General features: G+C 74.6%; 54 protein-coding genes, 1 tRNA gene and 1 pseudogene (1 of these 56 running past the window's edge). 34 read left to right on the plus strand and 22 right to left on the minus strand.

From position 1 onward, the window contains the following. Nucleotides 1-294, plus strand: a pseudogene (locus ACGF5C_RS17425) (ATP-dependent Clp protease ATP-binding subunit ClpC); the annotation flags it as partial. Between the two features lie 771 nt (nt 295-1,065). Continuing rightward, on the plus strand, nt 1,066-1,719 hold the full coding sequence (locus ACGF5C_RS17430) for a C39 family peptidase (RefSeq protein ID WP_393302783.1): 654 nt from the start codon (nt 1,066-1,068) through the stop codon (nt 1,717-1,719). A gap of 57 nt (nt 1,720-1,776) precedes the next feature. Here the strand turns inward: ACGF5C_RS17430 and ACGF5C_RS17435 are convergent, their stop codons facing one another. Next, nucleotides 1,777-2,688 carry an A/G-specific adenine glycosylase gene (locus ACGF5C_RS17435; RefSeq protein WP_393302785.1) on the minus strand — a complete coding sequence of 304 codons (912 nt, stop codon included), beginning with the start codon at nt 2,686-2,688 and terminating at the stop codon, nt 1,777-1,779. Nucleotides 2,689-2,828: 140 nt separating this feature from the next. Here ACGF5C_RS17435 and ACGF5C_RS17440 point away from each other — a divergent pair, with 140 nt between their 5' ends. The 3 genes from ACGF5C_RS17440 (at nt 2,829) to ACGF5C_RS17450 (ending at nt 4,782) form a co-directional block, all read left to right on the plus strand. Continuing rightward, nucleotides 2,829-3,341 (plus strand): ACT domain-containing protein, encoded by a 513-nt coding sequence (locus ACGF5C_RS17440; protein WP_357463453.1) that lies wholly within the window; start codon nt 2,829-2,831, stop codon nt 3,339-3,341. Then, nucleotides 3,338-3,922 (plus strand): peptide deformylase, encoded by a 585-nt coding sequence (locus tag ACGF5C_RS17445; RefSeq protein ID WP_357702088.1) that lies wholly within the window; start codon nt 3,338-3,340, stop codon nt 3,920-3,922. Before ACGF5C_RS17440 ends, ACGF5C_RS17445 begins: the two co-directional genes overlap by 4 nt. A gap of 137 nt (nt 3,923-4,059) precedes the next feature. Further along, nucleotides 4,060-4,782, plus strand: coding sequence for a hypothetical protein (locus ACGF5C_RS17450; protein ID WP_393302788.1), 723 nt, complete (start codon nt 4,060-4,062; stop codon nt 4,780-4,782). 10 nt (nt 4,783-4,792) lie between these two features. Here the strand turns inward: ACGF5C_RS17450 and disA are convergent, their stop codons facing one another. The 4 genes from disA to ACGF5C_RS17470 all read right to left on the minus strand — a co-directional run bounded on the left by disA (nt 4,793) and on the right by ACGF5C_RS17470 (nt 9,391). Further along, entirely contained in the window at nt 4,793-5,974 is a 1,182-nt protein-coding gene (gene disA / locus ACGF5C_RS17455; RefSeq protein WP_350706723.1) for a DNA integrity scanning diadenylate cyclase DisA, read from the minus strand. Nucleotides 5,975-6,117: 143 nt separating this feature from the next. Continuing rightward, nucleotides 6,118-7,566 (minus strand): DNA repair protein RadA, encoded by a 1,449-nt coding sequence (radA, locus tag ACGF5C_RS17460; protein WP_393302790.1) that lies wholly within the window; start codon nt 7,564-7,566, stop codon nt 6,118-6,120. A 90-nt stretch (nt 7,567-7,656) separates the two neighbouring features. Then, nucleotides 7,657-8,412 carry a hypothetical protein gene (locus tag ACGF5C_RS17465; RefSeq protein WP_393302792.1) on the minus strand — a complete coding sequence of 252 codons (756 nt, stop codon included), beginning with the start codon at nt 8,410-8,412 and terminating at the stop codon, nt 7,657-7,659. 139 nt (nt 8,413-8,551) lie between these two features. After that, on the minus strand, nt 8,552-9,391 hold the full coding sequence (locus ACGF5C_RS17470; protein WP_393302794.1) for a UbiA family prenyltransferase: 840 nt from the start codon (nt 9,389-9,391) through the stop codon (nt 8,552-8,554). A gap of 45 nt (nt 9,392-9,436) precedes the next feature. On the opposite strand from ACGF5C_RS17470, the gene ACGF5C_RS17475 reads away from it, so the two are divergent. The 4 genes from ACGF5C_RS17475 to ACGF5C_RS17490 all read left to right on the plus strand — a co-directional run bounded on the left by ACGF5C_RS17475 (nt 9,437) and on the right by ACGF5C_RS17490 (nt 13,433). Further along, nucleotides 9,437-10,276: a methyltransferase domain-containing protein gene (locus tag ACGF5C_RS17475; RefSeq protein ID WP_393302796.1), complete on the plus strand. Its 840-nt coding sequence runs from the start codon at nt 9,437-9,439 to the stop codon at nt 10,274-10,276. A gap of 43 nt (nt 10,277-10,319) precedes the next feature. Continuing rightward, nucleotides 10,320-11,486 (plus strand): acyl-CoA dehydrogenase family protein, encoded by a 1,167-nt coding sequence (locus ACGF5C_RS17480; RefSeq protein ID WP_393302798.1) that lies wholly within the window; start codon nt 10,320-10,322, stop codon nt 11,484-11,486. A gap of 94 nt (nt 11,487-11,580) precedes the next feature. After that, nucleotides 11,581-12,639 carry a type III polyketide synthase gene (locus tag ACGF5C_RS17485; protein WP_393302800.1) on the plus strand — a complete coding sequence of 353 codons (1,059 nt, stop codon included), beginning with the start codon at nt 11,581-11,583 and terminating at the stop codon, nt 12,637-12,639. Between the two features lie 38 nt (nt 12,640-12,677). Then, nucleotides 12,678-13,433, plus strand: a complete 756-nt coding sequence (locus tag ACGF5C_RS17490) for a hypothetical protein (protein ID WP_393302802.1) — start codon at nt 12,678-12,680, stop codon at nt 13,431-13,433. A gap of 55 nt (nt 13,434-13,488) precedes the next feature. Here ACGF5C_RS17490 and ACGF5C_RS17495 read toward each other — a convergent pair whose 3' ends face one another. Beyond that, complete coding sequence (locus tag ACGF5C_RS17495; RefSeq protein ID WP_393302804.1) at nt 13,489-14,184, minus strand: hypothetical protein; 696 nt, start codon at nt 14,182-14,184, stop codon at nt 13,489-13,491. Nucleotides 14,185-14,510: 326 nt separating this feature from the next. Between ACGF5C_RS17495 and ACGF5C_RS17500 the strand changes: the two genes are divergently transcribed. From ACGF5C_RS17500 to ACGF5C_RS17515, 4 genes are read left to right on the plus strand one after another with little or no spacing between them, the layout of a single operon-like run. Further along, nucleotides 14,511-14,996, plus strand: a complete 486-nt coding sequence (locus tag ACGF5C_RS17500; protein WP_007073334.1) for a CarD family transcriptional regulator — start codon at nt 14,511-14,513, stop codon at nt 14,994-14,996. A 56-nt stretch (nt 14,997-15,052) separates the two neighbouring features. After that, nucleotides 15,053-15,748, plus strand: coding sequence for a 2-C-methyl-D-erythritol 4-phosphate cytidylyltransferase (gene ispD, locus ACGF5C_RS17505; protein ID WP_357463422.1), 696 nt, complete (start codon nt 15,053-15,055; stop codon nt 15,746-15,748). Between the two features lie 16 nt (nt 15,749-15,764). After that, complete coding sequence (gene ispF / locus ACGF5C_RS17510) at nt 15,765-16,247, plus strand: 2-C-methyl-D-erythritol 2,4-cyclodiphosphate synthase (RefSeq protein WP_350706742.1); 483 nt, start codon at nt 15,765-15,767, stop codon at nt 16,245-16,247. A 10-nt stretch (nt 16,248-16,257) separates the two neighbouring features. Beyond that, the gene (locus ACGF5C_RS17515) at nt 16,258-17,283 is read left to right on the plus strand and encodes a tetratricopeptide repeat protein (RefSeq protein WP_393302806.1); all 1,026 of its coding nucleotides are present in this window, start codon (nt 16,258-16,260) and stop codon (nt 17,281-17,283) included. A gap of 179 nt (nt 17,284-17,462) precedes the next feature. Here the strand turns inward: ACGF5C_RS17515 and ACGF5C_RS17520 are convergent, their stop codons facing one another. After that, complete coding sequence (locus tag ACGF5C_RS17520) at nt 17,463-18,629, minus strand: cupin domain-containing protein (RefSeq protein WP_350706746.1); 1,167 nt, start codon at nt 18,627-18,629, stop codon at nt 17,463-17,465. A gap of 95 nt (nt 18,630-18,724) precedes the next feature. Between ACGF5C_RS17520 and ACGF5C_RS17525 the strand changes: the two genes are divergently transcribed. The 6 genes from ACGF5C_RS17525 (at nt 18,725) to ACGF5C_RS17550 (ending at nt 23,582) form a co-directional block, all read left to right on the plus strand. Beyond that, nucleotides 18,725-19,603, plus strand: coding sequence for a hypothetical protein (locus ACGF5C_RS17525; RefSeq protein ID WP_393302808.1), 879 nt, complete (start codon nt 18,725-18,727; stop codon nt 19,601-19,603). Nucleotides 19,604-19,679: 76 nt separating this feature from the next. Further along, the gene (fahA, locus tag ACGF5C_RS17530) at nt 19,680-20,879 is read left to right on the plus strand and encodes a fumarylacetoacetase (protein ID WP_393302810.1); all 1,200 of its coding nucleotides are present in this window, start codon (nt 19,680-19,682) and stop codon (nt 20,877-20,879) included. Nucleotides 20,880-21,127: 248 nt separating this feature from the next. After that, nucleotides 21,128-21,337, plus strand: coding sequence for a DUF397 domain-containing protein (locus ACGF5C_RS17535; RefSeq protein WP_357463406.1), 210 nt, complete (start codon nt 21,128-21,130; stop codon nt 21,335-21,337). A 103-nt stretch (nt 21,338-21,440) separates the two neighbouring features. Continuing rightward, complete coding sequence (locus tag ACGF5C_RS17540) at nt 21,441-21,914, plus strand: SRPBCC domain-containing protein (RefSeq protein WP_393302812.1); 474 nt, start codon at nt 21,441-21,443, stop codon at nt 21,912-21,914. Nucleotides 21,915-22,105: 191 nt separating this feature from the next. Next, on the plus strand, nt 22,106-23,356 hold the full coding sequence (locus ACGF5C_RS17545) for a PQQ-binding-like beta-propeller repeat protein (RefSeq protein WP_393302814.1): 1,251 nt from the start codon (nt 22,106-22,108) through the stop codon (nt 23,354-23,356). Between the two features lie 58 nt (nt 23,357-23,414). Beyond that, nucleotides 23,415-23,582, plus strand: coding sequence for a hypothetical protein (locus ACGF5C_RS17550; RefSeq protein WP_357702127.1), 168 nt, complete (start codon nt 23,415-23,417; stop codon nt 23,580-23,582). A gap of 218 nt (nt 23,583-23,800) precedes the next feature. Here ACGF5C_RS17550 and hisC read toward each other — a convergent pair whose 3' ends face one another. From hisC to hppD, 4 genes are read right to left on the minus strand one after another with little or no spacing between them, the layout of a single operon-like run. Further along, a complete protein-coding gene (hisC, locus tag ACGF5C_RS17555; RefSeq protein WP_393302816.1) occupies nt 23,801-24,904 on the minus strand; it encodes a histidinol-phosphate transaminase in 1,104 nt (367 codons plus the stop codon). Further along, complete coding sequence (locus ACGF5C_RS17560; RefSeq protein WP_393302818.1) at nt 24,901-25,821, minus strand: RDD family protein; 921 nt, start codon at nt 25,819-25,821, stop codon at nt 24,901-24,903. The genes hisC and ACGF5C_RS17560 overlap by 4 nt, the downstream gene beginning before the upstream one ends. A gap of 22 nt (nt 25,822-25,843) precedes the next feature. After that, nucleotides 25,844-26,578 carry an RDD family protein gene (locus ACGF5C_RS17565; RefSeq protein ID WP_393302820.1) on the minus strand — a complete coding sequence of 245 codons (735 nt, stop codon included), beginning with the start codon at nt 26,576-26,578 and terminating at the stop codon, nt 25,844-25,846. An 11-nt stretch (nt 26,579-26,589) separates the two neighbouring features. Next, on the minus strand, nt 26,590-27,795 hold the full coding sequence (gene hppD / locus ACGF5C_RS17570) for a 4-hydroxyphenylpyruvate dioxygenase (RefSeq protein ID WP_393264515.1): 1,206 nt from the start codon (nt 27,793-27,795) through the stop codon (nt 26,590-26,592). A gap of 158 nt (nt 27,796-27,953) precedes the next feature. On the opposite strand from hppD, the gene ACGF5C_RS17575 reads away from it, so the two are divergent. The 3 genes from ACGF5C_RS17575 (at nt 27,954) to ACGF5C_RS17585 (ending at nt 31,736) form a co-directional block, all read left to right on the plus strand. Then, complete coding sequence (locus ACGF5C_RS17575) at nt 27,954-28,442, plus strand: Lrp/AsnC family transcriptional regulator (protein ID WP_393302822.1); 489 nt, start codon at nt 27,954-27,956, stop codon at nt 28,440-28,442. Nucleotides 28,443-28,570: 128 nt separating this feature from the next. Further along, the gene (locus ACGF5C_RS17580; protein ID WP_393302824.1) at nt 28,571-30,001 is read left to right on the plus strand and encodes a PQQ-binding-like beta-propeller repeat protein; all 1,431 of its coding nucleotides are present in this window, start codon (nt 28,571-28,573) and stop codon (nt 29,999-30,001) included. A 67-nt stretch (nt 30,002-30,068) separates the two neighbouring features. Then, the gene (locus tag ACGF5C_RS17585) at nt 30,069-31,736 is read left to right on the plus strand and encodes a fumarate hydratase (RefSeq protein WP_357702141.1); all 1,668 of its coding nucleotides are present in this window, start codon (nt 30,069-30,071) and stop codon (nt 31,734-31,736) included. A gap of 60 nt (nt 31,737-31,796) precedes the next feature. Here ACGF5C_RS17585 and ACGF5C_RS17590 read toward each other — a convergent pair whose 3' ends face one another. After that, nucleotides 31,797-33,638 carry a hypothetical protein gene (locus tag ACGF5C_RS17590; RefSeq protein ID WP_393302826.1) on the minus strand — a complete coding sequence of 614 codons (1,842 nt, stop codon included), beginning with the start codon at nt 33,636-33,638 and terminating at the stop codon, nt 31,797-31,799. A gap of 219 nt (nt 33,639-33,857) precedes the next feature. Between ACGF5C_RS17590 and ACGF5C_RS17595 the strand changes: the two genes are divergently transcribed. Further along, nucleotides 33,858-35,267, plus strand: a complete 1,410-nt coding sequence (locus ACGF5C_RS17595; RefSeq protein WP_393302828.1) for a class II fumarate hydratase — start codon at nt 33,858-33,860, stop codon at nt 35,265-35,267. Between the two features lie 58 nt (nt 35,268-35,325). On the opposite strand, the gene ACGF5C_RS17600 is transcribed toward ACGF5C_RS17595, so the two are convergent. Next, a complete protein-coding gene (locus ACGF5C_RS17600; RefSeq protein ID WP_393302830.1) occupies nt 35,326-35,871 on the minus strand; it encodes a CGNR zinc finger domain-containing protein in 546 nt (181 codons plus the stop codon). 76 nt (nt 35,872-35,947) lie between these two features. Between ACGF5C_RS17600 and ACGF5C_RS17605 the strand changes: the two genes are divergently transcribed. Next, entirely contained in the window at nt 35,948-36,913 is a 966-nt protein-coding gene (locus tag ACGF5C_RS17605) for a DMT family transporter (RefSeq protein ID WP_393302832.1), read from the plus strand. Between the two features lie 136 nt (nt 36,914-37,049). On the opposite strand, the gene ACGF5C_RS17610 is transcribed toward ACGF5C_RS17605, so the two are convergent. After that, the gene (locus tag ACGF5C_RS17610; protein WP_393302834.1) at nt 37,050-37,964 is read right to left on the minus strand and encodes a hypothetical protein; all 915 of its coding nucleotides are present in this window, start codon (nt 37,962-37,964) and stop codon (nt 37,050-37,052) included. A 120-nt stretch (nt 37,965-38,084) separates the two neighbouring features. Beyond that, on the minus strand, nt 38,085-38,732 hold the full coding sequence (locus tag ACGF5C_RS17615; protein ID WP_393302835.1) for an IclR family transcriptional regulator: 648 nt from the start codon (nt 38,730-38,732) through the stop codon (nt 38,085-38,087). A gap of 63 nt (nt 38,733-38,795) precedes the next feature. Here ACGF5C_RS17615 and cysS point away from each other — a divergent pair, with 63 nt between their 5' ends. Next, nucleotides 38,796-40,211: a cysteine--tRNA ligase gene (gene cysS, locus ACGF5C_RS17620; RefSeq protein ID WP_393302837.1), complete on the plus strand. Its 1,416-nt coding sequence runs from the start codon at nt 38,796-38,798 to the stop codon at nt 40,209-40,211. Further along, nucleotides 40,211-41,344, plus strand: coding sequence for a 23S rRNA (guanosine(2251)-2'-O)-methyltransferase RlmB (gene rlmB / locus ACGF5C_RS17625; RefSeq protein WP_393302839.1), 1,134 nt, complete (start codon nt 40,211-40,213; stop codon nt 41,342-41,344). The genes cysS and rlmB overlap by 1 nt, the downstream gene beginning before the upstream one ends. Nucleotides 41,345-41,418: 74 nt before the next feature. Here rlmB and ACGF5C_RS17630 read toward each other — a convergent pair whose 3' ends face one another. Next, complete coding sequence (locus tag ACGF5C_RS17630) at nt 41,419-42,510, minus strand: sn-glycerol-3-phosphate ABC transporter ATP-binding protein UgpC (RefSeq protein WP_350706790.1); 1,092 nt, start codon at nt 42,508-42,510, stop codon at nt 41,419-41,421. Between the two features lie 333 nt (nt 42,511-42,843). Between ACGF5C_RS17630 and ACGF5C_RS17635 the strand changes: the two genes are divergently transcribed. After that, a tRNA-Thr gene (locus ACGF5C_RS17635) sits at nt 42,844-42,920 on the plus strand. 323 nt (nt 42,921-43,243) lie between these two features. On the opposite strand, the gene ACGF5C_RS17640 is transcribed toward ACGF5C_RS17635, so the two are convergent. Together ACGF5C_RS17640 and ACGF5C_RS17645 are read right to left on the minus strand one after the other, a co-directional pair. Next, nucleotides 43,244-44,548, minus strand: coding sequence for a low temperature requirement protein A (locus tag ACGF5C_RS17640; protein WP_393302842.1), 1,305 nt, complete (start codon nt 44,546-44,548; stop codon nt 43,244-43,246). Between the two features lie 307 nt (nt 44,549-44,855). After that, nucleotides 44,856-45,641, minus strand: a complete 786-nt coding sequence (locus tag ACGF5C_RS17645) for a hypothetical protein (protein ID WP_393302844.1) — start codon at nt 45,639-45,641, stop codon at nt 44,856-44,858. 150 nt (nt 45,642-45,791) lie between these two features. Here ACGF5C_RS17645 and ACGF5C_RS17650 point away from each other — a divergent pair, with 150 nt between their 5' ends. The 6 genes from ACGF5C_RS17650 to ACGF5C_RS17675 all read left to right on the plus strand — a co-directional run bounded on the left by ACGF5C_RS17650 (nt 45,792) and on the right by ACGF5C_RS17675 (nt 49,957). Then, complete coding sequence (locus ACGF5C_RS17650; protein WP_393302846.1) at nt 45,792-46,196, plus strand: helix-turn-helix domain-containing protein; 405 nt, start codon at nt 45,792-45,794, stop codon at nt 46,194-46,196. A gap of 35 nt (nt 46,197-46,231) precedes the next feature. After that, entirely contained in the window at nt 46,232-46,651 is a 420-nt protein-coding gene (locus ACGF5C_RS17655; protein ID WP_393302848.1) for a VOC family protein, read from the plus strand. Nucleotides 46,652-46,739: 88 nt separating this feature from the next. After that, the gene (locus tag ACGF5C_RS17660) at nt 46,740-46,946 is read left to right on the plus strand and encodes a hypothetical protein (RefSeq protein WP_393302850.1); all 207 of its coding nucleotides are present in this window, start codon (nt 46,740-46,742) and stop codon (nt 46,944-46,946) included. Continuing rightward, a complete protein-coding gene (locus ACGF5C_RS17665; RefSeq protein WP_393303122.1) occupies nt 46,922-47,257 on the plus strand; it encodes a histidine phosphatase family protein in 336 nt (111 codons plus the stop codon). Before ACGF5C_RS17660 ends, ACGF5C_RS17665 begins: the two co-directional genes overlap by 25 nt. Beyond that, nucleotides 47,254-48,027, plus strand: coding sequence for an enoyl-CoA hydratase/isomerase family protein (locus ACGF5C_RS17670; RefSeq protein WP_393303124.1), 774 nt, complete (start codon nt 47,254-47,256; stop codon nt 48,025-48,027). The genes ACGF5C_RS17665 and ACGF5C_RS17670 overlap by 4 nt, the downstream gene beginning before the upstream one ends. Before the next feature lie 184 nt (nt 48,028-48,211). After that, on the plus strand, nt 48,212-49,957 hold the full coding sequence (locus ACGF5C_RS17675) for a protein kinase (RefSeq protein WP_393302852.1): 1,746 nt from the start codon (nt 48,212-48,214) through the stop codon (nt 49,955-49,957). 94 nt (nt 49,958-50,051) lie between these two features. On the opposite strand, the gene ACGF5C_RS17680 is transcribed toward ACGF5C_RS17675, so the two are convergent. The 4 genes from ACGF5C_RS17680 to ACGF5C_RS17695 all read right to left on the minus strand — a co-directional run bounded on the left by ACGF5C_RS17680 (nt 50,052) and on the right by ACGF5C_RS17695 (nt 54,209). Beyond that, complete coding sequence (locus ACGF5C_RS17680; protein ID WP_393302854.1) at nt 50,052-50,495, minus strand: HNH endonuclease; 444 nt, start codon at nt 50,493-50,495, stop codon at nt 50,052-50,054. A 258-nt stretch (nt 50,496-50,753) separates the two neighbouring features. Next, the gene (locus tag ACGF5C_RS17685) at nt 50,754-51,923 is read right to left on the minus strand and encodes a hypothetical protein (protein ID WP_393302856.1); all 1,170 of its coding nucleotides are present in this window, start codon (nt 51,921-51,923) and stop codon (nt 50,754-50,756) included. 166 nt (nt 51,924-52,089) lie between these two features. Next, nucleotides 52,090-53,622 (minus strand): FAD-dependent oxidoreductase, encoded by a 1,533-nt coding sequence (locus tag ACGF5C_RS17690; protein WP_393302858.1) that lies wholly within the window; start codon nt 53,620-53,622, stop codon nt 52,090-52,092. Nucleotides 53,623-53,720: 98 nt separating this feature from the next. Beyond that, on the minus strand, nt 53,721-54,209 hold the full coding sequence (locus tag ACGF5C_RS17695; protein ID WP_393302860.1) for an MSMEG_6728 family protein: 489 nt from the start codon (nt 54,207-54,209) through the stop codon (nt 53,721-53,723). 156 nt (nt 54,210-54,365) lie between these two features. On the opposite strand from ACGF5C_RS17695, the gene ACGF5C_RS17700 reads away from it, so the two are divergent. Continuing rightward, nucleotides 54,366-55,784, plus strand: the 5' portion of a protein-coding gene (locus ACGF5C_RS17700; RefSeq protein ID WP_393302862.1) for a potassium channel family protein. The gene runs 363 nt beyond the window's last position; only the first 1,419 of its 1,782 coding nucleotides appear in the window; the start codon lies at nt 54,366-54,368; its stop codon lies off the right edge, out of view.

The raw sequence follows: 55,784 nt of genomic DNA on the forward strand, positions 1-55,784 counted from the left end.
CTGGAGCTGACCGACAACGCCAAGAAGTACCTGGCGAAGAAGGGCTTCGACCCGGTCCTGGGCGCGCGGCCGCTGCGCCGCACGATCCAGCGTGACATCGAGGACAACCTGTCCGAGCGGATCCTGTTCAACGAACTGACCCCCGGCCAGATCGTCGTCATCGACTGCGAAGGCGACCCCAGCAACATCGACAAGTCCAAGCTCGTCTTCACGGGTGCGGACCGGCCGGCCGAGGTGCCGGACGCGGTCCCGGCCGACCTCGGCGGCACCGCCGCCGCAGGGGCGGACGAGTAAGGCAAACCGCACAAAGGCGACGGCCCGGTGGCGCAGCCACCGGGCCGTCGCCTTTCCGTGTCCCTGTCGAGTTGATATCGCAAAAGGTCCAACTCGGGGTGCCGCTGCGCCGAGGCCGGCGGGGCGCGGCGGCACCCACATCCCGTAGTCCCTGTCGAGCTGCCCCCACAGATGGGGCAGTCACGCCCCTCCCGCAGCGACGGAAGGACCGTCTCCGCGGAACGTGCCGCCGACCGAGCCTGGTATGAGCAGTGGTCCGACAGGCGGGGCAGCTCGACAGGGGCTACAGCGCACGCCCGCCGGGCCTGTGGAGGTGGGCAGACGGGTCGCCACCTCGCAACGACGGTCATACGGTACAAACCAACATTCAGGCACGGGCGACGCGCGGATCACCTGGGGTGTCGATCATCTGGGGGCTGTGTCCGGTTGGTGGCGGATTGCGGTGGCGGGGGCCACCGGCCCGCCGGGCATGGGTCGGGGGGCCGGGGCGTTGTAACCATCGTGAGCGCGTGACCCCCGGGACCGTTTCGGCGGCCTGGGGCGACGGCCGGAATGCCGGCCGGGCCCGCGTCGTTACATCCCCCGGACCGGGATCGCTGGAGTGATGGCCGCTGGAATGTGCGGCCCGCCCAGCCGGTTACATCCCCCCGGGACCGCGCCCCCCGAGCGAGAGGGCGCACCCCCCCTTTCTGGCGTGACCTTTCCTTACCCGCAGCACACCCGCCCCCTTCCGGTGTGTGCCGCGTACCCCCGATCGAAAGGTGCTTCATCATGCGTACCGCTCTGATCCGTAAGGCCGCCCTGACCGCTGCCGGCCTCGCCTTCACCGGCGGCGCCATCGCCGGCCCCGCCACCGCCGCCTACGCCGCCCCCACCACCGACAGCAAGCCCGCCACCGCCACCCAGGACCGCAAGAACGGCGAGCGGGAACTCGGCGTGCGCTACGAGGCCCAGCCGAACTTCTACTACTGCGGCCCCGCCGCCACCCGCAACGCCCTGAGCGTGCAGGGCAAGGACATCAACGTCGACGCCATGGCCAAGCAGATGGGCACCACCGAAGCCGGCACCGACTCCATCAACGACATCACCCCCGTCCTGAACAAGGAAACCGGCAAGAACGCCTACCGCAGCGTCGAGATCAGCGCCCCCAAGGCCGACGACAAGCAGACCGACACCCTGCGCACCGACGTCGTCAAGACCATCGACGACGGCCGCGCCGTGGTGGCCAACATCGCCGGCACCGCCACCGACACCGACGGCGGCGTCCACTCCTTCGAGGGCGGCCACTACATCAGCGTCGTCGGCTACCGCGACAACGGCCAGACGGTGAAGATCGCCGACTCCGCCGACCCGGCCCAGGCCTCCTACTGGATCACCACCGAGGCCCTCGCCGACTGGATCGCCACCCGCGGCTACGCCGCCTGATCCAGAACCCGACACCACCGACAAGGGCCGGCCCCCACCCGGGGGCCGGCCCTTTCGTCATGCCCAGAGGCGCGTGACGGGTGCCGGTGGGCCGTCGCCGACGAGGCGGAACGACGACTCGCCCACCGGCTCCACGAGGCCGTCCCGCACCAGCCCGGTGAGCGCCCGGGCCCGCTGCACGTCGTCGGCCCACACCTGGTCGAGACGCTGGTGCGGCACCGGGCCGGTCGCCTCCCGGAGCACGCCGAGCAGCAGCCCGCGCACCTGGCGGTCCGTGCCGGCGTACCGCTGGGGGCGTCGGCTCGGGCCGGCGGGGGCCTCCTGGCCGGACGCCCGCCAGGCGCAGACCGCCTCGACGGGGCAGCTTCCGCAGCGGGGCGAGCGGGCGGTGCAGATCACCGCGCCCAGCTCCATGAAGGCCGCGCTGGCCAGCGCGGCGGCGGCCGGCTCGACGGGAAGCAGTTCCTCGGTGGCCACCAGATCGGCCGGGCGGGTGGCCGGGCCGGCGTCCGGCTCGCCGGCGATCGCCCGGCAGACCACCCGCCGTACGTTGGTGTCGACCACCGGGTGCCGCTGACCGTACGCGAACGCGGCCACCGCCCGGGCCGTGTACGTCCCGACGCCCGGCAGGGCCAGCAACTGGTCCAGCCGGTCCGGAACCTGACCGCCGTGCCGCTCGACGATCGCGACGGCGCAGTCCCGCAGCCGTACCGCCCGGCGGGGGTAGCCGAGCCGTCCCCACATCCGGATCGCCTCCGCCGGGCGGTCCGCCGCGAGCGCGGCCGGGTCGGGCCAGCGGTCCAGCCACGCCGCCCAGGCGGGCAGCACCCGCACGACGGGCGTCTGCTGCAGCATGACCTCGCTGACCAGGATCGCCCACGGGGTGACGTCGGGCTTCCGCCACGGCAGGTCGCGGGCGTTCTCCTCGTACCACCGGCTGACCAGGGTGGCGAAAGTGGGCTCAGACATCGCGCCGCCGATGATGTCACGCGGCGCGCCCCCGACGCGGCTCGGGCGGCGGGCTCGCGGCTCGGCCGTACCGTCCCGCTGGCTGGGCGCCCTGGGCGGGGCGCTGCGGCGGCGCCCGGCGGATCGGGCAGAATGCCCGGATGAACGAGCTCGCGATCACCGTCATCGGCCGGGACAGGCCGGGCATCGTGGCCGACGTCGCCGAGGTGCTCGCCCGGCTCGGTGCGAACCTCACCGACAGCACGATGACCCGGCTGCGGGGGCACTTCGCGATGACCCTGGTCTGCGTGGGCCCGGCCGCCGCCGACGTCGAGGCCGCGCTCGCGCCGCTCTCCGCCGACGGCCAGCTGCTGGCGACCGTACGCGAGGTCACCCCCGACGGCGAGACGGCTCCGGCCGGCGAGCCGTACGTGATGGCGGTGCACGGCGCGGACCGGATGGGCATCGTCGCGGCGATGACCCGTGTGCTCGCCGACGCCGGCGGCAACGTCACCGACCTGAGCACCCGGTTGACCGGGTCGCTCTACGTGGTGGTCGCCGAGGTGGAGCTGCCGCCCGGCACGGCCGACGAGGTGGCCGGCCGGCTCGCGTCGACCGCCGCCGACCTGGGTGTCGGGGTGACCCTCCGCCCGGCCGATCCGGATCTGCTGTGACCGGCGACGAGCGCGCCCCGGAGAGCGAGGCGTACGCCGGCCTCGGCGACTGGACCCCGGAGTCCCTGGACGCGCCGGGGGAGGTGCGGCCGGTGGTGTCCGCTCCCGACCAGGTGCTCAGCCGGCATGGCGGCGAGGTCGACCCGACGGCCGAGGAGACCGTACGCCTGGCGGCCGACCTGGTCGCCACCATGCGGGTGTCGCCGGGCTGCGTCGGGCTGGCCGCCCCACAGATCGGCGTGGGCGCGCAGGTCTTCGCGGTCGACGTGACCGGCCATCCGAAGGCGGTCACCGTGCACGGCACCTTCGTGCTGTGCAACGCCCGGGTCGTCGAGGCGAGCCGGTGGAAGGTGGCCCGGGAGGGGTGCATGTCGGTGCCCGACCTCACCGGCGACGTCAAGCGGGCCAGCCGGCTGGTGGTGGAGGGCGTGCTGCCCGGCAGCGGCAAGTCCGTACGGCTGGTGACCGACGGGTTCGAGGCGCGGGCCCTGCAGCACGAGATCGACCACTGCGCGGGGCTGCTCTTCCTGGACCGGGTTGCCGGCGCCCACGCCATCTACCAGCGCAAGGTGTATCTCTGACCCGCGACCCTGTGTCGCCGGCAGGACACCGTCGGCAGGCATGATCGTCGCATGTGGAGGGTGGGAACGGTGAGCTGCGGACACCTCGGCGCGTCGCGCCGGGCTGCCGAGCCCCGCGCCGCTACGGTGGGGGCATCATGCGTCTGACGGTCGGCCCCCTGCCACCCGCCGTTTACTGGCGGCGTCGCGCCGTCGTGCTCGGAGCGGGGCTTCTCTTCCTGATTGTCCTGCTCTATTCGTGCACCGGTTCGGACCGGAAGGCCGACAACAGCGGCGACGCGCAGCCCGCGTCGGGCGCGACGTCGCCCGGTGCGACACCGGGACCCACCGGCCCGGTGCTCAGCCCGCAGACCGGCGGGCCCTCGCCGGGCGCGTCGGGCGACCCGGGTGCCGCCGACCCGTCGGGCGGCCCGACCACCACCGACTCCCCGCCGGCGGCGCCGGTCGTGCCGGCCGCCGGCGACGGCGCCTGCACGGACGCCGAGATCACCGTGACGCCGGTGGCCCTGCCCGCGTCGGTGGTCCGCGGGGCCGTGGTGGATCTCCAGCTGAAGGTGAAGAACCGGTCCGAGCGGACGTGCAGCCGCGATGTCGGCGCCGACGAGCAGGAGCTGTTCATCAAGTCGGGGGCCGAGAAGATCTGGTCGTCCGACACCTGCGGCACCGGCAAGGGCTCCGACGTGCAGTCCTTCACGCCGGGCTTCGAGCGCTCCTACCAGGTCGGCTGGAACGGCCGCGACAGCAGCAAGTGCGCCAACGGGGTGGCGGCGGGCCCGAACCCGCCGGCCGGGACGTACCAGGTCTTCGCCCGGGTGGGCACCAAGCTCAGCGAGCCGGTGAAGCTCACCGTCACCGGCTGAGCGGCCCGGATCAGACGTAGCGTTCCAGGATGGACGCCTCGGCGAGCCGGGACAGCCCCTCCCGGACGCCGCGGGCGCGGGCGTCGCCGACCCCCTCCACGGCCTGGAGATCCTCCACCGTGGCGCCGAGTAGGCGCTGGAGGCTGCCGAAGTGCACGACGAGGCGGTCGACCACGGCCACTGGCAGCCGGGGCACCTTGGCGAGCAGCCGGAAGCCGCGCGGGCTGACCGCCGCGTCCAGCGCGTCGGAGGCGGCCGGGTAGCCGATCGCCTTGGCGACGGAGACCAGGTCGATCAGCTCGGTCGCGCCGAGCAGGTCCAGCTCGACCAGCGCCTCGTCGAGTGTGCGGGACTTTCGGCCGGCCGGGAGGTAGTCCCGGATGACCAGGGTGCGGTCGGCGTCTACGCCGGCCATCAGCTCGTCGAGCTGGAGGGCCAGCAGGCGGCCGTCGGTGCCCAGCTCCACCACGTAGCCCGCGATCTCGTCGGCGATCCGGCGGACCATCTCCAGCCGCTGCACCACCGCGACCGCGTCCCGTACGGTGACCAGGTCCTCGATCTCCAGCGCGGAGAGCGTGCCGGAGACCTCGTCCAGCCGGAGCTTGTAGCGCTCCAGCGTGGCGAGCGCCTGGTTGGCGCGGGACAGGATCGCCGCCGAGTCGTCCAGCACGTGCCGCTGGCCGTTCACGTAGAGGCTGATGATCCGCATGGACTGGCTCACCGAGATCACCGGGTAGCCGGTCTGCCGGGCGACCCGCTCGGCGGTGCGGTGCCGGGTGCCGGACTCCTCGGTGGGGATGCTCGGGTCGGGCATCAGATGCACGGCCGCCCGGACGATGCGGGTGCCGTCGCTGGACAGCACGACTGCCCCGTCCATCTTGCACAGCTCGCGGACGCGGGTGGCGGAGAACTCGACGTCGAGCGGGAACCCGCCGGTGCAGAGCCCCTCGACGACCTTGTCGTAGCCGAGGACGATCAGCGCGCCCGTGCGGCCGCGCAGGATCCGCTCGAGACCGTCGCGCAGCGCGGTGCCCGGGGCCATCAGTGCCAGGTTGGCCCGCAGCGGGTCGCCGGCACCCCCGGCGCCGCCGGTCACGCTCACGCTGATCGGGCGGGCGGGCGAGCCCACGGCGCCGGTGCGGGCGTGGGGCGTCGCGCCGGCAGGCTTGGTGGTATCGCGGTCGATCGGCACGGGCACAGTCTACGGACTGCCCTGCGGTGGGTGCTGTCGTGGTTACTGTGATGTGTCGCGATGCCCCACGTCGCCCGGACCGGGAGCCGGCGGCCCGGCTGTCCGGTATCGCCCCGGCGGTCCCGTCGCCCGGCCATCGCCGCTCACTCCGCCGACGCGCGGGCGACGGCCTGGAGCGCCGAGCGCACGTCGGTGACCTCGATCACGCGCATTCCCCCGGGGGTCACGCCGGTGCTCTCGGGCCCGCACCCGGTGGGCACCAGCGCGAGCCGGAACCCGAGCCGCGCCGCCTCGGCCAGCCTGCGCGGTACCGCGCCGACCCGGCGCACCTCGCCGGTGAGCCCGACCTCGCCGATCGCCACCAGGTGGGGCGCGATGGCGAGGTTGAGCCCGCCCGAGGCGACGGCCAGGGCGACGGCCAGGTCGGCCGCCGGCTCCACCACCCGGATGCCGCCGACGGTGGCCGCGAAGACCTCCCGGTCGTGCAGGGTCAGCCGCTCGGTGCGGCGCTGGAGCACGGCCAGCACCATCGCGAGCCGGGCCGAGTCGAGCCCGGAGACGGTGCGCCGGGGCGACCCGGCCACCGTCGCGCCGATCAGGGCCTGCACCTCGGTGACCAGCGCCCGGCGACCCTCCATCGCCACCGTGACGCAGGTGCCGGGGACCGGCTCCGCGTAGCGGGTCAGGAACAGCCCGGACGGGTCGGCCAGGCTGCTGATGCCGCCCTCGTGCATCTCGAAGCAGCCCACCTCGTCGGCGGCGCCGAAGCGGTTCTTCACGCCGCGCACCATGCGCAGAGAGGAGTGCTTGTCGCCCTCGAAGTGCAGCACTACGTCGACCAGGTGCTCCAGCACCCGGGGGCCGGCGACCTGGCCGTCCTTGGTGACGTGGCCGACCAGCACGGTGGCGATGCCGCGCTCCTTGGCGACCGCGACCAGCGCGGCGGTGACCGCCCGCACCTGGGTCACCCCGCCCGACACGCCCTCGGCGCCGGTGGTGGAGATGGTCTGCACCGAGTCGAGCACCAGCAGGCCCGGCTTGACCGCGTCGAGGTGGCCGAGCACCGCGGCGAGGTCGCTCTCGGCGGCGAGGTAGAGCTGGTCGTGCAGGGTGCCCATCCGCTCGGCGCGCAGCCGGACCTGGCTGACCGACTCCTCGCCGCTGACCACCAGCGACGGGCTGCCGGCCCCGGCGGCCCACTGCTGGGCCACGTCGAGCAGCAGGGTGGACTTGCCGACGCCCGGCTCGCCGGCGAGCAGCACCACCGCGCCGGGGACCAGGCCGCCGCCGAGCACCCGGTCGAGCTCACTGACCCCGGTGGGCCGGGCCCGCGCCGGGGCGGCGCTGATGGTGGCGATCGGCCGGGCCGGCTCGGCCGGCATCCGCGAGCTGACCACCTTGCCGGAGACGGTCGGGCCGGTGACGGTGCACTCGACCACCGAGCCCCACTCGCCGCACTCGGGGCAGCGCCCGACCCACTTGGGCGGCTGGTGCCCGCAGGCGTCGCACTCGTAGGCCGGTCGGGGCTCGCGGCCGGACGCCCGGCCGCGCCCGCCGGCGGCGCGCGGGGACGTCGATCGGGAGGTGGTCACATGGGGACGTTAGCCCCCGGGTACGACGAAGACACCGCCGGCGTGGCGGTCACCACGCCGACGGTGTCGTCGGAAACAGCGGGCGGAGGGTCAGTGGCCGCCGCCCTCGTTCTCGTCGTAGCCGCCCAGGCGCTCGACGATCTGCGACGGGGCCGCGGCCGGGGTGAGCGGCACGGCGACCGGCGCCGGGCCGGTGACCGTGTCGCCGTTGCCGAAGTCGAAGGTCAGGATGACGTTCTGCCCGGAGCGCAGCGACTCGTTCAGGCCGATGAGCTGGAGGACGCGGTCGGCCTCGGTGTTGAGCTGCACGTAGCTCAGCGGCGGGATCTCGATCCGGGCCGGCTCGCCGGCGGGTGCGGCGGGGCTCTCCGGGGCCGACGGGGTCTCCGGGGCGCCGGGGCTGACCGACTCCGACGGGCTCTCCGAGGCACCCGGGCTGGCCGACTCCGACGTCGACGGGGTGGGCGACGGGGACTCGGACGGCGACGCCGACGGGCTGGCCGCGGCCCCCTTGCCGGTGATCACGACCTCGCGGGCGCTGTCGGTGGTCACGGTCACGGTGACCGGTTCCCGCGAGTCGTTGTAGATCACGGCGTTGAGGACGGCGTTGGCGCCCGCCTTGTAGCCCTCGACGCCCGGGAACTCGACCAGCAGGCCACGGACCGCGTAGGAACCTTCGCCGGCCGGCAGGGTGACATTCAGGTTGACGCCCTGGACCGACGGCTCCTTGTTGGCGGTCTCGGCGACCTGGCCGGCGCCGCAGCCGGACAGCAGCAGCCCGGTCGCCGCCGCCATCCCGGACAGCAGCAGGGCCGCCCGCCGGGAACCCCTGATCGAGCGCGTCACGTCGGTCCTCCTCGTCACGATCCCACCCGGTGCTCACGCCGGGCACGGTGGCCATGCCCGCGCAGACCGCGCTCCAGGGTAGTTGGGCCTGATCCGCCCCCGCACGCCGACCCGGGGATGCCACTCCCCGGGGCGGACCTCAGACCAGCCGACCGCTCGTGACCAGCAGGACGACGTCGATGAGGGCGATCAGCATGACGGCCCGGAACGCGGCCACGGGCCGACCTCCGGCCCGGGCGGCGCCGCGCCCGCCGTACCAGCTCAGGGGCGGCACCACGACGGCGGCCGCGACCGCGGCCACGCCGACGCCCGACGGCCGCCCCGGTGGCCCGAGGACCAGGGTGGCGGTCGCCGCGAGCAGCAGGCCGGCGGCGGCGGCGCGGCTGCCGGCCGGGCCGAGCCGGTGCGGCAGCCCGCGGACCCCTGTCCGGGCGTCGTCGGCCAGGTCGGGCAGGACGTTGGCGAAGTGCGCCCCGGCGCCCAGGCAGGCCGCGGCGGCGACCAGCCAGACCGGCGGGGCCGGCGCTCCGGGCAGCGCCAGGACGACGAAGGCGGGCAGCGACCCGAACGACACCGCGTAGGGCAGCACCGACACCGGGGTCGACTTCAGCGGCCAGTCGTAGAGCAGCGCGGAGACCAGCCCGACGGTGGCGCAGAGCGCGGCGGCCGGGCCCGTGGCCAGCGCCAGCGCCGGGGTGGCGAGCGCGGCCGCCGCCGCGGCCACGGCCGTGGTGCGCCGGCCCACCGCGCCGGTGGCGACCGGTTTGTCGGTACGCCCCACCGTGGCGTCCCGGTCCGCGTCGAGCGCGTCGTTGGCCCAGCCGACGGCGAGCTGGCTGGCCGCCACGGTCAGCGCCACGGCCAGGACGCCGGCCGGCCGGTGCCCGGCGCCCCAGGCGAGCAGCCCGGCCACGGTGGTGACCGCGGCGGCCGGCTCCGGGTGGCTCGCCCTGACCAGCCCTAGCACCGTTGACGACATGAGGAAAGTCTGGTCGTTACCGGGCAGTCGTGCCACGCTCGGTCCATGCGAGACGCGGGCCGCAACCTGCCGCGCAACGATCCGCGCCAGTACGACGACCTGGCCGGCGAGTGGTGGCGCCCGGACGGCGCGTTCGCGATGCTGCACTGGTTGGCCGAGGCGCGTGCCGCGCTCGTGCCGCCGGCGTCCCGCCCCGGCGCCCTCCTGGTCGACCTCGGCTGCGGCGCCGGGCTGCTCGCCCCGCACCTGGCCGGCAAGGGCTACCGGCACGTCGGCGTCGACCTCACCCGGTCGGCCCTGGCGCAGGCCGCCGCGCACGGGGTGACCGCCGTCAACGGCGACGTCACCGCCGTCCCGCTGGCCGACGGCTGCGCCGACGTGGTGGCCGCGGGCGAGATCCTGGAGCACGTGCCGGACTGGCGGCGCGCGGTGGCCGAGGCGTGCCGGCTGCTCCGCCCTGGTGGCCTGCTCGTGCTGGACACGCTGAACGACACGGCGCTGAGCCGGCTGCTGGCCGTCCGGATCGCCGAGCGGCTGCCGACCGTGCCGAGGGGCATCCACGACCCACGGTTGTTCGTGGACGCCCGGGCGCTCGCCGCCGAGTGCGCCCGGCACGGCGTCCGGCTACGGCTGCGGGGGATCCGGCCGGGCGTGCCCGGGCTGCTCGGCTGGCTGGCCCGCCGGGTCCTGGCCGCCGGTCGTGCCCACCGCGCCGACGCCGACCGTCCGGGCGCGACCGTCGCCGACCGGCCTGCCGCGCCCGCCGCCGTCCACTCGGGCGGGACTGTGGCCGGTCGTCCACGGCCGACGGGCGCGGCGCCCCGGATCGTGCCGACCTGGTCGACCGCCGTGCTCTACCAGGGGCGGGGCACGCGGAGCGGATAGCGGAACGGGTCCCTGGGTAGGACAGGGCCGAGGAGGGGGCTGTATGACGCTGCACGCGCTGGAGGTGGCTCGCCGCCTGGCACCGAGGCTGGCCGCCCGGGCGGCCGAGCACGACCGCGACGGCTCGTTCCCCGTCGAGGACTTCCGGGATCTGCGCGAGGCCGGGCTCTTCGGCCTGATGGTCCCCACCGAGCTGGGCGGGGCGGGCGCCACCTTCGCGGAGTACGCGGCGGTCGCCACCGAGCTGGCCCGGGGCAACGGGGCGACGGCCCTGGTGTTCAACATGCACGCCTCGGTCACCGGCGCCCTCGGCGCGGTGACCGAGGAACTGGCCGAGGCGCTCGGCGTGCCGGACGGGGCGCTGGCCGCCCGGGACCGGCTCCTCACCGCCGCCGCCCAGGGCTCCTGGTACGCGGTGGCGATGAGCGAGCGCGGCGCCGGCGCGCGGCTGTCCCAGCTCAGCACCGTCTACGAGCCGGTCGACGGCGGATACCACCTCAAGGGCAGCAAGACGTTCTGCTCGGGGGCGGGGCACGCTGACGGCTACCTGGTGGCCGCCCGCAGCGCCGCCGACCAGTCGGTGGTCTCCCAGTTCCTGGTGCCGGCCGGGGACGGGCTGACCGTCGAGCCCACGTGGGACTCGCTCGGCATGCGGGCGACCTCCTCGCACGACCTGCACCTGGACGTGACCGTGCCGGCCGACCGGCTGCTCGGCGGCGTGGAGGGCCTGGCCCTGGTGGTCGCACAGCTCATGCCGCACTGGCTGGTGGCCAGCTACGCCGCCGTCTACGTCGGGGTGGCCCGGGCGGCGGTCGACGCGGCGGCCGAGCACCTGAACGCCCGCAACCTCGCCGGCCTGCCGGCCGTCCGGTCCCGCCTCGGCCGGGCCGACGCCGCCGTGGCGGCCGCCCACCTGGTGGTCGCGGAGGCCGCCCGGCGGGTGGACGAGGCGCCGGGGGACGCGGAGACCAACCGCTGGGTGTGGCGGGCCAAGCTGCTCGCCGGCACGACCGCCGCCGACGTGGCGGCGTCCGTGCTGGAGGCGGCCGGCACCTCCGCCACCCGGCGGGGGCATCCGCTGGAGCGGCTCTACCGGGATGCCCGCTGCGGCTCGCTGCACCCGGCCACCTCGGACGTCTGCGCCGACTGGCTGGGCATCGCCGCGTTGGGCGGCGACCCGGACCGCGACGGATCGGTCCCTCGTTGGTGAGCGTGGGAGGTCCGTCGGGGCGGCGGACGGAGCGGCCCCCGGCACGGGGGACGGCGGTGGGGCGGGCCGCGCGGCGCGCAGGGCCGGACGAGAGGTGGGTATCGTGGCCGTACCGGTGATCGCGGGGCTGGGGACGGCACACCCGCCGTCGGCGGCGCAGGACGAGTTGTGGGACGGCTTCTTCTCGAAGCACTTCTCCGGCAGCACGCGCGCGCTGGCGCAGCGGATCTTCGCCCACTCGGGGGTCACCCGCCGCCAGGCCGCGGTCAACCCGCTGCTGGAGGACGTCTCCGACTGGCCGACGGAGCGGCGGATGCGCCGCTACCAGGTCGAGGCGCTGCCGTTGGGCAAGGAGGCGGTGGGCCGGGCGCTGACGGCCGCCGGCCTGGCCGCGGGGGACGTCGGGCTCTTCGTGGTCTGCTCGTGCACCGGGTACGCCACCCCGGGGCTCGACATCCTGCTCGCCCGGGACCTGGGCATGGCCCCGGACACGCAGCGCATGTTCGTCGGCCACATGGGCTGCTACGCGGCCCTGCCCGGGTTGGGCGCGGCGAGCGACTTCGTGACCGCCCGCGGCCGGCCGGCGCTGCTGCTCTGCGCGGAGCTGACCAGCCTGCACATCCAGCCGTCCAGCGCCCGGGTGGACACCCAGCAGATCGTCTCCCACGCGCTCTTCTCGGACGCCGCGGTCGCCACCGTGGTCGTCCCCGGCGGCCGGGGGTACGCGCTGCGCGAGGTCACCTCCGTCACGGACACCTCCACCGCCGACCACATGACCTGGGACGTCACCGACACCGGCTTCCGGATGGGGCTGTCGCCGAAGGTGCCGCAGGTGCTCTCCCGGCACGTCCGGGGCCTGGTCGACGACCTGCTGGCCCGGCACGGCGCGACGCTGTCCGGGGTGGACGGCTGGGCCGTGCACCCGGGCGGCCCGCGCATCCTCAACGTCGTCGAGCGGGAGCTGGCCCTGCCGCCGGAGGGGCTGGCGGCGTCCCGGGCGACGCTGGCCGAGCACGGCAACTGCTCGTCGCCGACGGTGCTGCTGATCCTCGACCGGCTGCGCCGGGCCGCGTCGCCGCCGCGGCGGGTGGTGATGCTGGCGTTCGGGCCGGGCCTGACCCTCTACGCCGCGCTTCTCGAACGGCAGGACTGACAGCGACGCCGCGGGCGCGCCGAGGTTACCCTCTGGTAATGGACGCGGAGGCGGCAGACCGGCCGTGGACAGAGGCGGACGGCCCGCGCGCCGGGGCGGTCCGGGAATCCGCGGCGGCCGGCGACCGGCTGCGCGCGGCGGTGCTGGCCGGGTCGGCCCTGGCGGCCCTGGTCGCCGGGGGCTGGTGGTGGCAGACCGGCGCGCCGGCCACCGGCCCGGCGGCCGGCGCGCCGACCCCGTCCGCGCAGAGCCGGTCCGGGTACGTGCCCGGCGGCGGTGACGCCGTCGTCTCCTCCAGGGTGACCCTCGACGGTCACGAGGTCGTCTCCGTCTGGGCCCTGCCCGGCGACCGCGACGGCGGAGCCACCTTCCAGGTCGACCCGCGCACCGGTGCCGCGTTCAGGGTCGACCCGCTCACGGGTGCCGCGTTCCGGGTCGACTCCGGGGGGCGGGCCGGCGTCCGGGTCGATCCCGAGGCGCGTCGGCTCGGCCGTCTTCCGAACACGATCTGGCGGGAGCGGGCGACGCTCGGCCGGGAGAACGGCCGGATGGTCAAACAGGCCGCCGGTGAGCCCGCCGCCCGCTTTCTGCTCGAGTACCGCTGCACGGGGCCGGGTGAGCTGCTGGTCGTGCTCGAGCGGATCAGGGCCGCCGTCCCCCTCCCGACGGTCGGGTGCGACGGGTCGGTGGTGTCGATCGAGCTGACCGCCGTGGGTGGGCCGTTCCGGGTCTCGCTGTCGACCGCCGACGCCGAGCCGCTCCGGGTGGACGCGCAGCTGGTCGGCCTGCCCTGACGCGCCGGTGCCCCGCGCGGGGCACCGGGTCGCCGGGGAGGCGCCGGGCGCCGGGTCAGGCGGCGAGGCCGGCCAGGTCGGCGCGGTAGTCCTCGGCGGAGCGCACCTCGGGCACCACCGTGACCAGCATCCCGGCCCGGTCGACCAGCAGCGCGGCGGCGACGCCGGGGCGGGGCGGCAGGTGCAGGAACGCGCGCAGCCCGCCCGCCGGGTCTGCCAGCGGTCGTACGGTCGCCCCGGCGGGCGGCGGCGAGACGCGTACGGGCCGGTCCTCGGCGACGGTGACGACCGTGACCCCGGCGGGCGCCAGGGCGGCGGCGGTGGCCACGTCGTCCGGGCAGGTGCACGCGTCGACCAGGATGATCATCGCGGGCAGCAGCCCGCGCAGCGGCACCGGTGACTGCCCCGCGTCGACCAGGTCCAGCGCCGGCAGCGGCCGTCCGGCCATCCCGGTCGGAGGGGCGTACGGCGCGGGGGTGGGCCCCGGGGCGGTCCGGCCGGAGCGGGGCCAGGTGACCGTCATCAGGCCGGCGACCGTGGCCAGCACCGTCACCAGCAGGACCAGCAGGGGCAGGGCGAGCGGGGACCGGGCGACCCGGCGGGGGCCGCCCTGACCGGCCCGCGCGCGCAGTTCGCGGCGGACCTGTTCGGCCTCGGCCGCCAGGGCGGAGGCGTCGTCCGGCACGACCACCCGGCCCCACTCCGGCGGCAGGTCGGGCAGTTCGGGGCCGTCTGCGTCGGGCTTGCCCATCGGACCCCCAAGACGTCTCGGTGAGCGGACAGCGGCTCGACCTCCAGCGTCCCGCACGGGTCCTCGTACCGCTACACCTGGGCGCGTACGCGGGCGGCGGGATACCATGGGAGGAGCGCATAGCCCTTGATCTCGACGTTCGCGTCACTCGTACCGGCCCGTCATCCACAGGTTACGGAGCGTGTTCGAATCATCGGTTTGATGGTCTGTCAAGCCGAAGAAATACCTCTCACAGGGCCCCTGAGCTGCGCCAACGGTCAGGACAGCGGTGAGACATCGGTGCCTGAGCGTGTTACCCTAGACACAGCGAAAGGGGTTTCGAACCTATGGTTTTCAGTGTCGGCGAGACCGTTGTTTACCCCCACCACGGGGCCGCACTCATCGAGGCAATCGAGACTCGGGTCATCAAGGGCGAGCCTAAGCAATACCTCGTCCTGAGGGTCGCGCAGGGTGACCTGACGGTCCGGGTGCCCGCCGAGAACGCCGAGATCGTGGGTGTGCGCGAGGTGGTCGGCGAAGAGGGCCTCGGCAAGGTCTTCGACGTGCTCCGTGCACCGCACACCGAGGAGCCGACCAACTGGTCGCGGCGTTACAAGGCGAATCTGGAGAAGCTGGCTTCGGGCAACCCGCTGAAGGTCGCCGAGGTCGTCCGCGACCTGTGGCGCCGGGAGCGGGAGCGGGGCCTTTCCGCGGGCGAGAAGCGCATGCTCGCCAAGGCCCGCGACATTCTCGTCGGCGAGGTCGCGCTGGCCGAGAAGAGCACCAAGGACGAGGCGGAGACGCTGCTCGACAAGGTGCTCACCGAGGCCTAGTCCCCACAGCATCGTCGTACCCGATTCGTAGCGAAGAAACCACCGAGGACCGCGACGTGACCGCGCAGCTCAATCCGTGCGGTGACGTCGCGGTCCTCGTGCCTGCGGCCGGTGCCGGCGTACGCCTCGGGCCCGGCCGGCCCAAGGCCCTGCGCCTGCTGGCGGGGGAACCGCTGCTGGTGCACGCCGTCCGCCGGCTCGCCGCCGCGCCCTCGGTGCACACCATCGTCGTGGCCGCTCCGGCCGCCGAGGTGACGGCCGTCCGCGACCTGCTCGGCCCGGTCGCCCCGGTGACCGTGGTGCCCGGCGGCGCCGAGCGGCAGGCCTCCGTGGCTGCCGCCCTCGCCGCCGTGCCGGCCGGCCCGGAGATCGTCCTCGTGCACGACGCGGCCCGGGCGCTGACCCCGCCCGACCTGGTGGAGTCCGTCGCGGCGGCCGTCCGCGCCGGGCACGACGCGGTGATCCCGGTGCTCCCCGTGGTCGACACGATCAAGGAGGTCGGCGCCGGCGAGGTCGTCCTCGGCACCGTCGACCGTTCCGCCCTGCGGGCGGTGCAGACCCCGCAGGGCTTCCGCCGGGCGGTGCTGGCCGCCGCGCACGCCGCCGCCGGCGACCCGCTCACCGACGACGCCGGCCTGGTCGAGAAGCAGGGCGTCCCGGTGCTCTGCGTCCCCGGCTCGGAGTACGCGCTGAAGGTCACCCGCCCGTTCGACCTGGCGCTGGCCGAGCACCTGCTGGCCGCCGGCGGCTGACGCGTACCCTCGTCGCATGATCGTTCCCCGGGTGGCCATCGGCACCGACGTGCACGCCTTCGAGGCGGGCCGGCCGTGCTGGGTGGCCGGTCTGCTCTGGCCCGACCAGGACGGCCTGGCCGGGCACTCGGACGCGGACGTGGCCGCGCACGCCGCCTGCAACGCGCTGCTCTCCGCGGCCGGCCTCGGAGACCTGGGCGCCAACTTCGGGGTGGGGCAGCCCGAGTGGGCCGGCGCGTCGGGCGTCGCGCTGCTGGCCGAGAGCGCCCGCCGGGTGCGGGCCGCCGGCTTCGCGATCGGCAACGTGTCGGTGCAGGTGATCGGCAACCGGCCCAAGATCGGTCCGCGCCGCGAGGAGGCCCAGCGGGTGCTCTCCGAGGCGGTCGGCGCGCCGGTCACCGTCTCCGCGGCCACCACCGACGGCCTCGGCTTCCCCGGGCGTGGCGAGGGCCTCACCGGCATCGCGGTGGCCCTGGTGTACGACGCCCCGGCCGCCTAGGCTCGCCGCGATGTCCAGCGACGCCACCTCCGACCGGTCCGCCGCCGACGGCTACCTCCAGCGTGCCCAGCTCCTCGCCGAGTTGGGCCGTTACGACGAGGCCGCCGCCGAGGTCTCCTACGCGGTCGCCCTGGACCCGGGGAACGCCGAGGCCCTGACCATGCTGTCCCGGGTCCACCTCGCGGCCGACCGGCCGGTGGAGGCGCGCACCGCCGCCGACGCCGCGGTCGCCGCCGCGCCGGACAGCGTCCCGGCGCTGGTCGCCCGTGCCCTCGCGCTGGCCGACCTTGAGGAGTACGCCGAGTCGGCCCGTACCGCCGACCGGATCCTGGCGCTGGGTCCCGACGACGCGTACGCCCAGAGCAGCGCCGCGGCGATCCTGGCCGGCTCGCGCAACGGGCAGCCGGCGCTGAACGCGGCCTGGCGCGGGGTGGAACTGGCCCCCGAGAACCCGCAGGCACATCTGGTGCTCGGGCTGGTGGCGGCCAACATGCAGCTGTTCGACCTGGCCGAGCGGGCCTACCGCGAGGCGCTGCGGCTGGACCCGCAGCTCGCGGAGGCACGGCACGACATCGGGGTGCTCCGGCTGGAGCAGCGGCGCTGGAGCGAGGCGCTGGAACACCTCGCCGAGGCCGCCGCGATGAGCCCCGGCCGGGTCGACTCCGGCCGCACCATCTCGACCGGCCTGCGCCAGCTCGTGGTCTACGGCGCGGGCTGGACCATGGTCACCGCCGTGCTGATCGCGTGCATGGCGCCGGGCAGCGCCGGGCTGTCCCGGTTCGCGGCGGCGTTCGCGGCGCTCGGCGGGGCTCTCGTGGTCTGGCGCTTCGCCGCCAGGCTGCCCGGCCTGACCCGGACCATCCTGCCCGGCCTGCTGCGCTCCGATCGCACACTGGCCCTGGCCGTCTACGCGGCGGCCGCCGCGCCCGCGCTGATCCTGCTCTACGCCCTGGTCGGCACCCCGTGGCCGCTGGTCCTCGCCATCGTCGTCGCCGCCGTCGCTGAGATGACCGTCCTGTCTCGCAGCCAGGTCTGAGGTCGTCCGGTGGGGTCCGGGGCGGGGTTTGGCCGGAGCCCGGCCCGCTCCGGGCGGTCAGGCTTGATCCCTCCGCGGGCCGGGCTCCGGCCAAACCCGTCGAAGTCACCGGCCGCCCGTCGCTTGCGGACCGGGCAGCGGCGGGCGGGCCCCGGCGAACCCCCACGTGCCGAGGGGGGCTATGGACGGCGCGCCCAGGTCCAGGCGTAGCCGTCGTCCTCGCAGGACCCGGCGGCGTCGCACAGGTCGAGCGGGCGGAAGGTGTCGACCATGACGGCCAGTTCGTCGAAGAAGTCGGCGCCGATCGAACGCTCGGCGGCGCCCGGCTGGGGGCCGTGGGTGAAGCCGGACGGGTGCAGCGAGATCGAGCCCTGCTCGATGCCGGAGCCGCGCCGGGCCTCGTAGTTGCCGCCGGTGTAGAAGAGCATCTCGTCGGAGTCGACGTTGTGGTGGTTGTACGGCACCGGGATGGCGTCCGGGTGGTAGTCCACCTTGCGCGGCACGAACGAGCAGATCACGAAGTTCGGGCCCTGGAACGTCTGGTGCACGGGCGGCGGCTGGTGGATCCGGCCGGTGATCGGCTCGAAGTCGTGGATGGAGAAGGCCCACGGGTACATGTGGCCGTCCCAGCCGACCACGTCGAACGGGTGGTGGGCGTAGACGTAGCGGGTCCAACCGCGGCGGTGCCGGACCAGCACCTCCACGTCGGTCTCGTCCACCAGCAGCGGCGCGTCCGGCCCGCGCACGTCCCGCTCGCAGTACGGCGAGTGCTCCAGGAACTGGCCCCGGACGGAGAGGTAGCGCTTGGGCGGGCCGATGTGACCGGCCGCCTCGACGGCGAGCAGCCGGACCGGCTCGTCGCCGGTGGGCACCAGCCGGTGGATGGTCGAGGTGGGGATGACCACGTAGTCGCCGGCCACCGCGTCGAGCACGCCGAACGTCGACTCGACCCGCAGGGTGCCCGACTCGACGTACAGGCAGTGGTCGCCGGTCGCGTCCCGGAACAGCGGCGACGGCCGGTCCGCCAGCACGTACGCGATCCGCACGTCGTCGTTGGCGAGCAGGTACTGCCGGCCGAGCACCGGGTCCGCGCCCGCCCCGTCGAGCTTGTGGGTGCGCAGGTGGCGGGGCTTGAGCGGCAGGTTGGGCACCCGGGTGAACGCCGGCGGGGCGAACTCCTCGGCCGCCACGATCGCGGTCGGCGCGTGCCGGTGGTAGAGCAGGGACGAGTCGGAGGAGAAGCCCTCCTGGCCCATCAGCTCCTCGGCGTAGAGGCTGCCGTCGGGCTGACGGAACTGGGTGTGGCGCTTGCGTGGCACCTCGCCGACGCTGCGGTAGTACGGCATCTCGCCTCCCGGTTCGTCCCGTTCACCGATCCAACGGCGTCCGATAATCGGACACTGTTGTCCGTTCCTCGTAGCGTCCCGTACATTCTTGTCTCGTGTCAACGCAGGTGCCCGCGCTTCTCGACGGCCTCGTCGACGACGCCGCCGTCTTCCCGCCCGGCAGCGCGCCGCTGCCCGACGCCGTCGCCGCGCACCGGCGGCACCGCGCCTCCTGGTACGCCGACCTGGTCGGCCCGCTCCTGGTCCCCGCCTCGCGGCTGCCCGAGCTGGCCGCGCTGCTCGACGCGGGAGAGGAGATCGAGGTCGGCGTCATCGGCGACGTGCCGGTCGCCCGGCTCGACGAGGCGCGGGTGGGAGTCGACCCGCGCATCCGCGTCCGGCAGGTCGAGGCGGCGGTCGCGAAGCGCGGCGAGGACCCGCTGCCGGGCCTGACCGAGCTGGTCGGGCTGGCCCGGCGGGCGAACCGGGCCGACGAGCCCGCCAGCGGGCTCGCCGTCTACGCCGAGGTGCCGTTGACGTTCGGGCTGATGGGGGCGCTGGACGCGCTCGCCGCGGCCCGCGCCGACGGGCTGCCGGTCGCGGCGAAGTTCCGCACCGGCGGGCTGGCCGCCGAACTCTTCCCGACCCCGGCCGAGCTGGCCGCGGTGATCTGCGCCTGCCGGGACCGGGGCCTGCCGTTCAAGCTGACCGCCGGGCTGCACGAGGCGGTCCGGCACCTCGACCCGGAGACCGGCTTCACCCACCACGGCTTCGTCAACGTGCTGGCCGCGACGCTGGCCGCCGCCGAGGGCGCCGGGGTGGAGCGGGTCACCGAGCTGCTCACCGCGACCGACCCGCGCCCGCTGGTGCAGCGCGTCGAGGGCGCGCCGGCCGCCGCGCGCCCGCTGTGGGTCGGCTTCGGCTCGTGCAGCATCCTGGAACCACTGACCGATCTGATCCGGCTGGGGCTGGTGAACGGGGGCTTCGACGCATGAGCGAGCGTCAGCGAGCGAATCATCATTGCAGGCCGGTGACGCCTCAGGGCGGCCCGGAGCGCAGCGGAGGGCCGGCATGAGCTGGGTGACGGGTGCCGACGGATCGCCGTACGGGGTGGCCAACCTGCCGTACGGGGTGTTCCGCCAGGGGGAGCGCGAGCCACGCGTCGGCGTACGGATCGCCGACTTCGTGCTCGACCTGGCCGGCGCGGAGGAGGCCGGCCTGGTGCTGGCGGCCGGCACGCTGGGCCGGCCCACCCTCAACGACTTCATGGCCCTCGGTCGCCCACAGTGGACGTCCGTCCGGCAGCGGGTGACCGAGTTGCTCACCGACGCCGCCCACCGGCCAGCGGTGGAGCCGCTGCTGGTGCCGCTGGACGAGGTGCGGATGGTGCTGCCGTTCGACGTGGCCGACTACGTCGACTTCTACTCCTCGGAGCACCACGCGGGCAACGTGGGGCAGATCTTCCGCCCCGGTCAACCGCCCCTGCTGCCGAACTGGAAGCACCTGCCGATCGGCTACCACGGCCGGGCCGGCACGGTGGTCGTCTCCGGCACCCCGGTCGTGCGGCCCAGCGGGCAGCGGGCCACCGCGCAGGGCCCGGTCACCGGCCCGTCCGTACGCCTCGACATCGAGGCCGAGGTCGGCTTCGTGGTCGGCGTGCCCAGCCGGCTGGGCACGCGGGTCCCCGCCCACGACTTCGCCGACCACGTGTTCGGCGTGGTGCTGGTCAACGACTGGTCGGCCCGGGACATCCAGGCCTGGGAATACCAGCCGCTCGGCCCGTTCCTGGGCAAGTCCTTCGCCACCTCGGTGTCCGCCTGGGTGACCCCGCTGGACGCGCTCGGCGACGCCTTCGTCCCCGCGCCCGACCAGGACCCGCCGGTCGCCGACTACCTGCGCGACGTGCCGCACCTCGGGCTGGACCTGCGCCTCGCCGTGGAGTGGAACGGCGAGCGCGTCAGCGAGCCGCCGTTCGCCACCATGTACTGGACGCCGGCGCAGCAGTTGGCCCACCTGACCGTCAACGGCGCCTCGCTGCGCACCGGCGACCTCTACGCCTCGGGCACCGTCTCCGGGCCGGAGCGGGGGCAGGTCGGCTCGTTCCTGGAGCTGACGTGGGGTGGGGCCGAGCCGGTGAAGTTCGCCGGGGGCGAGACCCGCACGTTCCTGGAGGACGGCGACACCGTGAGCATCACGGCCACCGCGCCCGGCCCGGACGGCACCACCATCGCCCTGGGCGAGGTGACCGGGACGGTCGTCGCCGCGCGCTGACCCGACCGCCGACGGGCCGGGCGGAGCCGCGCGAACGGCCGGCGTCACCTCCGCCAGCCCGTCCCCGCCCACCTCCGCGCGCACGACGGACCCCGGTCGCACCATCTGTGCGACCGGGGTCCGTCGTTTCCCCGTTGATCGTCGCGGATTCCGTCGCCATGCCGCGCCGGGCCGGGCCGGACGCCCCACCTGTCCGGTCCCGGTCCCGGCCGCCGGCGGGCGTCCCGACGACAGGAAAGGTGACGACGATGAACGATCTCCCGGGCGCGGTCTGGCGTACCAGCAGCCGCTCGAACGACCAGGGCCTCTGCGTGGAGGTGGCGGACAACCTGGTCGACGTCCTCGGTGTGGTGGGCGTACGCGACTCCAAGGACCAGGCCGGCCCCACGCTGGCGGTCAGCCCGCCGGGGTGGGCGGCCTTCGTGGGCGGGATCCGGGCCGGTCAGTTCGGCCGCTGACCGGGCGCCGACCCGGGATCGGGGCCTCCGGCGGTGGAAAATCCGCTCCCGGGGGCCCCGTTCCGTGCTCACCCGGCGTACCGTCGACGCCACGGGAGGTGGCATGTCGACGGTGGCGGTCACGGAGTTCGTGGAGGCGCACGACGCCGACCTCTGGCGACTGCTGACCGACCTGACTGCCCGCACCCGGCGCTTCACCGGCCCGGTGGAGGTGCTCACCCCCGGCGCGTTCGGCCCGGGCACCGCCTGGCGGGAGACCCGTTCCCAGCCAGACGGCACGGCGCTGGTCGAGGAGTTCGTCGTCATCGAGGCCGAGCCGCCCCGGCGGTTGGTGCTCGGCTCGCGGGGCGCAGGGGTGGACTACCGGATCACCTGGACGCTGCGCCCGGTCGAGCGGCGTCGCCGAGGCTGCACCGCCGTCACCGTCGAGCAGGAGGCGGTGCCGACCGCCCCGTACGGCCGGGTGCTCGCGCTGTTGCTCGGCGGGCTGGCCGCCCGGGCGGTCGAGCGCGCCCTGCGGCAGGACCTCGCCGACCTGGCCTCGGCGGCGGCCACCGGCACCGCCGAGGCGGCCTGAGGGCGCGCGGCTGCGAGCGCCCACCCGGGTCGCCGTCGCCGTCACCTCCAGCAGGCCGTCGGCCTGATTGCCCCGCCGCGCCGGGGTCGCCCGCCCCGACCCCGTGCTCCGAGACGGGCGGCCGGGCGGGCGCGGCGACCTGACAGGGCCCTGACCGGCCCCGCTGGGTAGGGTGCCGGGCGGAGGTGCGCATGGGGTTCCCGAAGGGCCGGCGACGGATCGTGGTGGCGGTCGCGGCGCTGCTCGCCACCGCCGCCGTCGCGGCGACGGTCTACCGGGTGCTCGCCCCCGCCGAGGTCAGCACGCCCGCCCGGGGGGCGTACCCGCCGGCCGCCGCCGCGGCCGTCGGCGTGGTCGGCCGGCTCCCGGTCGCCCCGCTGATCGTGGACGGCCGGCTGCGGGTCTACGCCGCCCACCGCCAGATCTACGCCGACCGGCCGGTCGGCGGCCGGCACCGGACCACCCCGTACTGGTCGTACCGGCGTTGGCCGGCGGAGCTGGACGGGGTGGTGGCGAGCGGGACGACGGTGGTCAGCCGTTGGTCGGACGGGCGGCTCGTGGCGTTGGACGCGCGTACCGGCCGGGTGGCCTGGGAGGCGGCGGGACCGGCGCCGGTCGGGGAGCGGACGGTTCGGCGCACCGGCGCGGCCACGGTCTGGGATCCCCAGGGTGTCTTCGTCGCCCGTGCCGACGACGGCCGGCAGGTGGTGGTGGCGACGGGCGCGGGCGCCCGCGGCATCGACCTGGCCGACGGCCGTGAGCTCTGGCGGGCCGACGCGGACCCCGGCTGCCGGGAGGCGGTCGGCACGACGGCGTCGGGGCAGCTGATCACCGTGGACGCGTGCACGGGTCCGGCCGTGGTGGAGTTCCGCGACGTCGCGACCGGCGTGGTCGGCGTCCGTTGGCGGCCGCCCGGGGCCGGCGACGAGCTGGTGGCGACGCCGGTGGGCTGCGGGACCGGCCAGGTCGGGTGCGCCGCCCTGCGGACCGCCGCGCCGGGGGAGGACGCGGGCCGGGGGTGGCTGGTCGGCGACGGGGAGCCGGTCCCCGCCCCCGCCCTGGACCGGCCGGACGCCGAACTCGTCGACGGGACGGCGGTGGCGGTGGTCGACGGGGTGCCGGTCGCCCGTTCGGCCCGTACCGGTGCGGAGCTGTGGCGCCGTCCCGACCTGCCGGCGGCGCGGCTGATCGCCGTCCAGCCCGGCCGGGTGCACCTGCTGACCGAGACGAACGACCTGGTGACGCTGGACCCGGTGACGGGGGCGCAGCGGTCCTGGTTCGCGTTGAACGCGGGCTCGGACGGGATCGGCTGGGCGCCCGGCGCGGTGTACGCGGCGGGCGGCTTCGTGGCCGTGGAGCGGCTCCGCGAGCCGGTCGACCCGACGGGCGACGACCAGCGCTACTACCTCACCTCGGAGCCGGTGATCCTCGCCGCGACATGAGGACGCCACCCGCCCGGCTACTCGACAAAACGGACATAAGTCACCTATAGTCCCACTTGTGCGTCTCCTGGCCGCCCTGTTGGGCGCGATCCTGATCCTGGTCACGGCGTCACCGGCCGACGCCGCGCCGTCGGCCCGGGTGGTCCGGCTCCCCCTCACCGTCGGGGTGGACATCGCCGTGCCCGCCGCGATTTACCTCGGCACCGGCGTCCCGGTGGTGTCCTGACCCGCGAGTTGGGCCAGGTCGAGGTGCGCGACTCGCGCGGGCCGGGCGGCGAGCCGCCCTCCGGCTTCGAGATCGCCCGGTTCCGGCCGCCGCTGCCGGCCGTCTGAGACGTCCGGGTCGGTCCGCGGGGGGATGGCGGACCGGCCCGGTCACCGCCGGGCGCCCGATCCGGCCGTCCGCCGGACGCCCGGCGGCCGGCCGGATCGGGTCGACCCGGCTCAGGCCAGCGCCGCCTCGGCGGCGGCGAGGAAGGCGTCGTTCTCGGCCGGGGTGCCGATGGTGACCCGGACCCCGTCGCCGGGGAACGGCCGGACGATCACGCCCCGGGCCTCGCACGCCTTGCCGAAGTCCACCGCCCGGTCGCCCAGCGGCAGCCAGACGAAGTTCGCCTGGCTGGCCGGCACGTCCGGGACGAGCTTGCGCAGCGCCTCGGTCACCCGGTCGCGCTCGGCGACGACGAGGGCGCATCGGCGCTGCACCTCGTCGGCCTGCCCGAGCGCGGCGAGCGCGCCGGCCTGCGCGGCCATGCTGGTGGAGAACGGCGTGACGACCTTGCGCACGGCTGCCGCCACCGCCGGCTGGGCGACCAGGAAGCCGATCCGCAGGCCGGCCAGGCCCCAGGCCTTGGAGAGCGTCCGCAGCACGACCACGTTCGGCCGGTCGAGGTAGGTGAGCCCGTCCGGCACCTCGGGGTCGGTGACGAACTCCCGGTACGCCTCGTCGATGACCACGAGCACGTCCTCGCCGACCGCGTCGAGGAACCGGTCCAGCTCGGCCCGGCGGACGGACGTCCCGGTCGGGTTGTTCGGGTTGCAGACCAGGATCATCCGGGTCCGGTCGGTCACCGCCGCCGCCATCGCGGCCAGGTCGTGCCCGTGCCCGGCGTCGTTGGGCACCCGCACGCTGGTCGCGCCGCTGGTCGCCGCGATGATCGGGTACGCCTCGAAGGAGCGCCACGAGTAGAGCAGCTCGTCCCCGGGCAGGCAGGTGGCCCGGACGAGGTGCTCGGCCAGCGCCACCGAGCCGCAGCCGGTGGCGATCCGGTCGGCGTCCACGCCGTACCGCTCGGCCAGCGCCTCGCGCAGCGCGACCACGCCCATGTCCGGGTAGCGGTGCACCCCGGCGACGGCTCCGGCGACGGCCTCCACCACGCCGGGCAGCGGCCCGTACGGGACCTCGTTGCTGGCCAGCTTGATCGCCTCGGGGAGCCCGAGCTCGCGGGCCAGGTCGGCCGGGCTGCGGCCGGGCACGTAGTTGGGCAGCGCGTCCAGGTCGGCGCGGGTCAGCCGCAGCGCCGGCTGGTGGCGTCCGGTGTCGGTCATGGGGTGTCTCCCGAGGGGTCGGTGCGGTCGTCCGGGGTAGTCCGGCGGGTGCGGGGAAGTTGGACCACCACGGTCTGCGCCCGCTTGTCGTGCAGGGCCTGGCGCAGCGGGTGGTCGAAGAGCGGGGAGAGCGCGTCGACGAGCTGGAGCAGCAGGCCGAGGCCGCAGCAGTACCACAGCAGGGTGGGCAGGCCGAGGGTGTTCCACCGGCGCAGCGCCCGGCCGAAGCCGAGCGGCTCGTCGGCGGCCACCGGGAGCACCTTGACGCCCACCACCCGCTTGCCGAAGGTCTGCCCGCCGGCGGCCGTCGTCGGCACCTCGTACGCGAGCCAGAGCGCGGTGGCGATCAGCAGGATGACGACCTGGAGGCCGCCGGCCTGCTCGCTGGGCTGCGGCAGCCCCTCGGTGGAGGTGTCGCCGGCCAGCGCCCGCCGGAACACCTCCCGCCAGTACGGGGTGACCTCCTCGACCAGCCGCCACACGAACCAACCGTTCACCACGGCGTTCAGGGCGAACACGATGGCGAAGTCGATCAGCCGGGCGATCAGCCGGGCGCCGAACCCGGCCAGCGGGAGCCCGTGCGGGCGGGGCTCCGGCGGCCGTCCCGGCCAGTTCCCCGGCGACCAGCCCGGCGGCGGCCCCTGCGGCTGACCGTGGCCCCGCGGCGGCTGCCAGGGATAAGGCTGCCCGGGGTACGGCTGCCCGGGGTGGGGTTGCCGGCCCGCGGGCGCGCCCGGCGCGGAGACCGGTGCCGCGGGCGGCGTCGGGGCGGGCGCGGGCGGCGGCTCGGGCGGCGGTGGTCCCTCGGGCGGGGTGGCGTCGACGGGGATCGGCGCGCCGATCCAGCCCTCGCCGTCCCACCAGCGTCGGGTGTCCGGATCGGCCGGGTCGACGTACCAACCCGGTTCGACGCTCACGGCCTGGCCTCGCTGCGCTCGCTCACGCAGACACCTTAACGACGACGGTGCCGGCGAACTTGTCGTGGAGGCACTGCTGCCAGGGCTTGTCCCACAGTTGCCAGAGCCCGTCGAGGTAGCTGAGGCCGGGGAGGAACATCGCGGCGACGTGCTGCACGGCGTACCGCTTGCCGGCCATCCGCCGGTCCAGCGTGGCGGCCGGGTCGAGCGGCACGACCCGCAGCTTCATCACCCGCTTGCCGAAGGTCTGCCCCGTGCGCTTCATGTACTCCACGTGGTAGAGCCAGTAGAGCCCGAGCATCACCACGAACAGGCCCAGTTCGAGCAGGAGTATCGGCAGCATGAGGTCGGTCATGAAGGACCCGGGGTCCGTCTCGACGAGGGTGCCGTCCGGGTTGGTCCGGGTCAGCTCGGCCATCATGTTCCACCAGAGCAGCAGGAACGGCGGCAGGAAGAGGGCCATCGCCACCAGGGTGCTCAGCCCGACGTCGATCAGCGCGGCGAGCAGCCGGTCGGCGAAGCTGGCGAGCGGCTGGCCGCCGGGGCCGAGCGGCGGCGGCGCGGGGTGCGGGGTCCAGCCCGGCGGCGGGGACCAGCCGGGTGGCGGGGCCCAACCCGGCGGGACGTGTCCGGGTGGGGCGTACTGCGGCGGCACCGCGTACCCCTGGCTGGTCGGGCCGGAGGGCGGCGCGAAGCCGCCGGCGGCGGGCGTGGGCCCACCGGCCGGCGACGTCGGGTACGACGGAGGCTGCGTCACGCTCGACAGTGTTACAGGTTGCCGCGCTTCTCCTGCTCGCGCTCGATGGCCTCGAAGAGCGCCTTGAAGTTGCCCTTGCCGAAGCCGAGCGAGCCGTGCCGCTCGATCAGCTCGAAGAAGACGGTCGGGCGGTCCTGCACCGGCTTGGTGAAGATCTGCAGCAGGTAGCCGTCCTCGTCCCGGTCCACCAGGATCTTGCGGGCCTTCAGCTCCTCGATCGGCACCCGCACCTGGCCGATCCGGGCGCGCAGCTCCGGGTCGTCATAGTACGAGTCCGGGGTGTCCAGGAACTCGACGCCGGCGGCGCGCATCGCGTCGACGCTGGCCAGGATGTCGTTGGTGGCCACGGCGATGTGCTGGGCGCCCGGGCCCTGGTAGAACTCCAGGTACTCGTCGATCTGCGACTTCTTGCGGGCGATCGCCGGCTCGTTGAGCGGGAACTTCACCTTGCGGGTGCCGCTGGCGACGACCTTGCTCATCAGCGCCGAGTAGTCGGTGGCGATGTCGTCGCCGACGAACTCGGCCATGTTCGAGAAGCCCATGACGCGCTTGTAGAACTCGACCCACTCGTCCATCCGGCCGAGCTCGACGTTGCCGACCACATGGTCGACGGCCTGGAAGAAGCGCTTCGGCTGGACGCCGGCGTCGATCATCGGCTGCCGGTCCACGATCGGCTTGCGGGCCACGAAGCCGGGCAGGAACGGGCCGGTGTAGCGGGACCGGTCGACCAGCGTGTGCCGGGTGTCGCCGTACGCGGCGATGGCGGCCAGCCGGACGGTGCCGTGCTCGTCGCTGACGTCGTGCGGCTCGACGAGGCCGGTCGCGCCCTGCGCGGTGGCGTGCGCGTACGCGGCGTCGACGTCCGGGACCTCCAGCGCGATGTCGGAGACGCCGTCGCTGTGCTTGGTCACGTGCTCGGCGCCGGGCGCGTCCGGGCGGACCGCGCCGGTCAGCACGAACCGGGCCGAGCCGCTGGTCAGCACGTACTGGGCGTGGTCGCGGTAGCCCTGCTCCGGCCCCCGGTACGCCACGCAGGTCATCCCGAACGCGGTGGAGTAGTAGTGCGCCGCCTGCTTGGCGTTGCCCACCAGGAAGTGCACGTGGTCGAGGCCCTTGACGGGGAACGGGTCGCGGCTGATGTCGTGGTCGACGGCGCCGACGAGCACGTCGATGTCGACGTCGTCGGTCCCGTGGGGTCGGTCGATCGCCTGGGTCATCGCGGTCTCCCTCAAGTACCGGTCGGCCTCGTGGCCGCCGCCGTGGTCGGTGCGGGTGGTTCTGCTGTTCCTGTGGCGAGGATCGCGGTGACCCGGCGCACTGGGCAACTGTCAGCGTGGAAGCTGGTCAGGTTGCGCATTCAGTAGGGTATTCAGCCATGAACGCTGGTCAGGCTGTACAGCTCGATGCCCTCGACGCCCGGTTGATCGAACTGCTCGCCGAGGAGCCGCGGATCGGGGTCCTGGAGTGCTCCCGGCGCCTCGGGGTCGCCCGGGGCACCGTGCAGGCCCGGCTCGACAAGCTGGTCGAGCGGGGGGTCGTCGGCGGGTTCGGTCCGGAGATCTCCCCGGCGGCGATCGGGTTCGGGGTGACCAGCTTCGTCACGCTGGAGATCAGCCAGCGGCACGGGCACGACCGAGTGGCCGCGCACCTGGCCGCGATCCCCGAGGTGCTGGAGGCGCACACCATCACCGGCTCCAGCGACCTGCTCTGCCGGATCGTGGCCCGCTCGAACACCGACCTCCAGCGGGTGATCGACCAGATCGTCTCGTACGAGGACATCCGCCGCGCCTCGACGATCATCGCGCTGGCCGAGCAGATCCCCTACCGCACCCTCCCCCTGGTCCGCTCCGCCGCCCGGGGGTAAGGAAGGGGCCCTTCCTATACACAAAGCGATAACAGGGGGCCCTTCCTTACAGCACCCGGGCGGAGAAAGGGCGGCGACACGGCGGCGCGGGACGGCGGGAGCGCGGCGGTCGTCGCTACGGTGTGCGTGTGGCGAAGGCGGGCGGCCGATGGCGTGGCGGGCTGCTGCTCGCGCTGATCGTGGTCGTCGTGCTCGCCGCGACCGGAGTGTGGAACCCGTTCCCCGGCGTGTGGGACTGGGTCGACCGCAGCGAGCCGATCTCCGAGCCGGACGTGGTCTGGCAGCAGCGGGTCGGCGGCACCCCGCGCAGCGTGACCATCGCGGGCGACACCGTGGTGGTCGAGCAGCGCACCCGGGTGGAGGCGCGCAGCCTCGCCACCGGCGACCAGCTGTGGGAGCGCAAGGCCGACTGGTCCGCGGTGGCCGGCGGCGACCGGGACGCGGTCGTCGTCGTGGGCAAGCTCCTGGTCAAGGGGTACGAGGTGCTCGACCCGACCACCGGCGCCACGCGGCGGCGCGACGGCGACGCGGTGGCCGTCTGGACGTACCGCAACCTGCTGCTCGACGCCCGCTGCGTCGACGCCACCGACTGCACGATCAGCGCCTGGGAGCCGCGCGGCACCGCCCCGGTGTGGACGGCCTTCGTGCCCGGGGTGCGCAGCGGGCTGCTCGGCGACAACCCGGGGCTGCTCGGCACCCGCCGGCTCGACGCCGTCCGGATCGACGAGGAGGTGGCGGGGCCGGAGGCGGTGCCGCCGCTGCTCGGTTTCCCCATCGACGGCCGGGTGCACGTGCTCGACACCGCCACCGGGCGGGTGCTCCAGAACGTCGAGCCCGGCCGGGACGAGCGGCTGTCGGTGGTCGGCGGCCGGCTCCTGCGGATCACCGCCAGATCCCAGGACGGCACCTGCTACTTCGCCATCTCCGGCCGCGACCCGGCGACGGGCCGCGAGACCTGGCAGCGGGCCGGGGTCAACCTGCGCACCGCCGACAATGCCGGCTGCGTGCAGCGGGAGGACCCGCAGGGGGCGCGGAACGTGCTGATCGGCGTCGCCCCGGACGCCCGCGAGGCGGTCCTCGACGGGTACGACGGGCGGCTGCTGCTGGTGGCCGCCGCCGGGGAACGGCTGCTCGCCGTCGACGACCGCCACGCCCTGGTCCGCCCGGCCGACAAGCGGGCGGTGGTGAGCCACGAGCTGGGCACCGGACGCGTCCGGTGGACCCGTCCCGCCGGTGCGAAGGCGGGCGCCGCGCTCACTCCGTACGCGGCCGTGCTCGCCGACGAGAAGCCGTCCCGGCTGGTGGCGCTCGACCCGCGTACCGGGCGGGAGCTGGCGAGCCTGCGGACCGCGGCGAACGCCCTCGCGGTCGGCCCGAACGGCATGGTCATCGGCGAGGGACGGGAGATCGGGTACGTCCGCTTCGGCGGCGCGGCCGTCGTCCCAGCGGGCCCGGGCGACGGCCGCGTCCCCGGTCCCGGCGGCGTCCCGGGCGGCACGGCGGGGGTTCCCGGGCCGGCGGACAGCTGCGGCCCGAAGCGGGAACTCTGCCCCGGGTGAGAGCGGCGTCCCAGGACCGACCCGGCGGGTGCAACTGATCGACCCTTCTGCCCTAGGCTTTCCGCTCATGAGCAGTGCCGCCGCGTTCTCGTACGCTCCCTTGCTGCCGACCGGTCCGGACCAGACGGAATACCGCCTGGTCACCGACGAGGGCGTCGACGTCGTCAACGGCCCGGGAGGCCGCCGGTTCCTCACCGTGGAGCCGACGGCGCTCACTGCCCTCACCGCGGAGGCGATGCACGACATCGCGCACTTCCTGCGCCCCGCGCACCTGGCCCAGCTGCGGTCGATCATCGACGACCCGGCGGCCTCGCCGAACGACCGGTTCGTCGCGCTCGACCTGCTGCGCAACGCCAACATCGCGGCCGGCGGCGTCCTGCCCATGTGCCAGGACACCGGCACCGCGATCGTGATGGGCAAGCGCGGCCGGCACGTGCTCACCGACGGCAGCGACGCCGAGGCCGTCTCGCGCGGCGTCTACCAGGCGTACACCCGGCTCAACCTGCGCTACTCGCAGCTCGCCCCGCTCACCATGTGGGAGGAGCGCAACACCGGCAGCAACCTGCCGGCGCAGGTGGAGCTCTACGCCGAGGACCCGGACGGCCACCCCGACGCGTACAAGTTCCTCTTCATGGCCAAGGGCGGCGGCTCGGCCAACAAGTCGTACCTCTACCAGGAGACCAAGGCGCTGCTGAACCCGACGCGGATGATGCAGTTCCTGGAGGAGAAGCTGCGGCTGATCGGCACCTCGGCCTGCCCGCCCTACCACCTGGCCATCGTCATCGGCGGCACCTCCGCCGAGTACGCGCTGAAGACCGCCAAGTACGCCAGCGCCAAGTACCTCGACGCGCTGCCCACCTCCGGCTCGATGACCGCGCACGGCTTCCGGGACCTGGAGCTGGAGGCGGAGGTGCTGGAGCTGACCCGCAACTTCGGCATCGGCGCGCAGTTCGGCGGGCGCTACTTCTGCCACGACGTGCGGGTGGTGCGGCTGCCCCGGCACGGCGCCTCCTGCCCGGTGGCGATCGCCGTCTCGTGCTCCGCGGACCGGCAGGCGGTCGCCAAGATCACCCCGTCGGGCGTGTGGCTGGAGCGCCTCGAAACCGACCCGGCGCGGTACCTGCCCGACGTCACCGACGCGCAGCTCGACGCCGCCGAGGTCGTCCGGGTCGACCTGAACCGGCCGATGGACGAGATCCGCGCCGAGCTGTCCAAGTACCCGGTGAAGACCCGGCTGTCGCTGACCGGCCCGCTCGTGGTGGCCCGCGACATCGCGCACGCCAAGATCGCCGAGCGGCTGGACGCCGGCGAGCCCATGCCGCAGTACCTGCGCGACCACGCCGTCTACTACGCCGGCCCGGCCAAGACCCCGGAGGGCTACGCGTCCGGCTCGTTCGGCCCGACCACGGCGGGGCGGATGGACGCGTACGTGGAGAAGTTCCAGGCCGCCGGCGGCTCGCAGGTGATGCTCGCCAAGGGCAACCGGTCCGCCCAGGTCACCCGCTCCTGCCAGCAGCACGGCGGCTTCTACCTCGGCTCGATCGGCGGACCCGCCGCCCGGCTCGCCCAGGACTGCATCAAGCACGTCGAGGTCCTGGAATACCCGGAGCTGGGCATGGAGGCGGTTTGGAAGATCGAGGTGGAGGACTTCCCGGCCTTCATCGTGGTCGACGACAAGGGCAACGACTTCTTCGCCGAGGTCACCAAGCCGGTGCTGACCGTCGGCCGCCGCTGACCCGGCGTACGCGCGAGGGGCGCCGGGCAACGGCCCAGCGCCCCTCGTCGTCTGTGTGGGTCAGCTCGCCCGGCTGGCGTAGAACGTGCCGCTGAAGGTCTCCGACACGATCCCGTCGCCGGTCCGGGTGTAGACGGTGACCCGGTGGATCCCGGCGGTCGTCGGGGTGTAGCCCACCGACGCCGAGCCGTCGGCGCCCGCCGCGACCGTCCGGGCGGGGAGCCCGTCGAAGGAGTAGACGAACTCCGTCACCCCGGGCATGCCGGCCTGGAAGACGAACGTCCCCGGCGTGCCGGCGACCGCTCCCTGCAACTTGTTGATCGGGTACTCGACGGAGCTGACCGTCGGCTTGGTCGCCAGGTAGAAGCGGTAGGTGCCCTCGCCCGACGGCAGGTCGCCGGCCGTCCGGCTGCGGACGTACACGTCGTTGTAGCCCGGCTTCGTCGGCGTGATCGTGACCGTGGCCGTGCCGTCGGCGGCCGCGGCGACGGTCTGCTCCGGCCCGTCGTTGAGCCGGTAGGCGTACTCGACGACGTCCTCCATCCGGGGCGCGAAGGTCAGGGTGCGCGGCTGGCCGTACCCGGCCGTCGGGTTGCCGTCGGTGATCGTCGGGCTGGTGGTGCGCACCCGGAACACGTAGCTCGTGGCGGGGGAGCGGTTGCCCGCGCGGTCCACCGCCTCGACGGTGAGCGTCCTCGGCCCGTCCCGGTCCGGGGTGAGGGTGACGGTCGCCGAGCCGCCCGGGACGTCGGCCGCCACGTCGGTCGCCGGCTGCCCGGACACGCTGTAGCGGAACCGCACCGTGTCGGTGTCGCCGCTGGCGGAGAAGGTGAACCGGCCCGGGATGCCGGGGCCGCCGTACCAGCCGTCGTCGGCCGGGTAGTCGGTCGAGCTGACCGTCGGCTGGGCCGGGCTGGTGGTGTCGACGGTGAACCGGCACTCAGCCGACCAGGCGGAGGTGTCGCCCGTCCGGTCGGTGCCCCGCACGGCGAAGGCGTACGTCCCGTCGACCAGCTGGTTGGGCGCAACGTCGTACCGGAAGGGCGACCCGGCGGCCTTGGCCGAGGACGTCCACTCGGTCCGCGTGGTCGGGTCGGTCACCGGCCACCAGGCGAAGGTGGCGGTCACCGGCTCGGTGTTCGACGGTGCCGCGTCCGGGTCGGTGACGTTCGCCGCCAGGTACGGCGCGGTCGTGCCGATGTGCAGCTCGTCGGCGCAGGGGAATCCGTTGATTCCCAGGTTGGTCGGCACGTCCGGCGGCGTGTTCGCGTCGATGGAGATGCCGAGTTCCCTGATCCGGCGGCCGTAGGGCAGCTTGTCCTCGTGGTCTCCGGCGATCCGTGCCATGAAGGTGATCGAGGTCTGTCCGGCCTCGACCGCCTGCCGCACCACCTCGGTGAGCAGCACTTCCAGCTGCCCCCGGCACGGAGCGGTCGGCGCGACGTCAGCGATCTTCTCGCGAACCGCGGGTGACGTCTCCCAGGTCAATGCGGTGGTCGGTGCGTCGGTCCGCCACAGCTCGATCTCGCGTGGCTTCGCGCATTCGTTGACCGCCGTCTCCTCGGTGAGACCGAGGGCACGAATGATGCGCTTGCCCTGGAACGGGGAGAGATCGTAGGTGAAGTAGGCCCGCGAGGTGCCCTTGTCGTCGTCGGACTCCCAGGTGCCGATCGGCACGGTGCCGTCGGTCTCCGGGAAAGCGGTCGACGGCTGACGGGCGTCGGTCCAACCGCCGCTGGTCGGCAGGATGAACCGGCTCCCCCCGGCGGTTGCCGGCGCGGCGGTCACGACCAGGGCGCTGGTGGCGGTGAGCAGGGCGGCGAGGCCGGTGGCCAGGAGTCGGCGCGGAACGCGCCGGCGGCGGGTGGCGGGCACGCCGGTGGAGCCCCCGTTGATGTGCAAGACGAACCCTCCATGAGAGATGAAAAGTTCCACGAGTTTAAGTTCGTGAGTAGGTGCCCCGCGCCCGACTTTTCGGCGGAGACGGCCGGCCCGGCCGACCGACGAACCTGCGGGCGGGCACTGTGCCGCCCGGCCGCGTCGTCGGCGGCGCTGGGGCCTGCCACCACTTGCCGAGCTGGACCGGGCGATCATCTGCGAGTCCCTCGCCGACGCGGCAGGATGGTACGCGTGACGACTCCAGAGGCGACGGGCTACCGGATCGAACGCGACTCGATGGGCGAGGTGGAGGTGCCCGCCGAGGCGCTGTGGCGGGCGCAGACGCAGCGCGCGGTGCAGAACTTCCCGATCTCGGGCCGGGGCATCGAGCCGGCCCAGATCCGGGCGCTGGCCCAGATCAAGGGGGCGGCGGCCCAGGTCAACGGCGAGCTGGGCGTGATCGACGCGGACGTGGCCGCGGCGATCGCCGTCGCGGCGGCGCACGTGGCCGACGGCGGCTACGACGACCAGTTCCCGATCGACGTGTTCCAGACCGGCTCCGGCACGTCGTCGAACATGAACACCAACGAGGTCATCGCCACCCTGGCCAGCCGGGAACTGGGCCGGGACGTGCACCCGAACGACGACGTGAACGCCTCGCAGTCCAGCAACGACGTGTTCCCGTCGTCGATCCACCTGGCCGCCACCGAGGCCGTCGCGCGGGACCTGCTGCCCGCGCTGGCCCACCTCGCGGAGGCGCTGGAGGGCAAGGCGGCGGAGTTCGAGACGGTGGTCAAGGCCGGGCGTACCCACCTGATGGACGCCACCCCGGTGACACTGGGCCAGGAGTTCGGCGGGTACGCCGCCCAGGTGCGCTACGGCATCGAGCGGCTGGAGGGGGCGCTGCCCCGGCTGGCCGAGCTACCGCTCGGCGGGACGGCGGTGGGCACCGGCATCAACACCCCGCTCGGCTTCGCCGCGAAGGTCATCGAGCGGCTGCGCGGCGCGACCGGGTTGCCGCTGACCGAGGCGCGCAACCACTTCGAGGCGCAGGGCGCCCGGGACGCCCTGGTGGAGACCTCGGGGCAGTTGCGCACGCTCGCTGTCGGCCTCTACAAGATCGCCAACGACATCCGCTGGATGGGCTCGGGTCCCCGGGCCGGCCTGCGCGAGCTGCGCATCCCCGACCTCCAGCCCGGCTCGTCGATCATGCCGGGCAAGGTCAACCCGGTGGTCGCCGAGGCGATGCGGCAGGTCTGCGCCCAGGTGATCGGCAACGACGCCGCCGTCGGCTTCGCCGGCTCACAGGGCGACTTCGAGCTGAACGTCATGCTCCCGGTCATGGGTCGCAACCTGCTGGAGTCGGTCCGGCTGCTCGCCGCGTCGAGCCGCCTCTTCGCCGACCGCCTGGTGGTCGGCCTGGTCGCGGACGCCGAGGTCTGTCTGGCGTACGCGGCGGGCTCGCCCTCGATCGTCACCCCGCTCAACCGCCACCTCGGGTACGACGAGGCCGCGTCGATCGCCAAGGAGGCGCTGGCCAAGCAGGTCTCGATCCGGGAGGTGGTCATCTCCCGGGGGCACGTCGACTCGGGCAAGCTGAGCGAGACCCAGCTCGACGAGGCGCTCGACCTGCTCCGGATGACCCACCCTTGAGCCCCGCCGTCACCGGTCGGTTCCGCCCGGTCGGTCCCGGAGACCGCGTCAGTAGGCGTCAGGGCCGGAGGCGGCCCTTGCGGGCCCGGTAGGCGGCGACGGCGGCGCGGTTGCCGCAGCCCGCGTCGCAGAACCGGCGGGAACGGTTCTTCGACAGGTCGACGAGCACGTTCGCGCAGTCGGGGTGGTCGCAGATCCGCAGCCGGCTCAGCTCGCCGTAGCGCACCAGGTCCGCCATCGCCATCGCCGCCTCCACGGCGATCCGGGCCGCCAGCGGCGCGTCGCGCGGCACGGCGTGGAAGTGGTACGGCTCGTCGTCGTGCGTGATGAGCTGCGGCAACGCGTGGTTCTCGCGGAGCAGCCCGTTGAGGATGGCGACGACCTCGTCGGTGTCGGCGTACCAGATGCGGCGCAGCCGGGGGCGCAGGTCGCGTACCGACCGCAGTTCGGCCTCGGTGTGCTCGTGCCGCCCGGTGTAGCCGTGCGCGACGTAGAAGGCGTCCAGGGCGACGATGTCGGGCAGCCCCTCGCCGTCGGGGCGGTCGGTGTTGACGAGCGCGGCGGCGGCGGTCAGGGAGCAGTCCGTGTCATGGGCGAATGGCAACTTGACTCCTGTCGGGGCGCCGGCCTAGCGTCATGAGCATAGCGACATTTGACTCATGACAGCTAGGAGCGGACCGATGCGCCAACCACCCGCCGCCGGGCTCGGTCTCGGCCTCGCCCTGCTCTCCGCCGTCACGTTCGCCACGTCGGGCACGTTCGCCCGCTCCCTGATCGACGCGGGGTGGTCCGCCGAGGCCGCCGTGGCGGCCCGGGTCGGCATCGCCGCGCTGGTGGTGGCGATCCCCGCGGCGCTTTCCCTGCGCGGGAAGTGGGACGTGCTGCGGCGCAACGTCGCCGCGATCGGCGTGTTCGGGCTGCTCGGGGTCGCCACCGCGCAGGTCTGCTTCTTCAACGCCGTCCGCTACCTGCCGGTCGGCGTCGCGCTGCTGCTGGAGTACCTCGGCATCATCCTGGTCGTGGGCTGGATGTGGCTGGTCCACGGGCACCGCCCCCGCCGGCTGACCGTGGCCGGCTCGGTGGCGGCGATCGCCGGCCTGTTCTTCGTCCTCGACCTGACCGGCGCCACCGGGCTCGACCCGGTGGGCGTGCTGTGGGGGCTGGGGGCGGCCGTCGGCCTCGCCGGCTACTTCGTGCTCGCGGGCCGGGCCGACGCGGGCCTGCCCTCGGTGGCCATGGCCAGCGGTGGCATGGCCGTCGGCGCGGCCGTCCTGTTGCTGCTCGGGGCGGTCGGGGCGCTGCCGCTGCGGGCCACCTTCGGCGAGGTCACCTTCGCGGGGCAGCGCACCAGCTGGCTGCTCCCGATCGTCGGCCTGTCGCTGGTCGCCGCCGTGGTCGCGTACCTCGCCGGGATCGCCGCGACCCGCATCCTCGGGGCCCGCCTGTCGTCGTTCGTCGGGCTGACCGAGGTGATGTTCGCCGTCCTCATCGCCTGGCTGGTGCTGGGCGAGCTGCCGACCGTCGTGCAGCTCTTCGGCGGCGCCCTGATCGTCGCCGGCGTCGCGCTGGTGCGCGTCGACGAGCTGCGCGCGCCCCGGCCCGAGGAGCGCCCGGAGCCGCGCCCCACGAAGGCCGCCCTCTCCTGAGCGCGGGCTCGCGGACGAGTCCGCCTTCGAGCTGCACGCGCACGGGAACGGCCTGCCGGAGAAACCGGACGCCGAAGTGTCCACGGTGGCGGAGTTGCCCGTCCGGTCGGCGGATCTCCGGGGATGACACGTCCGGTCAGGGCCGCCAGCCCCGGGCGGCGAGCGCGGCGCGCACCTCGCGCAGGACGCCCGGGAAGTCGTGGCGCAGCCGCCGACCCGTCAGGTGCACCACGAGCCAGCCCGCGCCGACGAGCCGGGCGAGCCGGTCCAGGTGCCCACGATCGGCCCCGGCCTGCCGCGACTCGTCGAACGCGACGGCGACGCGGAGCGCCGGCCACGCCAGGTCGAGGTGCCAGCCGAGCCCGGACGCGAGCCGGACCGGGTGCCGGGCGACGGGGCGCGGCAGCCCGGCGAGCACCAGCCGCACCCGCAGCTCCGACTCGGCCGGCGACCGGGCGCCCGGATCCGCCAGGCCGAACACCCAGCCCGCCCGCCGGCCGCCGGGCCGGGCGGCGTGGCGGCGGGCGAAATCGGCGAGCTCGGCGCGGCTGGTGAGCCCCTCGGCGAGCAGCGCGTCGACGATGCCGACCGCGCGGAACGGCTCCAACCAGACCGCCGTCTCCCACGCCGCCGCGGTGGGATCCGTCTTCGGGGGTGGGCCGGCGGTCCTGAGGGCCGCCTCCGGTGCGGGCGGCGGCGACGCGGCCGGGCCCACGGAGTGCACGCGCAGGCCGCGCTGCGGGCCGAGCCGTGTCGTCCTCGGGACGAGCACGTGCACGTCGTCGGTGAAGGCCGCGGCGTGCCCGACGCCGTGCAGGCAGGCTGCCGAGGGGCCGGCGACGACCGCGTCCGGCGGGAGCCGCAGCATGGCGGCCCGGCAGGCCAGGGCGTGGTCCCGGGGCAGGCGGGCGTCGGCGTAGACGTCGTGCCGCAGGCGCAGCCAGGCCGAACTGCGCAACTGGTGCTCGGTGAGCAGCCCCTGGCGGACCGCGTCCGAGCCGCGGAAGACCTGCCAGGCCAGGGCCCTGGGCCGATGGGGTGCGGGTGGCATGCGCGTCAGCCTGCGCGCCGCCCGCCCCGCTCCGGCACCCCTGTGGACGACCACCGCCGCGCCCCGGAACGCCCCCTGTGGACAACCGCCCGCCTGGCCGGCGGATGTGGTAAGGGCCGGTCAGGACAGGGCGGTGGCGATGGCGGTGGCGGCGGCGAGGACCTGGGCGCCGACCGCCTCGGTGTCCAGCGGCGCCAGTGCCACCACCCCGACGCTCGCCTCCAGCCCCGGCACGCCGAGCACCGGGGCGGCCACCCCGTACGCCCCGGACTGGAGCTCCCCGGCGGTGCTCACCGGGCCGGCGGCGCCCGCCCGGCCGGCGAGGATGGCCCGCCCGGCCGCCCCGCGCTCCAGCGGGTGCCGCGCCCCCGTCCGGTACGCGACGTGGAACGCCGTCCACGTCGGCTCCACCACGGCGAGCGCGACCCCCTCCCCGCCCTCGACCACGGTCAGGTGGGCGGTCGCGCCGGCCTGCTCCGCGAGGCGGCGCAGCGCGGGCAGTGCCCCCTCGGCCAGCAGCGGCTGGGCCCGCCGGGCCAGGTGCAGCACCCCGACGCCGAGACGCAGCCGGCCCTCGCCGTCGCGGCGCAGCATCCCGTGCGCGGTCAGCGCGCCCACCAGCCGGTAGACCGCCGCCCGGCCGATGCCCAGCCGGTTCGCCGCCTCGGTGACGGTCAGCCCGCCCGGCGCGTCGGCGACCAGGTGCAGCAGCCGCAGCCCCCGGTCCAGCGTCTGCGCCGTCTCCCCGCCCCGCGCCGTCGTGTCCACGCCCAGCAGCGTACGACCCGGCTCCGGCCGACCCGGGAAAGCGTGGACGGCTACCCTTGTACGGTGACGCTACGCCTGTATGACACCGCCACCCGATCGGTGCGGGACTTTGTCCCGCGGGAAGCCGGCAAGGTGGGGGTCTACCTGTGTGGTCTCACCCTCCAGGCCCCGCCGCACATCGGCCACCTTCGCTCCGGCGTCAACTACGACGTGCTGCGCCGCTGGCTGCTCGCCGCCGGCTACGAGGTCACCTTCATCCGCAACCTGACCGACATCGACGACAAGATCCTGGTCAAGGCGGTGGAGCGGGGGCGGCCGTTCTGGTCGATCGCGTACGCCAACGAGCTGATCCTCACCGAGTCCTACCGGGCGCTCAACGTGCTGACCCCGACCTACGAGCCGCGGGCCACCGGGCACATCCCGGAGATGCACGAGCTGATCGCCAAGCTGATCGCCGACGGGCACGCCTACCCGGCCACCGACGGCTCCGGCGACGTCTATTTCGACGTCTGCTCCTGGCCGGCGTACGGGTCGCTGTCCAACCAGTCGCCCGCCGACATGCAGTCGGCGGGGGACGCTCCCGAACGGGGCAAGCGAGACCCGCGCGACTTCGCGCTCTGGAAGGGCGCCAAGCCCGACGAGCCGGCGGACGCCTACTGGCCGTCGCCGTGGGGGCGGGGCCGGCCGGGCTGGCACATCGAGTGCTCGGCGATGTGCTGGCGCTACCTCGGCGCCGAGTTCGACATCCACGGCGGCGGGCTGGACCTCACCTTCCCGCACCACGAGAACGAGATCGCCCAGTCCCAGGCGGCCGGGCTGCCGTTCGCCCGCTACTGGGTGCACCACGGGCTGCTCAGCATCGCCGGCGCCAAGATGGGCAAGTCGCTCGGCAACGCCCTCGACCTGGCGTACGTCGACTCGCTCGGGGTACGCCCGGTGGAGCTGCGCTACTACTACGCCGCCGCGCACTACCGCTCCCGCATCGACTACTCGGAGGACGCGCTGCGCGAGGCGGCCGTCGCGTACCGCCGGATCGAGGGCTTCGTGCAGCGGGCCGCCGAGCGCGTCGGCGCCGGCCAGCTCGGCGAGCTGCCGGGTGCCTTCGCGGCGGCGATGGACGACGACCTGAACACCTCCGCCGCGCTCGCCGTCCTGCACGAGGTGGTCCGCGACGGCAACACCGCGCTGACCGGCGGCGACGATGTGACTGTCCGCACGGCGCTGGCCTCCGCCCGCGCCATGCTGGATATCCTCGGGGTCGACCCCCTCGACCCGGCGTGGACCGGTGGCGGCCGCGCGGACGACCTGCGCGGCGTGGTGGACTCCCTGATCGCGCTGGCCCTGGAGCAGCGCGCGCAGGCCCGCGGTCGCAAGGACTGGGCCGCCGCCGACGCGGTACGCGACCAGCTCAAGCAGGCCGGCGTGGTGGTCGAGGACACCCCCCAGGGCCCCCGTTGGACTATTGGAGAGCAGGACTGATGGCCGGCAACTCGCAGCGCCGTGGCCGGCGACTGACGCCGAAGGCGGGAGCCCCGAAGGGCTCCGGCGGCAAGAACAAGGACGCCCTCGCCGGGCGGGGCAGGACCCTGCCCGCCGACGAGCGGCCCTGGCACAAGGCCTACTCGGGCACCGAGAAGCTGCCCCAGCGCACCGCCTGGAAGCAGGACAAGGAGCGCCGGGCGGCGGCCGAGGAGGGGCGCGCCCCCAAGGTCGGCCTACCGGGCAGCAAGGACACCACCTGGGGCAAGGGCGGCGGTCGTGGCACGCCGGGCGGCGGCGGGCGCGGCACCGCCGGCCGGGGCGCTCGCCCCGCCGGCCGTGGCGGCCCCCGGGTGGCCCCGGGCCGCAAGTCCAACCCGTCGAAGGACGCCCCGGAGCTGCTGGTCGGGCGGAACCCGGTGCTGGAGTCGCTGCGCGCCCAGGTGCCGGCGACCGCGCTCTACACCGCGCAGGGCATCGACATGGACGACCGGGTCAACGAGATCGTCCGGACGGCCGCCGACCGGGGCATCGCCATCCTGGAGATCAGCCGCGCCGAGCTGGACCGGATGACCGGCGGGGTGCTGCACCAGGGCATCGGGCTCCAGGTGCCGCCGTTCGCGTACGAGCCCTTCGAGGACCTCGTCGCGGCGGCGCTGGAGCAGACCGCCCCGCTGCTGGTGGCGCTGGACGGCGTGACCGACCCGCGCAACCTCGGCGCGGTGATCCGGTCCGCCGCCGCCTTCGGCGCGCAGGGTGTCTTCGTACCGGAGCGGCGGGCGGCCGGGATCACCGCGACCGCCTGGCGCACCAGCGCCGGCGCGGCCGCGCGGGTGCCCGTCGCCCAGGTCACCAACCTGACCCGGTCGCTGAAGGCCTGCCAGGACGCCGGCTTCGTGGTGGTCGGCCTGGACGCCGACGGCGAGACCGACCTCTACGACCTGGAGGCCGCGGTCGGCCCACTGGTGGTCGTGGTCGGCTCCGAGGGCCGGGGGCTGTCCCGGCTGGTCGGCGAGACCTGCGACCTCACGGTGAGCATCCCGATGGTGTCCGACGTCGAATCGCTCAACGCCAGCGTCGCCGCCGCGGTCACCCTCGCCGAGGTGGCCCGCCGCCGGGCCGCCGAGGGCTGAGCCCGCAGACACGAAACGGGCGGCCCGCCGATGGCGGACCGCCCGTTTCGCTTACGTCAGCTCAGCGCCGTACGTCAGATGCGGTTGCCGGTGGCCGCGTTGAACACGTGGCTGCGGCCCTCGCGCGGCTTGACGAACACGGTGTCGCCCATGTTCGGCATGGTGCGCCGGTCGGTACGGACCACGAAGCGCTCGTTGTTGCCCTCCAGCGCGGCGTGGCCGTAGACGTTGGCGTCCGAGCCGAGGTCCTCGACCAGCTCGACGACGACCGGCATGCCGCCCTCGGTCGGGCTGACCAGGTCGCAGTCCTCCGGCCGGAAGCCGACGGTCACCTTGCTCTCGCCGCCGTCGGCGCGGGCCGCCTCGACCTGCTCACGGGTGAGCGGGATGGTCAGGTCGGCGAACGAGGCGCCCCGCTCGCTCAGCGGCACGGTCTTGATGTTCATGGCGGGGGAGCCCATGAAGCCGGCGACGAAGACGTTGGCCGGGGTGTCGTAGAGCGCCCGCGGGGTGTCCACCTGCTGGAGGACGCCGTCGAGCATGACCGCCACCCGGTGGCCCATGGTCATGGCCTCGACCTGGTCGTGGGTGACGTAGACGGTGGTGACACCCAGCTTGGCCTGCAGCGACGCGATCTGGGTACGGGTCTGCACACGAAGCTTCGCGTCGAGGTTCGACAGCGGCTCGTCCATGAGGAAGACCTGCGGCTCGCGGACGATCGCCCGGCCCATGGCCACCCGCTGGCGCTGACCGCCGGAGAGGGCCTTCGGCTTGCGGCCCAGGAACTCCTCGAGCTGGAGCAGCGCCGCCGCCTCCTTGACCCGCCGGTCGATCTCGGCCTTGGAGGTCTTGCGCAGCTTCAGCGCGAACGCCATGTTCTCGTACACCGTCATGTGCGGGTAGAGGGCGTAGTTCTGGAAGACCATCGCGATGTCGCGGGCCTTCGGCGGCAGGTGGGTGACGTCCCGGTCGTCGATGTGGATCGAACCCTGGTCGACGTCCTCCAGGCCGGCGAGCATGCGCAGGCTGGTGGACTTGCCGCAACCGGAGGGGCCGACCAGGACGAGGAACTCGCCGTCGCCGATCTCCAGGTCGAGCTGGTTGACGGCGGGGCGCTCGGTGCCCGGGTAGATCCGGGACGCCTTGGCGTAGGTGACCGTAGCCATGGTCAGGTGCTTCCTTTCACCGGCAGGAACGTGCCGGACGATCCGAGTGGAAGGAGCGGCCGGCACGTGCGTGCACCGGCCCACGGGCGACGCGCCGATGATCGAGGTGTCATCCGTGTCACTGCACGGTAAACGGCTTTCCCCGACCTGCCAAGGCGGGGAGCACCGGATGGGACGGATGGCATACGCATTCCGGTCACTCGGGCACGGTCGGACATCAATCGCCCCCGCTCTTTCGAGTGTTGGGCCGACGCGTGGACGTTTCCGGTGCTCGCAGGGCCTGCCGAGCGGGAAATCCGGACGTCAGTCGCTATGCTGACGTCGACACCACGCGCCCCTGTAGCTCAGCTGGCCAGAGCACTCGCCTTGTAAGCGAGATGTCGCCGGTTCGATCCCGGCCGGGGGCTCCAATTCCATCAGGTACTTCGCGCCCGGCGTTGTCGTGAGCCGGCCGGTTGACGGCAACGCTGACAGCAGCCGGGCTCATGACAGCCGCCCGTCGAGCTTGCCGAGCGCCTGACGCATCGCGTCGAGGACGACTCGGGCAAGCCGCGCAGGCCACCGCCCGGCCCGCCAGCGTCCGTACGTGCGTCAAGGCCCGCTTGACGTGGCAGCGCCGATCCGAGGCTGCTGCATCGGGTGACTGCCGTTCCGCCCCTGAGCGCCTCTGGGCGACCCTGAGTAACGATCAAGGTGGCTCCCAAGCTGGCAGTTGGGGCGGCGCCGGCCCGATCTAGGGGCCCTCTGGCGGAAAGCCCCCGGCTATAGCGGCCTCGCGCAGTTCTTTACGCTGCCCGCCAGCGACGAGGACCTCCGTGACGACCAGGCTGACACAGACAGCCGCCAGCAGGCCGAGCGCTACCACCGCCGAAAGCTGGCCGGCGGCCGGGATGAGCGCCACCAGCAGCGCTGCGGTAGTCAGTCGCGGCCAGATGACCCGTCTGAGCAGGCGCGTGATCCGCAGTTGGAAGCCGACGTGGGAGAGCAGGAACAAAGCTGCTCCACCGTAGAGGGCGTGGAGGCCCAGGCCCCCCAGTTGCGCGGCCGAATGGTGCAGTTCGTTGTCTTTGATGATCGTCACCACTTTGTGCAGCCCGAGGGCGAGCAGCATGATGCCGGCGATCATCGGCAGGTGCGCATAGCTGTAGGCGTCGCGGGCGTAGGCGACCCGGCGCTGGGCGGGGTTCTGGCTCAGCGTCCGCTCGGCGGCGATCGCGACGGCGTCGAAATAGGTCCAGCCCAGTGCGGCGGCGATGACGATGGCGAAGACGAGGGCCGCGATGAGCGATCCGGTCATCGGCACGCTGCTACTGATCAGGCCAACCGCTGTGAGCGACTCGCCAAGGGCGACGAGCACGATGAGGCCATGCCGCTCCGCCCAGTGCCGAGCCGAGATGATGTGCCACCCCCACGACCGCATCACCAGGGCGCGGCCGTAGTCGATGATGATGGCGAGCATCCAGAGCCCGGTCTGGCTCGCCTTGACCAGCCACGGGTCGTGGAACAGTCGCTGCGGCACGACGGCGGCGGAGAACAGAAGGACGGAGGCGACAAACAGTGGCGCGGCAATCAGCAGGACGACGCGCGGCCTCGTGTCTGGAACGGCGTACCAGCGCAGCGCCAGATGCACCAGCCGAACGATCACGAAGCACGCGACGAACACCACCGGGCCGGAGAGAGCCGCGCCACGGAGGTCGGTGAATGCCTGCCGGACCGCCACCGCCATCACAAGGGTGACTATCGTTACGAACAGCAGCGCGATCCGGATCAGCCCGACCCGAGCTTGGAGGCTGTTACCCAACCAGGCATAAATGGACCACGTCGACCACAACAGGGCCAGCGCGAGCATTCCGTTCAGCACGCCGTGACTGGTGAAGTCGTCTTCCATCAACGCAACGACCTGGATGAACGCGAGGACGAACACCAGATCGAAAAAGAGCTCCACGCTGGTTACGCCGACGCCCTCGCGTAGCGGTCGAATGCCGCGCGGCGCCCGCGCCGACCTGCCATCGGATTCCCCGTCGTCCTCCCATACCACAGGGCAAATTGTGGCAGCCGGCCACACCGAAGATGTCGAATCACTGATCGCGACCGACGTCGTCGCCGAGATCCGACGCCTGGACCGGCCTGAGACCGCATCCCCCAGCGAGGGGTCGGCCGCCGGACGTGTGCGGACGCGATGTACAGAGCTTGTAAGCGAGATGTCGCCGGTTCGATCCCGGCCGGGGGCTCCAATTCCATCGGCCGTCCCGCGCCCGGCGCGGGCGTGAGCTGTGCCCGCCGCGGAGGTGCGACCCCGACCGGTCGCCCACCCCGCGTCGCCGGGCGCCTCGCGGCGACGGTTGTCAGCTCCACCTCAGCCTGGCGAGTTCCCGCTCGAACTGGGCGAGGGTGAAGGAGGCGCCCTCGGCGGGGGCCAGCCGCAGGCTGTAGGTCGCGTCCCCGGCCTCCCACCACACCGCCCACGAGCGTTCCGGGGCGCCGGTGACGACACCCCGATGCGGGCCGACGCGGACGGTCGCCACAGGCGCAGGGCGTGCCACGTCGGCGGTGCGGCGCGCGGTCACGAGCAGCGTCGCACCGCCCGGGCCGTTGTAGCCCTGGCACCAGCCCTCGTCGCATCCGGTCGAGAAAGGGCTCCACCGCTTGTCGGAGGGCAGGTCCGGCACATGGCGCTCGAAGTAGGTCGGCGGCGGCAGCGTGCCGGCCGCGTCGCGGAGCACCCGGTCGCCGAGCGGCTCCGCCAGGGACACGACGAGAGGGACCCGGGCGCCGCTGGTGGTGCAGTCGGCGGCGGGCACGATTCGGGCCTCGACCGCGACGACCACCTGGGCGTCGTCCCGCGCGGTGATCGTCGCCCGCGGCTCGACGAGGTCCCTGCAACGTGCGTCGCCGGGGCCGACGTGGACGGTGACCGTGGTGTCGTCGCGGCCGACCACCGCCGCCGACCACGGCACCCGGGACGACCCGTCGGGCGACGCTGCCGCCTCGGCCGTGGGCCCGGGTGCTGCCTCGTCGGTGGCCCGGTGCCGGAGGACGAGACCGCCGACGAGCGCCAGTGCGATGACGGCCGTCGCCGCCGCGAGGGTGATCCGCCGGGTGCGCTCGTCGTGCCCGTCCCTGGTCGTCATGGCCGCCCTCGTCGTCGGTGGAAGAGCGGATCGTACGCCGGCACCGTCGCTCCCGCCGTCCCGTCGTACGGGCGCGCTCAGGCGGCGGGCTGTCCCCGTACCGTGGTTCCGCCGCGCCGACGCCCCCGAATCAGCGCCTATGCTGGGCCGGTGAGCAGGGCGGCGGAGGAGTCGAACCGGGCCATGCTGCGCGCCCGGGACGCCATGGACCGCGCGTACGACCAGCCGCTGGACATCCCGGCGCTGGCCCGCATCGCGTACGTCTCCGAGGCGCACTTCATCCGCACTTTCCGCGCCACCTTCGGCGAGACCCCGCACCGCTACCTCCAGCGGCGGCGGGTGGAGCGGGCGATGTACCTGCTCCTGCACACCGACCGGGACGTCACCGACATCTGCTACGCGGTCGGTTTCTCCAGCCTCGGCACGTTCAGCCGCACGTTCCGGCAGATCGTCGGCGAGCCGCCGTCGGAGTACCGCAGGCGCAGGGCCCCGATCGCCGCGCCAGTGCCGGGCTGCTTCACCAAGGCCTGGACCCGGCCCAGCAGTTTTGGATAAGCAGCAGGTCAGGGCCGCACCGTAGCGTCTCCGGCATGACGATGAACGCGATCACCCGCTCCCAGATCTACGTCCTCGACCAGGACGAGGCCCTCGACTTCTACGTCGGCAAGCTCGGCATGGAGGTCAACACCGACGCCGACCTCGGCTTCATGCGCTGGCTGACGGTCAACATCCCCGGGGACCCGGAGCGCGAGATCCTGCTGGAGAAGCCCGGCCCGCCGGCGCTGGACCCGGCCACCGCCGAGCAGGTCCGCGAGCTGCTCACCAAGGGGGCGCTGGGCGGCTTCCTCTTCATGACCACCGACGACGCGCAGAAGACGTACGAGGACCTGGTCGCCAAGGGAGTCGACATCACCGACGAGCCGATGGAACGCCCGTACGGGATCGACTTCGGCATCCGCGACCCGTTCGGCAACAAGATCCGCATCGGCCAGATGTTCCCCCGGGGCTGACTGGCGGCAGGACGCCGTCCACCACGGCCCGCTGCGGCGCGCCGCCGAGACCGCCGAACTGGTCGCGGCGGCGCTGCCCGGGATCCCGGTGTACGCCGCCGAGGAGGTCGGCGACCACCTGCCGCACGACACCGACCCGGCCGGCCTGCCGCCCGCGTACGCCCGGCTGCTGGCCAACTTCCCCCCGGCCGAGCGGGCCGCCGGGCCGCGGCTGACGGCGGCGGCCGTGCGGCGGTTCGCACCGCGCCGGCGGACGGTGACCGGGGGGATCTGGTCGTCACGCACACGTTTCTGATCGCCTGGTTCGTCCGGCACGCACTGGACGCGCCGGAGCGGCGCTGGCTGGGGTTCAACGCGCACAACGGTGGGTTGACGGTGATCCGCTACCGGTCGGGCGGACGCCGACCCTGGTCGCCGTCAACGACGTCGCCCACCTGCCACCGGAACTGCGCGCCACCGGCCTGCCGCGGACCACAGGTACTGACCTGCCACCCCGCACGGACGGTCGCCGGGCTCCCGCCGTTATGGTCGCCGCACCGGCGCCGCCGACCAGGGCGGCCGGCGTCGCGGCGAGCCGGCGGCACGGCCGGGGCGAAGGGGTGGTGACGGTGGCGGACGCGGAACTCCTCGTCGAGGTGACCGGGGCGGTGGCGACGGTGGTGATCCACAACCCGGCGCGGCGCAACGCGATGACGGCCGGGATGTGGCGGCGGCTGCCGGGGCTGCTCGACGAGCTGGAGGGCGACCCGGCCGTCCGGGTCCTGGTGCTCACCGGCGCCGAGGGCACCTTCTGCGCGGGCGCGGACCTGGCCGAACTGGACGACCTGCTCGACGACGGCGACCTCGACACGGTGGTGGCCGCCGAGAAACGGCTGGCCGCCTTCGCCAAGCCGACCGTCGCCGCCGTCCGGGGCGCCTGCGTGGGCGGCGGCTGCCAGCTCGCGGTCGCCTGCGACCTGCGGATCGCCGCCACCGACGCGCGGTTCGGTGTGCCGCCGGCGCGGCTGGGCCTGGTGTACCCGGCGCCCAGCACCCGCCGGCTGGCCCGGCTGGTCGGCCCGGCCGCGGCCAAGCACCTGCTCTTCACCGCCGAGCTGATCGACGCCGACCGCGCGCTGCGGATCGGGCTGGTCGACGAGGTGCTGCCGGTCGACCGGCTCGCCGCCCGGGTGGACGAGGTCACCGCCGCCGTGGTCGCCCGGTCGCAGCTCACCGTGGCGGCCGCCAAGGAGATCATCGACGGCCGGGCGGACGAGGACCGGGTCGCCTGGTGGCACGGGCAGGTGCGGGCCAGCGGCGAGGCCCGCGAGGGCGTCGCGGCCGTCCACGAGCGCCGCCCGCCCCGCTTCGGCTGGACGCCGCCGGCCCGGCACTGACCGCAGACCGCCCCCGCTTCGGCTGGACGCCGCCGGCCCGGCACTGACCGCAGACCGCCCCCGCTTCGGCTGGACGCCGCCGGCCCGGCACTGACCGCCGCCGACCGTGCCCGACCGGGCCGCGCGCCGGACACGGTCCGCGCATGGGTGGTGCCGGGCGGTGCGGTGGGGCAGGCTGTCCGCTGTGCAGCGTGATCAGTTGCTCGCGGGCCGCTACCGGCTGGGCGGGCGTCTCGGCAGGGGCGGCATGTCCGAGGTCTACCGGGCGCACGACGAGGTGCTGGAACGCGACGTCGCGGTGAAGGTGCTCGTGGCGGCGGACCCGTCGGCCCGGCGGCGGATCCAGGCCGAGGCGAAGGCGGCGGCCAGGCTCTCGCACCCGAACGTCACCGCCGTCCACGACTACGGGGAGTCCCTCCTCTTCGACCGGTACGCGCCCTTCGTGGTCATGGAGCTGCTCTCCGGCCGTACGCTCGCGCAGCGGCTCGCCGCCGGGCCGCTGCCGCCCCGGGACGCCCTGCGGGTCTGCGCGGAGGTCGCCGCCGCTCTCGGCGCCGCCCACGCCGAGGGGCTGGTGCACCGCGACGTCAAGCCCGAGAACGTCGTGCTGACCCCGACGGGGGCGAAGGTGGTCGACTTCGGGATCGCCGCCGTCGCCGGCACGCCCGAGATCGACTTCGAGGGACGGCTGCTCGGCACCCCGGCCTACCTGGCCCCCGAGCGGCTCGCCGCCGGCGAGGTGCTGCCCGCCTCCGACGTCTACGCGCTCGGCCTGCTCGTGCACCAGGCGCTCGCCGGCCGGCTGCCGTGGCACAGCGAGACGCAGATCGGGATGCTGCGCGCCCACGCGTACGCCGTGCCGGGCCCGCTGCCGGAGGTCGACGGCGTGCCCCCCGAGGTCGGCCGGCTGTACCGGCGGTGCCTGGCCAAGGACCCGGGCGACCGGCCCTCGGCCGCCGAGGCGGCGCGCGTCCTCGCCGGGGCGCTCGCCCGGATGCCGCTTTCCGAGGCGGGGCACGCGGACGTGCCGGCGGACCGCCGCGACGTGCCGGCGGACCGCCGCGACGTGCCGACGGGCCGTGCGGAGGTGTCGGCGGGCCGTGCGGAGGTGCCGGCGGGGCACCAGCGCGTGCCGGCGGAATACCGGGGCGTGCGGGCGGGGTCAATAGGAGCGCCGGCGGCGGGGCCTGCCGGCGGGCGTGACCCCGCCGAGGCGGTGCCGGCCGGGGCCGCATCCGCCGCCGGGGGCGGCGTCCGCCCGGGGCGCCGGGGCTGGCGGTCGAGGCGGGGCTCGTGGGTGCTGGCGGCGGTGGGCGCGGTGGTGGTCGGCGCGGTGGTGGCCGCGACGCTCGGCGACCCCTCCGTCCAGCGGTCCGGCCCGCCCGACGAGCCCCGCACCGGCATCGGCACCGGCACGCTGGGCTCCACCGGGGTCGCCCTGCCGGTCACCGGCGACGCGCCGAAGGGGCCGGCCGTCCCCGGCACGGGTCCGCCGGCCGGGTCGGCGACCGCCGGGCGGTCCAGTCCCGGACCGGTCGCGCCCACCGGAGCCAGCCCGACCGCCCCGGCGCCGACCGACGGCGCCGAGCCGTCCCCTACGCCTGGCCGGCCGTCCGGGTTGGACGTGAACTCGCGCGGTGGGGTGGTGACGGTCCGCTGCGACCGGAAGCTGGCCGAGGTGGTCGACGTGGCGCTGGCTGCCGGCCACCACGTCGAGGAGTACGCGCCGGGCCCGGCGCGGGAGGTGCGGGTCGAGTTGGTCGCCGCCGACCGCCGCAGTGTGGTCACCGTGCGCTGCGCCGACGGCCGCCCAGTGCCCCGCGTCAAGGAGTCCCGCGTCAAGGAGTCCCGGGCCAGGGAGTCCCGCGTCAGGGAGTCCCGGGCCAGGGAGTCCCGCGTCAGGGAGCCCCGGGCCAGGGAGCCCCGGTAGCCGGGGCGGGGCTACGCCCCCGGGGAGGGGCCGGCGGGCGCCGCGCCAGGGGTCGTACCCCCGACGCGGCCCCCCGTTCCCGCCGGCCGGTCCGTCACCGCCCGGCCAGCGCCGCCCAGCTCGGGGCCGCCGGCTCGCGCCGCAGCGGCATGCCCGCCTCGGCCGGCGTCCGGTCGCCCTTGCGCTGGTTGCAGTCGTAGCAGGCGGCGGTCGTGTTCCGCCACGTGTTCCGGCCGCCGCGCGAGCGGGGCAGGATGTGGTCGATGGTGCCGGCCGACCCGCCGCAGTACGCGCAGCACCGCCCGTCCCGTCGCAGCACCCCGGCCCGCGACCACGCCGGCCCGGCGCTGAACCGCCAGCGGGTCACCACGTAGCGGACGAGGCGGACCACCCGGGGAACCGGGAAGACCCCGATCACCCGGTCCGGTTCGGCCTCGTGGATCTCGGCGACCCGACGACAGAGCATCCGGATCGCGTGCTGGACGGTGACCCGGTGCAGCGGGCCGAGGTCGGCGTTGACGACGAGGACGGCGTCCACCGGTGTCTCCCTTCGTGGCGGTGACGATCTGGACGGGCCGGACAGCGAAAGAGCCGCCCGTTCCGGGAAGTGGACGGGCGGCTCGACGGCGTGCGGGCACGCGTCAGCCGGGCCGGCCACCCTCGGGGCCTTCGGCTCGGCAACCGCCGCCACTCGCCGACGACGCCGGGTGCGCCGGGCCGGGCAGCCACGACGGCACACAGGTGACGTGCGACATCGACATGGACGGCTCCCGCGGCGGTGGTTGACCTTGCGGGATCACGGTAGGTCGGCGGGCGAGAGACGGGCAACGGATTTCGATCGAGCGGCCGTCTCGTCGGGGCGGCGCTGCCGGCGGGCCCGGCCGGCGGCCCGCGCGGCGGCCAGTGGCCGGTCGATCCGTAGCGCCATCCGTACCGTCAGCTCGCTCTCCAGCAGCGGCCGGTTGACCTCCCCGGCGACCGCGAGCGCCGGCCCGGAGACCGTGCGCCAGATCGCGGCCGTCCCCGCGCCCAGCCCGAGCAGGGCCACGGCGGCCCGGGTCGCCGGCGAGCCGGCCGCCGCGAGCGCGCTCACCCCCACCACGGCGAACAGCACCGCGAGCAGCGGTACGAGCACCGGCCAGAAGATCCCCCGGGCGGCCTGCACCACCAGCCGCCGGTCCCGGATGATCAGGTTCCGGGCGACGACCGCGTAGTCCTCCTCGTCCAGCAGGTCCCTCGGGTGCAGGCCGCCGGTGAGCACACCCCGCCACAGGTCGCCCTGGTTGCGCAGCTCGCGGGCCAGGTCCGGCAGCCCCGCCTCGGTCGGGTCGCCGACGCCCGCCCGGGTGACCGCCGACGCCCACGCCGACAGTGACCGGCGGACCACTGCGGCCGAGTACGGCGGCAGCACGGTGGCCAGCTCGTCCAGCCAGCGGCTGAGCTGGATCTGCCGGCCGCCGAAGCGTCCCGCCACCTGGTCGGCGTCGCCGTGCCGCACCGTGTCGGCCAGCGAGCGTCCCAGCCGGTACGCCAGCCCGACCCGGTGGTTGGTGGCCATCGTCCAGCGCAGCACGTCCACGTTCAGGTCGTCGAGGGCGAGCAGCAGGTCCTCCCCGGCTCCGCCCGTCACCCGGTCCCTCGCCCCGGCCGTGGACGGCGCGGGGGCGTCGCGCCGGGTCAGCTCGGCGATCTGGCCGAGCGCCACCTCCACCCCGTCCAGGTACATCTGCATGCGTCGCCGCCCCGACATCTCGGTCAGGTTGGACAGCTTCGCCGGCGCGCCCGCCGGCCGGTCGTCCCCGGTGTCGAGCAGCTCGGCGGTCTGGGCGTGGTGGTACGCGTCCGCCATCCACCACCCGAGCCGCAGGGCGGTCACGATGCAGGCCCGCTCGTCCCGGATCAGCGGGTACGCGTCGTCCCGCGGCACGTCGGCGACGAGCGGGTCGTCGTCCCCGCGCGGCGGCATTCCCGCTGACCTCCCGGCTCACCCCAGACGATCAGCCTAGGCGAGCCGAGCGACCTGTTTGCCCGTTTTCGTCACCCTCGCGGTCGACCCGCCCGCCTGGCCGCGCCGCCCGCCGCCCGCCGCCCAGTGCCCGTCGCCCGCCGCCCGGTGCCCGTCGCCGTGGTTGTCACCGTCTCCGGGCGAGCAGGCCCCGGGGCCGGATCGAGCGGACCGGCTCGGCCGCGCCGCCCTCGGCCCGCAGGACGTGGTTGGCCGCGACGATCCCCGTCGCCGCCGCGCGTTCCATCAGCGCGCTCGGGAAATCGGTCCGGATGCCGTCGCCGGCCAGGTAGAGCCCGTCGGCGTCGGTGCGCACCCCCGGCCGCCACGCGTGGCTGCCCGGGGTGAACGCCGGCGCCTGCGCCGCCACCCGCGCGCGCACCTCCCGGACCCGCAGCCCGGCCGCCTCCGGCCAGAGCGCGGTCAGCTCGGCCCGCATCCGCTCGGCCAGCTCCGTCGCGGGCACGCCCGGCTCGCACGCGTACGCGTGCAGTTCCAGCACCGAGCCGCCGGTGCGGGCGGCCCAGCGGCGGGACTCGTCCTCCAGCCGGTGGTAGAGGGTCACCGAGTCCAGGGTCGGCTGCCGGGACACCCCGCTGAACACCGCCCGCCCGGCGGCCACGTCCCCGTCGCACCAGTAGCGCGCCACCGCGTACGGCGGACCGGGCCGGCCGAACGCGGGCATCCGCTCCACCAGCGCGGGCGCGTGGTCGACCAGGCCGGGCGAGGCGGCGACCAGCGCGGCTAGGGCGGGCGGGTCGACGGCGAGCACCACGTGCCGGGCGGCGTACGACGCGCCGTCGGCGGTGGCCACCCGCCACCCGGCGCCCTCGCGGGTCAGCGCGGTGGCGGGGGTCCCGGTGCGCACCCGGCCGCCGTGCCTCTCCACGTGCCGGGCCAGCGGCTCCCAGATCGCCGTCGCGTAGTCCCCGTCGGGGCAGTCGAAGGCCAGCCCCTCGGGGTTGCCCAGCAGGTAGAAGTGGAACTGCGCGATCATCTCCGCCGCCGACATCTCCGCCTCGTGGTTGAAGAACGAGTGGGAGAAGACCTCGAAGAGCATCGCGCGGGCCCGGTCCGGCAGCCGCAGCGAGGTGAGCAGCTCGTCGGCGGTGGTGTCGTCGAACTCGGCGTAGGTGCGCACCGGATCGTAGGTGAGCAGCGGCAGCGCCGCGTCCCGGTCCATGCCGCGCAGGTCGCCCAGGCGCAGGCTCGGGCTGCGCAGCAGCAGGGCCAGCAGGTTCGCCGGAGGAGCGGGCGGCAACCGGCCGAACTCCTCGGTCGGCCAGCGGGCGCTCAGGATCGGGTAGCCGGGGACCGGCCGGAGGAAGCCGAGCCCCGGGTCGGCGCGGCGCAGGATCGACCGCCAGTTGTAGTACTGCCGGAAGAACGCGTGGAAGCCGTGCTCGTTCGTCTGTCGCGTGCCGTCGGCCAGCGTCTCCCGCCAGGCCCCGAGCCGGCCGCCGAGGGTCGGCGCGGCCTCCAGCACGGTCACCGCCACGCCGCGCTCGGCCAGCACCACCGCCGCCGACATACCGGCGATCCCGCCGCCGACCACCACCACCTCGACCGGGCGCGGCACGCGGGGGGCGCCACCGCCGCCCGGGTCCACCTCGTGCTGGCGTACGCCGAGGAGCCGACCGACCACCTGCGACAGCGCCATGTGCACCTTCCCGCCCCGGGGGTCCTCCAGTCTGCCCCGTTCGGGCGTTAGGAAGGGCCCCTTCCTCTACCGCAGGCGTTAACAAGGTGCCCTTCCTTTCACTGCGGCGGGAGGCAGCGCCGTTCGCGGTCGGAGGCCGGCCAGACGTACTCCAGGTCGGGCGGGACGTCGTCGCCGAAGATCGGGCCGTAGTGCCCGGGGTCCTTGCGCAGCAGCGACGAGCGGTGGCTCAGGTGCAGGTCGTCGCGGCCCAGCCAGGGCGGCAGCTCGCCGGCCTCGGCCAGCTCCGCCTGGGTGCGGACGCGGGTCAGCCCGCAGGCGGCGGCGAGGTCGGTGGTCATCGTGGTCGCGCAGGTGTCGGCCCGACCGGGCTCGCACCAGACCGCGCACACGTCCAGCCCGTATCGGGTGAGGGCCTCCTCGTACCCGGCCCACATCTTCACCGCCGGGTGGTTGCGCCAGCCGTACGTGGGGCGGGTCAGCCCGCGCAGCACCTGGATGGTCTCCACCCGCTGCTTGCCCAGCCGCCTCTGGTCCAGCGTCCGGGCGCTGGCCAGGAAGTCCGGGTACGGCAGGAACGTCTGCATGCCGCTGGTCTACCCGCCGAGGGGCCGCGGAATCTGCCCGACGTCCTAGGTCTACCTGGTGGACCGGCTGGGCGGGAACGGCGGGACATGCCCGACGACCAGCGTTCATGATCGCGGGGCTGCGCGGGGCGCGACCGGCTGACTACGATGCGGCGCATGGCGGAGCCCCTGCTGGATCGTGCGCGGCGGGCGGGGCGTCGGCTCCGGGTCAACGGGGACGCGCGGGCGCACTACGTGGTTTGCGGGCGGGACGCCCTCGCCTACTGGGTGGTGCGCGCGCTGCTCGCCACCGAGTTGCAGGCGACGGGCCGCGTCCGGATCACCCTGGTGGTGCCGGAACGACCGCGCTCCGACGAGCCGGACGGGCGGGACCTCCAGGGCGTCGAGGTGGTCCGGGCCGACCGGCTGGACGAGGTCACCTTCCAGCGGGCCGGGCTGGCCGGCGCCGACGGGCTGGCCCTGCTGCACCAGGACGACGTCGGCAACATGCATGCCGCGCTCTGCGCCCAGGAGGTCGAGCCCCGGCTGCGGCTGGTGGTGCGGATGTTCAACACCGGGCTCGCCAACGGGGTGCGGCAGATCTTCCCCGACTCGGCGGTGCTCTCCGACTCGTCGATGGCCGCCCCCGCCTTCGTGGCTGCCGCGCTCGGCGAGGTCGCCCCGACCCACTTCCGGCACGGCGGGCGCACCCTCTACGTGGCCCGCCGCGACGACGTACGCCCCGGCGACGTGGTCTGCGGGGTGGCCGACACCCACGACCCGCAGCAGGTCCGGGTGCTGCCCGCCGAGGAGTCCGCCGCGGACGTGGTGCTCGCCGAGGCGACGGGGGCGCCGCCCGGCACCGAGCTGGCCGCGCGCCGGTTGGTGCGGGCCCGGCGGCGTCGCCGCCCGGTGACCGTGCTGCTCCGCGCGGTGCGCAGCTTCGCCACCCGCAAGATCGGCATCGCGGTGATCACGCTGCTGGCGGTGATCGGGGTGCTCGGCTGGCTCAACGGCAGCGCCACGAACGCCAACTGGGGCGACTCGCTCTACCTCACGCTCGTGACGACGCTGAGCGGGCAGGACCCGGATCCGAACAAGCCGGTCGCCCAGCAGGTCATGCAGGTGGTGCTCAACCTCGCCGGGCTGGCGCTGATCCCGCTGATCACCGCCGTGGTGGTGGACGGGATCGTCAACGCCCGGCTGGCGTTGCACTCCGGCCGGATCCAGCCGGAGCGGTCCGGGCACGTGGTCGTGGTCGGGCTGGGCAACGTCGGCACCCGGGTGATGGCCCAGCTCTGCGACTTCGGCGTCGAGGTGGTGGCGATCGACAAGCTGCCCGAGCCTCGCGGTGCGGCGCTCGCCCGCCGGCTCGGCGTGCCGCTGATCGTGGGCGACGCCGCGCTGGAGGAGACCCTCCAGGCGGCGTCCGTGGGCACCTGCCAGGCGCTGGTGGTGGTCTCCACCGACGACGAGACGAACCTCCAGGCGGCGCTGAACGGCCGGGCGGTCAACCCCGAACTCCAGGTGGTGCTGCGCCTCTTCGACGGCCACTTCGCCGAGCGCGTCCAGCAGGCGTTCGGCATCGGCGTCTCG

It is taken from the genome of Micromonospora sp. NPDC047620, from assembly GCF_043205005.1.
GTDB lineage: Bacteria > Actinomycetota > Actinomycetes > Mycobacteriales > Micromonosporaceae > Micromonospora.

Bases quoted from the DNA above. Each gene is read 5' to 3' on its own strand.
- ACGF5C_RS17480 (WP_393302798.1), top strand. From the start codon at position 10,320: ATGACGCTGCACGCGCTGGAGGTGGCTCGCCGCCTGGCACCGAGGCTG.
- ACGF5C_RS17430 (WP_393302783.1), top strand. From the start codon at position 1,066: ATGCGTACCGCTCTGATCCGTAAGGCCGCCCTGACCGCTGCCGGCCTC.
- fahA (WP_393302810.1), top strand. From the start codon at position 19,680: ATGAGCTGGGTGACGGGTGCCGACGGATCGCCGTACGGGGTGGCCAAC.
- ACGF5C_RS17540 (WP_393302812.1), top strand. From the start codon at position 21,441: ATGTCGACGGTGGCGGTCACGGAGTTCGTGGAGGCGCACGACGCCGAC.
- ACGF5C_RS17500 (WP_007073334.1), top strand. From the start codon at position 14,511: ATGGTTTTCAGTGTCGGCGAGACCGTTGTTTACCCCCACCACGGGGCC.
- ACGF5C_RS17630 (WP_350706790.1), bottom strand. From the start codon at position 42,510: ATGGCTACGGTCACCTACGCCAAGGCGTCCCGGATCTACCCGGGCACC.
- ACGF5C_RS17595 (WP_393302828.1), top strand. From the start codon at position 33,858: ATGGTACGCGTGACGACTCCAGAGGCGACGGGCTACCGGATCGAACGC.
- ACGF5C_RS17645 (WP_393302844.1), bottom strand. From the start codon at position 45,641: ATGACGACCAGGGACGGGCACGACGAGCGCACCCGGCGGATCACCCTC.
- ACGF5C_RS17605 (WP_393302832.1), top strand. From the start codon at position 35,948: ATGCGCCAACCACCCGCCGCCGGGCTCGGTCTCGGCCTCGCCCTGCTC.
- ACGF5C_RS17440 (WP_357463453.1), top strand. From the start codon at position 2,829: ATGAACGAGCTCGCGATCACCGTCATCGGCCGGGACAGGCCGGGCATC.
- ACGF5C_RS17655 (WP_393302848.1), top strand. From the start codon at position 46,232: ATGACGATGAACGCGATCACCCGCTCCCAGATCTACGTCCTCGACCAG.
- ACGF5C_RS17535 (WP_357463406.1), top strand. From the start codon at position 21,128: ATGAACGATCTCCCGGGCGCGGTCTGGCGTACCAGCAGCCGCTCGAAC.
- ACGF5C_RS17490 (WP_393302802.1), top strand. From the start codon at position 12,678: ATGGACGCGGAGGCGGCAGACCGGCCGTGGACAGAGGCGGACGGCCCG.
- hppD (WP_393264515.1), bottom strand. From the start codon at position 27,795: ATGACCCAGGCGATCGACCGACCCCACGGGACCGACGACGTCGACATC.
- ACGF5C_RS17495 (WP_393302804.1), bottom strand. From the start codon at position 14,184: ATGGGCAAGCCCGACGCAGACGGCCCCGAACTGCCCGACCTGCCGCCG.
- ACGF5C_RS17545 (WP_393302814.1), top strand. From the start codon at position 22,106: ATGGGGTTCCCGAAGGGCCGGCGACGGATCGTGGTGGCGGTCGCGGCG.
- ACGF5C_RS17435 (WP_393302785.1), bottom strand. From the start codon at position 2,688: ATGTCTGAGCCCACTTTCGCCACCCTGGTCAGCCGGTGGTACGAGGAG.
- ispF (WP_350706742.1), top strand. From the start codon at position 15,765: ATGATCGTTCCCCGGGTGGCCATCGGCACCGACGTGCACGCCTTCGAG.
- ACGF5C_RS17610 (WP_393302834.1), bottom strand. From the start codon at position 37,964: ATGCCACCCGCACCCCATCGGCCCAGGGCCCTGGCCTGGCAGGTCTTC.
- ACGF5C_RS17475 (WP_393302796.1), top strand. From the start codon at position 9,437: ATGCGAGACGCGGGCCGCAACCTGCCGCGCAACGATCCGCGCCAGTAC.
- ACGF5C_RS17520 (WP_350706746.1), bottom strand. From the start codon at position 18,629: ATGCCGTACTACCGCAGCGTCGGCGAGGTGCCACGCAAGCGCCACACC.
- ACGF5C_RS17585 (WP_357702141.1), top strand. From the start codon at position 30,069: ATGAGCAGTGCCGCCGCGTTCTCGTACGCTCCCTTGCTGCCGACCGGT.
- rlmB (WP_393302839.1), top strand. From the start codon at position 40,211: ATGGCCGGCAACTCGCAGCGCCGTGGCCGGCGACTGACGCCGAAGGCG.
- ACGF5C_RS17690 (WP_393302858.1), bottom strand. From the start codon at position 53,622: ATGGCGCTGTCGCAGGTGGTCGGTCGGCTCCTCGGCGTACGCCAGCAC.
- ACGF5C_RS17575 (WP_393302822.1), top strand. From the start codon at position 27,954: ATGAACGCTGGTCAGGCTGTACAGCTCGATGCCCTCGACGCCCGGTTG.
- ACGF5C_RS17695 (WP_393302860.1), bottom strand. From the start codon at position 54,209: ATGCAGACGTTCCTGCCGTACCCGGACTTCCTGGCCAGCGCCCGGACG.
- ACGF5C_RS17515 (WP_393302806.1), top strand. From the start codon at position 16,258: ATGTCCAGCGACGCCACCTCCGACCGGTCCGCCGCCGACGGCTACCTC.
- ACGF5C_RS17685 (WP_393302856.1), bottom strand. From the start codon at position 51,923: ATGCCGCCGCGCGGGGACGACGACCCGCTCGTCGCCGACGTGCCGCGG.
- hisC (WP_393302816.1), bottom strand. From the start codon at position 24,904: ATGACCGACACCGGACGCCACCAGCCGGCGCTGCGGCTGACCCGCGCC.
- ACGF5C_RS17450 (WP_393302788.1), top strand. From the start codon at position 4,060: ATGCGTCTGACGGTCGGCCCCCTGCCACCCGCCGTTTACTGGCGGCGT.
- ACGF5C_RS17470 (WP_393302794.1), bottom strand. From the start codon at position 9,391: ATGTCGTCAACGGTGCTAGGGCTGGTCAGGGCGAGCCACCCGGAGCCG.